49 protein-coding genes (1 of these 49 cut by a window edge) are annotated in these 57671 nt (G+C 53.7%); 18 read left to right on the top strand and 31 right to left on the bottom strand.

Annotation, left to right across the window (positions count from 1 at the left end; genetic code table 11):
• The 3 genes in view from coaE to yacG are tightly spaced (at most 9 nt apart) and all read left to right on the top strand, a layout consistent with a single transcriptional unit that may run on beyond the window.
• A protein-coding gene (gene coaE / locus OGY10_RS05320; RefSeq protein ID WP_003829511.1) for a dephospho-CoA kinase crosses the window boundary here: on the top strand, positions 1-212 show its end. 409 nt of this gene lie to the left of the window's left edge; only the last 212 of its 621 coding nucleotides appear in the window; its start codon lies beyond the left edge, outside the window; its stop codon occupies positions 210-212.
• Complete coding sequence (gene zapD / locus OGY10_RS05315) at positions 212-955, top strand: cell division protein ZapD (protein WP_008786201.1); 744 nt, start codon at positions 212-214, stop codon at positions 953-955. The genes coaE and zapD overlap by 1 nt, the downstream gene beginning before the upstream one ends.
• A gap of 9 nt (positions 956-964) precedes the next feature.
• Entirely contained in the window at positions 965-1159 is a 195-nt protein-coding gene (gene yacG / locus OGY10_RS05310) for a DNA gyrase inhibitor YacG (RefSeq protein ID WP_003018740.1), read from the top strand.
• Between the two features lie 172 nt (positions 1160-1331).
• Here the strand turns inward: yacG and mutT are convergent, their stop codons facing one another.
• From mutT to leuO, 23 genes are all read right to left on the bottom strand, one after another.
• Positions 1332-1721, bottom strand: a complete 390-nt coding sequence (gene mutT, locus OGY10_RS05305) for an 8-oxo-dGTP diphosphatase MutT (RefSeq protein WP_008786200.1) — start codon at positions 1719-1721, stop codon at positions 1332-1334.
• Positions 1722-1777: 56 nt separating this feature from the next.
• Complete coding sequence (gene secA / locus OGY10_RS05300; RefSeq protein ID WP_286576406.1) at positions 1778-4483, bottom strand: preprotein translocase subunit SecA; 2706 nt, start codon at positions 4481-4483, stop codon at positions 1778-1780.
• Between the two features lie 60 nt (positions 4484-4543).
• Positions 4544-5050 carry a secA translation cis-regulator SecM gene (gene secM / locus OGY10_RS05295; protein WP_003829520.1) on the bottom strand — a complete coding sequence of 169 codons (507 nt, stop codon included), beginning with the start codon at positions 5048-5050 and terminating at the stop codon, positions 4544-4546.
• A gap of 283 nt (positions 5051-5333) precedes the next feature.
• The gene (lpxC, locus tag OGY10_RS05290) at positions 5334-6251 is read right to left on the bottom strand and encodes a UDP-3-O-acyl-N-acetylglucosamine deacetylase (protein ID WP_006686706.1); all 918 of its coding nucleotides are present in this window, start codon (positions 6249-6251) and stop codon (positions 5334-5336) included.
• Between the two features lie 100 nt (positions 6252-6351).
• The gene (gene ftsZ, locus OGY10_RS05285; protein ID WP_003018753.1) at positions 6352-7503 is read right to left on the bottom strand and encodes a cell division protein FtsZ; all 1152 of its coding nucleotides are present in this window, start codon (positions 7501-7503) and stop codon (positions 6352-6354) included.
• Positions 7504-7565: 62 nt separating this feature from the next.
• Positions 7566-8828 carry a cell division protein FtsA gene (gene ftsA / locus OGY10_RS05280; protein WP_003018755.1) on the bottom strand — a complete coding sequence of 421 codons (1263 nt, stop codon included), beginning with the start codon at positions 8826-8828 and terminating at the stop codon, positions 7566-7568.
• Positions 8825-9658 (bottom strand): cell division protein FtsQ, encoded by an 834-nt coding sequence (ftsQ, locus tag OGY10_RS05275; protein ID WP_003018758.1) that lies wholly within the window; start codon positions 9656-9658, stop codon positions 8825-8827. Before ftsQ ends, ftsA begins: the two co-directional genes overlap by 4 nt.
• Before the next feature lies 1 nt (position 9659).
• Positions 9660-10580: a D-alanine--D-alanine ligase gene (locus OGY10_RS05270; RefSeq protein WP_032942366.1), complete on the bottom strand. Its 921-nt coding sequence runs from the start codon at positions 10578-10580 to the stop codon at positions 9660-9662.
• Positions 10573-12048, bottom strand: a complete 1476-nt coding sequence (murC, locus tag OGY10_RS05265; protein WP_003018763.1) for a UDP-N-acetylmuramate--L-alanine ligase — start codon at positions 12046-12048, stop codon at positions 10573-10575. Before murC ends, OGY10_RS05270 begins: the two co-directional genes overlap by 8 nt.
• 51 nt (positions 12049-12099) lie before the next feature.
• Positions 12100-13167, bottom strand: coding sequence for an undecaprenyldiphospho-muramoylpentapeptide beta-N-acetylglucosaminyltransferase (gene murG, locus OGY10_RS05260; RefSeq protein WP_003829528.1), 1068 nt, complete (start codon positions 13165-13167; stop codon positions 12100-12102).
• On the bottom strand, positions 13164-14408 hold the full coding sequence (ftsW, locus tag OGY10_RS05255) for a cell division protein FtsW (RefSeq protein ID WP_003829529.1): 1245 nt from the start codon (positions 14406-14408) through the stop codon (positions 13164-13166). Before ftsW ends, murG begins: the two co-directional genes overlap by 4 nt.
• Positions 14408-15724 (bottom strand): UDP-N-acetylmuramoyl-L-alanine--D-glutamate ligase, encoded by a 1317-nt coding sequence (murD, locus tag OGY10_RS05250; protein ID WP_125362735.1) that lies wholly within the window; start codon positions 15722-15724, stop codon positions 14408-14410. The genes ftsW and murD overlap by 1 nt, the downstream gene beginning before the upstream one ends.
• Before the next feature lie 2 nt (positions 15725-15726).
• Positions 15727-16809, bottom strand: a complete 1083-nt coding sequence (mraY, locus tag OGY10_RS05245; protein ID WP_003018774.1) for a phospho-N-acetylmuramoyl-pentapeptide-transferase — start codon at positions 16807-16809, stop codon at positions 15727-15729.
• Positions 16803-18161 (bottom strand): UDP-N-acetylmuramoyl-tripeptide--D-alanyl-D-alanine ligase, encoded by a 1359-nt coding sequence (gene murF, locus OGY10_RS05240; protein ID WP_125362736.1) that lies wholly within the window; start codon positions 18159-18161, stop codon positions 16803-16805. Before murF ends, mraY begins: the two co-directional genes overlap by 7 nt.
• Positions 18158-19645, bottom strand: a complete 1488-nt coding sequence (murE, locus tag OGY10_RS05235; RefSeq protein WP_286576404.1) for a UDP-N-acetylmuramoyl-L-alanyl-D-glutamate--2,6-diaminopimelate ligase — start codon at positions 19643-19645, stop codon at positions 18158-18160. The genes murF and murE overlap by 4 nt, the downstream gene beginning before the upstream one ends.
• Positions 19632-21398: a peptidoglycan glycosyltransferase FtsI gene (ftsI, locus tag OGY10_RS05230; RefSeq protein WP_003829538.1), complete on the bottom strand. Its 1767-nt coding sequence runs from the start codon at positions 21396-21398 to the stop codon at positions 19632-19634. Before ftsI ends, murE begins: the two co-directional genes overlap by 14 nt.
• A 15-nt stretch (positions 21399-21413) precedes the next feature.
• Positions 21414-21779 (bottom strand): cell division protein FtsL, encoded by a 366-nt coding sequence (gene ftsL / locus OGY10_RS05225; RefSeq protein WP_000625651.1) that lies wholly within the window; start codon positions 21777-21779, stop codon positions 21414-21416.
• The gene (rsmH, locus tag OGY10_RS05220) at positions 21776-22717 is read right to left on the bottom strand and encodes a 16S rRNA (cytosine(1402)-N(4))-methyltransferase RsmH (RefSeq protein ID WP_003018789.1); all 942 of its coding nucleotides are present in this window, start codon (positions 22715-22717) and stop codon (positions 21776-21778) included. The genes ftsL and rsmH overlap by 4 nt, the downstream gene beginning before the upstream one ends.
• 1 nt (position 22718) lies before the next feature.
• Complete coding sequence (mraZ, locus tag OGY10_RS05215) at positions 22719-23177, bottom strand: division/cell wall cluster transcriptional repressor MraZ (protein WP_003018792.1); 459 nt, start codon at positions 23175-23177, stop codon at positions 22719-22721.
• A gap of 612 nt (positions 23178-23789) precedes the next feature.
• On the bottom strand, positions 23790-24794 hold the full coding sequence (cra, locus tag OGY10_RS05210; RefSeq protein WP_003018794.1) for a catabolite repressor/activator: 1005 nt from the start codon (positions 24792-24794) through the stop codon (positions 23790-23792).
• Positions 24795-25058: 264 nt separating this feature from the next.
• The gene (gene ilvN / locus OGY10_RS05205; RefSeq protein ID WP_003829566.1) at positions 25059-25550 is read right to left on the bottom strand and encodes an acetolactate synthase small subunit; all 492 of its coding nucleotides are present in this window, start codon (positions 25548-25550) and stop codon (positions 25059-25061) included.
• Between the two features lie 2 nt (positions 25551-25552).
• Entirely contained in the window at positions 25553-27277 is a 1725-nt protein-coding gene (gene ilvI, locus OGY10_RS05200) for an acetolactate synthase 3 large subunit (protein ID WP_286576402.1), read from the bottom strand.
• A 318-nt stretch (positions 27278-27595) separates the two neighbouring features.
• Positions 27596-28543, bottom strand: a complete 948-nt coding sequence (gene leuO / locus OGY10_RS05195) for a transcriptional regulator LeuO (RefSeq protein ID WP_020996231.1) — start codon at positions 28541-28543, stop codon at positions 27596-27598.
• Between the two features lie 654 nt (positions 28544-29197).
• Here leuO and leuL point away from each other — a divergent pair.
• The 5 genes from leuL to leuD all read left to right on the top strand — a co-directional run bounded on the left by leuL (position 29198) and on the right by leuD (position 34056).
• Complete coding sequence (gene leuL, locus OGY10_RS05190) at positions 29198-29284, top strand: leu operon leader peptide (protein ID WP_048998978.1); 87 nt, start codon at positions 29198-29200, stop codon at positions 29282-29284.
• A 90-nt stretch (positions 29285-29374) separates the two neighbouring features.
• On the top strand, positions 29375-30946 hold the full coding sequence (gene leuA, locus OGY10_RS05185; RefSeq protein WP_008786191.1) for a 2-isopropylmalate synthase: 1572 nt from the start codon (positions 29375-29377) through the stop codon (positions 30944-30946).
• Positions 30946-32037 (top strand): 3-isopropylmalate dehydrogenase, encoded by a 1092-nt coding sequence (leuB, locus tag OGY10_RS05180; protein ID WP_003829570.1) that lies wholly within the window; start codon positions 30946-30948, stop codon positions 32035-32037. The genes leuA and leuB overlap by 1 nt, the downstream gene beginning before the upstream one ends.
• A 2-nt stretch (positions 32038-32039) precedes the next feature.
• Positions 32040-33440, top strand: a complete 1401-nt coding sequence (leuC, locus tag OGY10_RS05175) for a 3-isopropylmalate dehydratase large subunit (RefSeq protein WP_071446595.1) — start codon at positions 32040-32042, stop codon at positions 33438-33440.
• 10 nt (positions 33441-33450) lie between these two features.
• Complete coding sequence (leuD, locus tag OGY10_RS05170; protein ID WP_003829572.1) at positions 33451-34056, top strand: 3-isopropylmalate dehydratase small subunit; 606 nt, start codon at positions 33451-33453, stop codon at positions 34054-34056.
• Between the two features lie 45 nt (positions 34057-34101).
• Here leuD and idnR read toward each other — a convergent pair whose 3' ends face one another.
• The 5 genes from idnR to sgrT all read right to left on the bottom strand — a co-directional run bounded on the left by idnR (position 34102) and on the right by sgrT (position 38977).
• A complete protein-coding gene (gene idnR / locus OGY10_RS05165; protein WP_032944294.1) occupies positions 34102-35094 on the bottom strand; it encodes a DNA-binding transcriptional regulator IdnR in 993 nt (330 codons plus the stop codon).
• Between the two features lie 82 nt (positions 35095-35176).
• Complete coding sequence (locus OGY10_RS05160) at positions 35177-36460, bottom strand: MFS transporter (RefSeq protein WP_003829574.1); 1284 nt, start codon at positions 36458-36460, stop codon at positions 35177-35179.
• Between the two features lie 58 nt (positions 36461-36518).
• The gene (idnO, locus tag OGY10_RS05155) at positions 36519-37283 is read right to left on the bottom strand and encodes a gluconate 5-dehydrogenase (protein WP_267458783.1); all 765 of its coding nucleotides are present in this window, start codon (positions 37281-37283) and stop codon (positions 36519-36521) included.
• A 278-nt stretch (positions 37284-37561) separates the two neighbouring features.
• Positions 37562-38740: a sugar efflux transporter gene (locus tag OGY10_RS05150; RefSeq protein ID WP_111466122.1), complete on the bottom strand. Its 1179-nt coding sequence runs from the start codon at positions 38738-38740 to the stop codon at positions 37562-37564.
• A 108-nt stretch (positions 38741-38848) separates the two neighbouring features.
• The gene (gene sgrT / locus OGY10_RS05145; protein WP_020996233.1) at positions 38849-38977 is read right to left on the bottom strand and encodes a glucose uptake inhibitor SgrT; all 129 of its coding nucleotides are present in this window, start codon (positions 38975-38977) and stop codon (positions 38849-38851) included.
• A 99-nt stretch (positions 38978-39076) separates the two neighbouring features.
• Between sgrT and sgrR the strand changes: the two genes are divergently transcribed.
• The 4 genes from sgrR (at position 39077) to thiQ (ending at position 44284) form a co-directional block, all read left to right on the top strand.
• Positions 39077-40732 (top strand): HTH-type transcriptional regulator SgrR, encoded by a 1656-nt coding sequence (gene sgrR, locus OGY10_RS05140; RefSeq protein ID WP_057067388.1) that lies wholly within the window; start codon positions 39077-39079, stop codon positions 40730-40732.
• Between the two features lie 300 nt (positions 40733-41032).
• The gene (thiB, locus tag OGY10_RS05135; protein ID WP_286576401.1) at positions 41033-42016 is read left to right on the top strand and encodes a thiamine ABC transporter substrate binding subunit; all 984 of its coding nucleotides are present in this window, start codon (positions 41033-41035) and stop codon (positions 42014-42016) included.
• On the top strand, positions 41992-43602 hold the full coding sequence (gene thiP, locus OGY10_RS05130; RefSeq protein ID WP_286576400.1) for a thiamine/thiamine pyrophosphate ABC transporter permease ThiP: 1611 nt from the start codon (positions 41992-41994) through the stop codon (positions 43600-43602). Before thiB ends, thiP begins: the two co-directional genes overlap by 25 nt.
• Complete coding sequence (thiQ, locus tag OGY10_RS05125) at positions 43586-44284, top strand: thiamine ABC transporter ATP-binding protein ThiQ (RefSeq protein WP_286576398.1); 699 nt, start codon at positions 43586-43588, stop codon at positions 44282-44284. The genes thiP and thiQ overlap by 17 nt, the downstream gene beginning before the upstream one ends.
• Positions 44285-44381: 97 nt before the next feature.
• Here thiQ and OGY10_RS05120 read toward each other — a convergent pair whose 3' ends face one another.
• A complete protein-coding gene (locus OGY10_RS05120) occupies positions 44382-45149 on the bottom strand; it encodes a DedA family protein (protein ID WP_153753741.1) in 768 nt (255 codons plus the stop codon).
• A 119-nt stretch (positions 45150-45268) separates the two neighbouring features.
• The gene (gene araC / locus OGY10_RS05115) at positions 45269-46114 is read right to left on the bottom strand and encodes an arabinose operon transcriptional regulator AraC (RefSeq protein ID WP_003829586.1); all 846 of its coding nucleotides are present in this window, start codon (positions 46112-46114) and stop codon (positions 45269-45271) included.
• A gap of 339 nt (positions 46115-46453) precedes the next feature.
• Between araC and araB the strand changes: the two genes are divergently transcribed.
• The 6 genes from araB (at position 46454) to rluA (ending at position 56665) form a co-directional block, all read left to right on the top strand.
• Positions 46454-48163: a ribulokinase gene (araB, locus tag OGY10_RS05110; RefSeq protein ID WP_286576395.1), complete on the top strand. Its 1710-nt coding sequence runs from the start codon at positions 46454-46456 to the stop codon at positions 48161-48163.
• A gap of 10 nt (positions 48164-48173) precedes the next feature.
• The gene (gene araA / locus OGY10_RS05105) at positions 48174-49676 is read left to right on the top strand and encodes an L-arabinose isomerase (RefSeq protein WP_003829590.1); all 1503 of its coding nucleotides are present in this window, start codon (positions 48174-48176) and stop codon (positions 49674-49676) included.
• Between the two features lie 96 nt (positions 49677-49772).
• Positions 49773-50468 (top strand): L-ribulose-5-phosphate 4-epimerase, encoded by a 696-nt coding sequence (gene araD / locus OGY10_RS05100; RefSeq protein ID WP_071446588.1) that lies wholly within the window; start codon positions 49773-49775, stop codon positions 50466-50468.
• A gap of 90 nt (positions 50469-50558) precedes the next feature.
• A complete protein-coding gene (polB, locus tag OGY10_RS05095) occupies positions 50559-52910 on the top strand; it encodes a DNA polymerase II (RefSeq protein WP_286576393.1) in 2352 nt (783 codons plus the stop codon).
• Positions 52911-53087: 177 nt separating this feature from the next.
• Positions 53088-55994: an RNA polymerase-associated protein RapA gene (gene rapA / locus OGY10_RS05090; RefSeq protein WP_048236149.1), complete on the top strand. Its 2907-nt coding sequence runs from the start codon at positions 53088-53090 to the stop codon at positions 55992-55994.
• An 11-nt stretch (positions 55995-56005) separates the two neighbouring features.
• Complete coding sequence (gene rluA / locus OGY10_RS05085) at positions 56006-56665, top strand: bifunctional tRNA pseudouridine(32) synthase/23S rRNA pseudouridine(746) synthase RluA (protein WP_003018849.1); 660 nt, start codon at positions 56006-56008, stop codon at positions 56663-56665.
• A 95-nt stretch (positions 56666-56760) separates the two neighbouring features.
• Here the strand turns inward: rluA and djlA are convergent, their stop codons facing one another.
• Positions 56761-57576 carry a co-chaperone DjlA gene (djlA, locus tag OGY10_RS05080; RefSeq protein WP_008786173.1) on the bottom strand — a complete coding sequence of 272 codons (816 nt, stop codon included), beginning with the start codon at positions 57574-57576 and terminating at the stop codon, positions 56761-56763.
• Positions 57577-57671 lie beyond the last annotated feature (95 nt).

Here is a 57671-nt window from a genome sequence, read left to right as displayed (position 1 = left end):
AGCTCAGACGCACCATGCAGCGTGATGACGTCACGCGTGAGCATGTTGAACAAATTCTTGCTGCCCAGGCAACGCGTGAAGCGCGGCTGGCCGTGGCAGACGATGTTATTGATAATAATGGCGCACCGGAAGCCATCGCCTCGGATGTCGCCCGCCTGCACGCGCTCTATTTGCAATGCGCGTCGCAGTTTGTCTCACAGGAAAAACCGTAATGCACACCCAGGTCCTTTTTGAACACCCTCTCAATGAGAAGATGCGTACATGGCTGCGCATTGAGTTTTTAATCCAACAGCTCTCCGTTAATTTGCCCATTACTGATCATGCCGGCGCTCTGCATTTTTTCCGCAATATCGGAGATTTGCTGGATGTATTTGAACGCGGCGAAGTCCGTACCGAACTCCTCAAAGAACTGGAGCGACAGCAGCGTAAACTCCAGGCCTGGGTCGAAGTTCCCGGCGTCGATCAAAGCAGAATCGACTCTTTGCGTCAGCAGCTAAAAAGTGCAGGCAGCATTCTGATTTCTGCCCCGCGTATTGGACAGACGCTGCGCGAAGATCGTCTGATTGGTCTCGTACGTCAGCGTTTAAGTATTCCTGGCGGGTGCTGCAGTTTCGATCTGCCGACTCTGCATATCTGGTTACACCTGGCACAGTCGCATCGTGACGCGCAGGTTGAAACCTGGCTTGCCAGCCTGAATCCGCTCAACCAGGCGCTGTCGCTGGTACTGGATTTAATTCGCAACTCAGCGCCGTTTCGTAAGCAAACCAGCCTGAATGGTTTTTATCAGGACAACGGCGAAGATGCAGATCTGCTGCGCTTGCAGCTGCCGCTTGATTCGCTGCTTTATCCGCAAATCTCTGGTCATAAGAGCCGTTTTGCCATCCGCTTTATGCCGCTGGATAGCGAGAATGGTCAGGTGCCTGAGCGCCTCGATTTTGAACTGGCGTGCTGTTAAGGAGTCAACATGTCTGAACAAACCATCGTCAACTGCCCAACCTGCGGCAAGCCTGTAGTATGGGCTGAGGTCAGTCCGTTTCGCCCATTCTGCAGCAAGCGCTGCCAGTTAATCGATCTGGGAGAGTGGGCCGCAGAAGAGAAACGCATCCCAAGCTCTGGTGATCTGTCAGAAAGCGACGACTGGAGTGAAGAACAGAAGTAATTCTGCTAAAACGGTGGGTCGGATTAGGCAACGCCGCACCCGGCATTTTATGTTGTTTTGCCTGATGGCGCTGCGCTTATCAGGCCTACGAACTAAAACGTAGGGCGGGCAAGCGTAGCGCCCCGCCATAATTTGCCGGATGCGGCGTTGCCTTATCCGGCCTACAGCACCATTAGCCAGCTATCAGCTTTTCAATGACCGGTGCATTCGCGGGCGGGAAATCCTGCGCATTCAGAGCATCTTGCGCAATCCACTGCGCCGGTTGCCCCTCTTTTCCCCACGGCTCGCCTTCCCAGCTTTCAACCAGCCAGAACCACAGAGTGATATGCCTGTCCGGAAACTGATACTCCAGCTTTTCGAACAATGAGCTTTGAGTCGGCGTGATCCCCACTTCTTCCTGTAGCTCGCGAATCAGCGCCTGCTCCGGCGTTTCGCCCGCTTCAATTTTCCCGCCGGGGAATTCCAGCTTATTTGCCATGTGGGCATCAGCCGCACGCTGGGTGATAAAAATTTCATGTTGCTGATTACGAATAATCCCGACGGCGATTTGCAGTATTTTCATCTTTATCGTCCATAAAAAAGGCGCAGAATTCTGCGCCTTTTCAGTAAGTTATTTTCTTAGCTCAGACGGCCGTGGCACTGTTTGTATTTTTTGCCAGAGCCGCAAGGACACGGATCGTTACGACCCACTTTACGATCGCCGGTTTGTGCTGCCAGCTCTTCTGCTGCGGCAGAATCGTCGCCTTTATGACTCAACTGCTGCATCTGCGCTAAGCGCTCAGCTTCTTCACGACGCTGCTGCTCCATGGCTTCGACTTCTTCAGGCATACGCACCTGAACTTTGCTCAGGGTGCTGATCACTTCGTATTTCAGTGATTCCAGCATTGACGCAAACATAGAGAAGGATTCACGCTTGTATTCCTGCTTCGGATCTTTTTGCGCATAACCACGCAGGTGGATACCCTGACGCAGATAGTCCATCGCAGCAAGGTGCTCTTTCCACAGAGAGTCGAGAGTTTGCAGCATCACGCCTTTTTCGAAGTGACGCATCATCTCCGCGCCCACAACTTCTTCTTTACGCTGATAAACTTCGATGGCGTTTGCCAGGATACGTTCACGCAGCGTTTCTTCGTGCAGCTCAGGCTCTTTATCCAGCCACTCTGAAATCGGCATCTCAAGATCGAAGTCGTTTTTCAGACGTTCCTGCAGACCCGGGATATCCCACATTTCTTCCAGAGACTGCGGCGGAATATAGGCATCAATAGTTGCTTTGAAGACATCTTCACGGATGCTGTTGATGGTTTCGCTAACGTCAGTTACGTCCAGCAGTTCGTTACGCTGGGTGTAGATAGCACGACGCTGATCGTTGGCAACGTCATCATATTCCAGCAGCTGCTTACGAATATCGAAGTTGCGGCTTTCCACTTTACGCTGTGCGTTAGCAATTGCTTTGGTCACCCATGGGTGTTCAATGGCTTCGCCAGGCTTTATACCCAGTTTACGCATCATGCCTGACACGCGGTCAGAGGCAAAAATACGCATCAGCGCATCTTCCATCGACAGATAGAAACGGGAAGAGCCCGCATCACCCTGACGACCCGAACGACCACGCAGCTGGTTATCGATACGGCGAGATTCGTGACGCTCGGTACCAATAATATGCAAGCCACCGGCAGCTAATACCGCGTCATGGCGAACCTGCCACTCGGCTTTAATCTGCGCGATTTGTTCCGGAGTTGGGTTTTCCAGCTCGGCAACTTCCGCCTGCCAGCTACCGCCCAGCACGATATCGGTACCACGACCGGCCATGTTCGTCGCGATAGTCACGGCTGACGGGTAACCCGCCTGGGCGACGATTGCAGCTTCGTTGGCGTGGAACTTGGCGTTCAGAACATTGTGTTTGATACCCGCTTTGCTCAGCTCGTTAGACACTACTTCCGATTTTTCAATGGAGATAGTACCTACCAGCACCGGCTGGCCATTTGCGGTACGCTCTTTAATATCTTCAATGATCGCCTGAATTTTTTCCGCTTCGGTCATGTACACCAGATCCGGTAAATCCTTACGGATCATCGGACGGTTGGTCGGCACAACCACGGTATCCAGTTTGTAGATGGAGCTAAATTCAAATGCTTCAGTGTCGGCTGTACCGGTCATGCCGGCCAGTTTTTCGTACAAACGGAAGTAGTTCTGGAAGGTAATAGATGCCAGCGTCTGGTTCTCGTTCTGGATCTCTACGCCTTCTTTAGCTTCAACAGCCTGGTGCAGACCATCGGACCAGCGACGCCCCTGCATGGTACGACCGGTGTGTTCATCGACGATGATAACTTCGCCGTCTTTCACGATGTAGTCTACGTCGCGGGTAAACAGCACGTGCGCACGCAGTGCGGCAGTCACGTGGTGCATCAGCATAATGTTGCCTGGAGAGTACAGTGACTCGCCCTCGTCCATAATGCCTTCGTTAACCAGCAGCTCTTCAATCAGTACCAGACCACGTTCGGTCAGGTTAACCTGGCGCGCTTTCTCATCAACTGAGAAGTGCCCTTCGCCCTGGAACGTGTCGGAATCTTCCTTCTCCTGACGGATCAGGTGCGGGATGATTTTATTCACTTTTTTGTACATTTCCGAGCTGTCTTCAGCCGGACCGGAAATGATCAGCGGTGTACGCGCTTCATCGATCAGGATGGAGTCGACTTCATCGACCAGCGCATAGTGCAGTTTTCGCTGAACGCGCTCTTCCGGGCTAAACGCCATGTTGTCGCGCAGGTAGTCAAAGCCGTATTCGTTGTTGGTACCGTAAGTAATATCGGCATTGTAGGCTTCACGCTTGGCTGGCGCAGGCAGGCCAGACATGTTGATACCCACGGTCATGCCGAGGAATTCAAACAGCGGGCGGTTATTTTCGGCGTCACGCTGAGCCAGGTAGTCGTTCACGGTAACCACGTGTACGCCCTTCCCGCTTAATGCGTTCAGGTAGGCTGGCAGCGTCGCGGTAAGGGTTTTACCTTCACCAGTACGCATTTCCGCGATGCAGCGATCGTTAAGCACCATACCGCCCAGCAGTTGAACGTCGAAGTGACGCATACCGAACACGCGTTTACTCGCTTCACGCACTACTGCGAACGCTTCCGGGATCAGGCTCTCAACGCTGGCACCTTTTTCCAGACGGGCGCGGAATTCAGCGGTCTTCGCTTTCAGTTCATCATCGGAGAGTTTTTCCATCTCCGGTTCCATCGCGTTGATGACATTGACCACTTTACGCATACGACGCAGCGTACGCTCGTTACGGCTACCGAATACTTTCGTTAATAATTTGATTAGCATAATAAAATCTCAAACGCCCCGCGGTGCGGAGTCAAAAATTATAAGTTGGAAGGTTCTTTTTTAGCTGAGGCGTTGAGGACCAGCGCGGATACCCTGCAGCTGGCTGATCCAGACCGGAACGCTAAACGCGGCCTGAGAGGTAAAGTGTGCGTATGTCACGCGACTTACTGTCGCGGGCGGAGTGCCTTCCTGCGTCAGCATCGCGCTGAGCGTATTCAGTAACGCAAGATGGTGCGCCTGGATTGGCAATGGCTCTTCGGCAACGGGCAACGCCTGAGGCGCCATGGCAAAAGAAAGATGGCGGATAACCGTACGAATGGCATGTTGATGCCAGTAATCGACGGTAAAATTTGGGCGGCGATTAGTCGCTTCCAGCAAAGCAAGCTGGCTAAAGTTAACTTTAGCGCCTTGATCGTGATTGCTGGCGGTCGCCTTCGCGGGGGTATTAGGTTCAGCAGCATTACCGAGCGCGGGCAGGCCAAAACTAGCCGCGACCATCCCCAACAGGAGATGCGGCCAGAAGTACCGTCTGCCTAACTGTCGCCAGCGCGTCAGTATTCCACTCACGTTATTGCCACCTGATATACCCTGCGTTTGGGGTTACAAATGCAAAACCATTTTTTGCGCACAAATCTTACCATTAATGCGTTCGCACCACAGCAGTAATGACAGCAAGTCGCGGGTAAATATGCTTAAGAAAGCAGCGATCGAACGGTATTTTAATCTACCTGTGGGGAAAAAGTCGCTTCAGATAAGGTGGTTTGCACTCGGAAGATAAAAAAACGACTGGCTCACCTGGCCGGAGAGAGTGCCAGATTTACCAGTCGAATTTATGCGACAACGTATGTCGTTATGCCAGTACGGTCGATGGTGCTTTGAACGCCAACGGCAGTTCTGCATCGTCCTGGAAGGTCACATATTCCCAGGCTTCCTGTTTTGCCAGGACCGCCTGCAACAGTTTGTTATTCAATGCATGACCGGATTTATACGCGGTAAATGCACCAATAATGTTGTGACCACACATGAACAAGTCACCGATCGCGTCGAGCATTTTGTGACGAACGAATTCATCTTCAAAACGCAGGCCGTCTTCGTTCAATACGCGATAATCGTCAACAACGATGGCACAATCGAAGCTGCCGCCCAGGCACAGGCCGCGGGACTGCAGATATTCGATATCACGCATGAAGCCGAAAGTACGCGCACGGCTGATCTGACGCATGAACGCATCCGCAGAGAAGTTCATCGCGTAGCGCTGCGTGCTGGAGTCGATCGCCGGATGGTTAAAGTCGATGGTGAAATCCAACGTAAAACCATTATACGGCTTGAACTCAGCCCACTTATCGCCATCTTCGACACGAACGGTCTCTTTGATGCGAACAAATTTTTTGGCGCTGCTCAGTTCTTCAATACCTGCATCAAGCAGCAGATAAACGAACGGAGCGGCACTGCCATCCATGATCGGGATTTCCGGTGCGTTAACTTCAATAACGATGTTATCGATACCTAAACCCGCCAGAGCAGCATTAAGGTGCTCTACGGTTGAAATCCGTACATCATGCTCATTGACCAGACACGTACAGAGCATGGTATCACGCACAGATTTGGCATCGGCCGGGAAATCTACCGGAGGATTCAAGTCGGTGCGACGATAGATGACCCCGGTGTTGGCCGGCGCAGGGCGTAATGTCAGGGTGACTTTTTTGCCGGTATGCAAACCGACGCCAGTCGCCTGAACGATACGTTTAAGAGTCCTTTGTTTGATCATCGTATAATCTCGCCAAATTACCTATCCAACCGAAGTGTACTATACATTCGGTGGGCCAGTTTAGCACAAAGAGCCACAATTCCCAAATTCCAGCTAATTCTTAATCAGCTTGCTTACGCAGGAATGCTGGGATATCCAGATAATCCGGCTCTTTGGTGGTTTGCGGCGTATTGTCGTTAACCACTTTCGCTACCGGTTTCTGCTCTTGCGTCAACGGCGCCATGCCGTGCTGCTGGTAACGATCCATTACCGGCTGCTGTACCTGCTTGTTGGTCACCAGAGTGATTTCAGGACGTTTGTCCATACCAATTCCAGTTGCAACAACGGTCACGCGCAGTTCGTCGTTCATATCCGGGTCCAGGGAGGTACCGATAACCACGGTCGCATTATCCGATGCAAAGGCACGAATCGTGTTACCGACGGTTTCGAACTCATCCAGACGCAGGTCGAAGCCCGCAGTAATGTTGACCAGCACGCCGCGCGCACCAGACAGATCGATGTCTTCCAGCAGCGGAGAAGAGATAGCCATTTCAGCCGCTTCTTCTGCACGGTCTTCACCGCTTGCCACGCCTGAACCCATCATCGCGTAGCCCATTTCGGACATCACGGTGCGCACGTCTGCAAAGTCGACGTTCATCAGGCCCGGACGAGTAATCAGTTCAGCGATACCCTGGACTGCGCCTTTCAGCACGTCGTTCGCTGCGCCAAACGCATCCAGCAGGGAGATACCGCGACCCAGCACTTTCAGCAGTTTGTCATTCGGAATAGTAATCAGAGAGTCCACATGTTTGGACAGCTCGGTGATACCCTGCTCCGCGAATGCCATACGCTTCTTACCTTCAAAGTTGAAAGGCTTAGTCACGACAGCAACGGTCAGAATACCTAAATCTTTTGCTACTTCAGCAACCACTGGCGCTGCACCGGTACCGGTACCGCCGCCCATGCCAGCTGCGATAAACACCATATCTGCGCCGTCAAGCGCTGCACGCAGAGCTTCACGATCTTCGTCTGCCGCATTACGGCCTACTTCCGGGTTTGCACCCGCGCCCAGACCTTTGGTGATGCCGCTACCAATCTGAATGGTCTGTCCAACCGCCGTTTTACGCAACGCCTGAGCGTCGGTATTCACCGCGAAGAATTCAACACCTTCGATGCGCTCGCGCACCATGTGTTCAACGGCATTACCGCCGCCGCCGCCGACGCCGATGACTTTAATCACCGCGTCATTGGTAAGTTCCATAGGTTCAAACATAGTTTCTCTCTCCGTTGTGCCTGTCGCCTGAGACCGTTAATGTGCGTTGGTCTCTTTAAAAATTAAAACTCTTTTCGCAGCCAGCTATTGAGTCGTTTGATCCACGAGCCAACTGATGCCGTAACGCGTTTTTCTACTTCAGCCTCACCACTCAAATGGGATTCTTTCCCGTAGTGAAGCAGCCCCACTGCCGTTGAATAATAAGGCTCCTGGGCATAATCCGTCAGACCAGTGATATTCAGCGGTGCGCCAATACGTACTTGCGTATGGAACACGCGCTGTGCGCAGGCCGCAAGACCTTCAATTTGCGCAGCGCCACCGGTTAACACAATCCCCGCCGCCAGATGATGTTTCACACCCTGCTGGCGAAGCTGTTCTTGTAATTGCAAAATTTCTTCGTTGACCAGGTTGAGCAGCTCGGTATAACGCGGCTCAATGACCTCTGCCAGGGTCTGACGTTGCAGGCTACGCGGTGGACGACCACCTACGCTTGGCACTTCAACGCTTTCGTCTTTACCCACGATGGAGCCCAGCGCGCAACCATGACGCACTTTGATGGCTTCAGCATCGCTCGGCGGCGTACCAAAGGCATACGCGATATCGCTGGTCACTACATTCCCTGCATAAGGGATAACTTTAGTGTGGCGCAACGCCCCGCCAGTATAAACGGCGATGTCCATTGTACCACCACCAATATCCACCACGCAGACACCCAGCTCACGTTCATCTTCCGTCAACACGGAATAACTGGCTGCCAACCCGGCAAAAATCAGTTGGTCAACTTTCAGACCACAACGTTCAACGGCTTTGACAATGTTCTTCGCCATGTCGTTGTGGCAGGTAATAAGATGGACTTTTGCCTGCATACGCACGCCGGAAAGACCGACCGGATTTTTAATGCCTTCCTGGTAGTCGATGGCGTATTCCTGCGGAATAACGTGCAGAACACGATGTTCATCGCGAACGCGTACGGATTTTGCCGTATGTACCACGTTTTCCACATCTTCCTGCGTCACTTCCTCTTCGGAAATGGGCACCATACCAATTTCATTTTGACAGCTAATATGTTTACCGGAAAGTGCCAGATACACCGAGGAAATCTGGCAATCTGCCATCAGTTCAGCCTGGTCAATGGCGCGCTGTACGCACTTCACCACTGACTCAAGGTCATTCACCCCGCCTTTATCCATACCTCGCGATGGGCAACTGCCCACGCCAATGATATTGACCATACCGTCGGGCAGAACTTCCCCTACTAAAGCGGCTACCTTCGCGGTGCCAATCTCCAGTCCAACTACCAGTTTTCTGTCCGTCGCCTTGATCATTGTTGTTCTGCCTGTGCCTGATTCTGTTGCTGATTAGATTCCTCAGGAGGCAAGGGAACCCAGCCTACTGCCGCTCCTGAGTCATAACGCAAATCAACGTAGCTAATCCGTTTGCCATCGGTTTGCGCCTGCTGCTGTAAAACCGGGTAGAGTTCCACAAAGCGAGCCAAACGTTTTATCGTATCGCCCCTGCCCAGATTCAGCTTAATATCGTTATTCAGCGTCAACTGCCAGGAACGACGAGCGGTCATCGCCGCTTCCTTCAGGGTGAATCTATCCTTAGCCAGCACCTGCCCCATATCGCGGAACCCTTGCAACACTTCACTTGCGCTGCCTTCCGGTCCATACAACATAGGTAATACCTGCTTATTGGCCCGACCGGTTGGAACACTGAATGTATTTCCTTCAGCATCCACCATATGTTGGTCATTCCAACGCGCAATGGGCACATATTCAACCAGATGAATCTTCAATTCATCGGGCCATTGCTTTCTGACGCTCGCCTGTTTAATCCAGGGGAGGCGTTCAATTTGACTCTGAATGATATTCACATCCTGAGTCATAAAGGTTCCCGGAGCGCCCAGCGCCAAAATGGACTGACGAATATCGTCATTGCGCGTGTAATGTCGTTCGCCGGTTAACACCAGTTTCGATAAAGGCAAACGTTGCGCATCTTCCATCCATCCCAACACTACCCAGCCGCTGACAAACACGGTGCACAGCACTGTCAGCAGGAACAATATTCCTGCAAGACGCGTTCCATTATTGCGGCGTGAGGAGTTTACTTCTTCTTCATCACCGTTTCGCGTGTTCAGCGCAGCCTGCGACATATCAGTCCGCCAACTCCAGAATTCTTACCACCAACTGCGAGAAGCTCAGGCCCGCCTGACGCGCCGCCATCGGCACCAGACTGTGGCTGGTCATACCCGGAGAGGTATTCGCTTCCAGCAGATAAAACTGGCCATCGCTGTCCAGCATGACGTCAATGCGACCCCAACCTTTACAGCCCAATGTGGTCCACGCTTTCAGGACTAATTCCTGTAAACGGGCCTCTTGTTCGACTTCCAGACCGGCAGGGCAGAAATATTGTGTCTCATCAGAGAGATACTTCGCCTCATAATCATAGAAGGTTCCCGCAGGTTGGATACGTATTGACGGTAAAATTTCTTCACCAAGTATCGCAACTGTAAATTCCGGGCCACTGAGCCATTTTTCGATCAGTACTTCTTCATCATGCTGAAAAGCCAATGCTAATGCACCATGCAAAGCATTTTCTTCTTCAACTTTTGACATCCCTACGCTTGAGCCTTCACGGCTGGGCTTCACAATCAGCGGCAAACCTAGCGCAGAAATCTCCGTAACCACCTCATCATTAAGGCCTTTTTCGAACTCAGCGCGGGTCAATGCGACCCAAGGCGCGACCGGTAAACCAGCCCCCTGCCACAACAGTTTGCTGCGCAGTTTGTCCATCGAAATCGCAGAAGCCATGACGCCACTACCGGTGTACGGCAGACCAATCAGCTCCAGCATGCCCTGCAACGTGCCATCTTCACCACCACGACCGTGCAGCGCAATAAACACCTTTTGAAAACCCATCGATTTCAAAAGCGTGACATCGACCTCTTTTGGGTCAATTGGATGAGCATCCACACCACCTTCGCGTAACCCTGCCAGTACGGCCGCGCCGGAATTCAGCGAAACGTCACGCTCTGCGGAGGTTCCCCCTAACAGGACCGCGATTTTATCAGCCATGTTGTTCTTCCTCCGGGTTTTGCGGCTTCAGTTTGATTTCAGCTAAGGAACGCGCGATTTTGCCGATATTTCCTGCGCCCTGCACCAAAATCAGATCGTTGCCGGTTAATACCGGCGCCAGCATGTCTGCCACCTGAGCCGGATCGGATACCAGAATCGGGTCGATCTTACCGCGACCACGGATCGTACGGCACAGCGAGCGACTGTCGGCTCCTGGAATCGCGGCTTCACCCGCGGCGTACACATCCAGCATCAACAGCGCATCGACCTGAGTCAGCACGTTGGCAAAGTCGTCATACAGATCGCGAGTACGCGTAAAGCGGTGCGGCTGGAACAGCATCACCAAATTTTTGTCCGGCCAGCCCGCGCGTGCAGCTTTAATTGTGGCATCCACTTCCGTAGGGTGATGACCATAATCATCCACCAGCATCGCCGTCCCGGCTTTACCGTTTACCGGCTCAAGCGGGAATTCGCCGAGGAAGTCAAAACGTCGTCCGGTGCCCTGGAAACTTTCCAGCGCGCGCAGAATTGCGTCGTCTTCAATGCCTTCTTCTGTTGCAACTGCTACCGCCGCCGCCGCGTTCAGCGCATTGTGACGGCCCGGTGCGTTCAACGTCACGCGTAAATCGGCCATCCCCTGACGCAGCAGTGTGAAGTGTCCTTGTGGACCAATCTGCTGGTAATCTTCGACGCGCACATCAGCATCATCGCTGAAACCATAGGTTGTGGTTTGACGACCAACTCGCGGCAACAACTCGCGGATCACCGGATCGTCAACGCACATCACCGCACGACCATAAAACGGCAAGTTATGCAGGAAATTAATAAACGTCTGCTTTAAATTTTCGAAGTCGCCATGGTAGGTATCCATATGATCGGCTTCGATATTGGTAACAATCGCTACCATCGGCTGCAAATGCAGGAACGACGCATCGCTCTCATCCGCCTCCGCTATTAAATAACGGCTATGACCCAGACGCGCATGGACGCCTGCGGCCTTCACCAGACCGCCGTTGACAAACGTCGGATCCAGCCCCGCTTCCGCGTAGATACTGGAGACCATCGCTGTGGTCGTGGTTTTACCGTGCGTCCCGGCAATGGCGATACCGTGACGAAAACGCATTAACTCCGCCAGCATTTCAGCACGACGGATCACCGGAATGCGCGCTTCATGCGCCGCAACAATTTCCGGGTTATCCGCAGAAATGGCGCTGGATACCACCACCACGCTCGCATCGCGCACGTTTTCCGGGCGATGGTTGAAGAAAATCGTGGCGCCCAGATTCGTCAACTGCTGCGTCACCGGGTTCGGCGCTAAGTCAGAACCGCTGATCTGATAACCTTCGTTGGCCAAAACTTCGGCAATACCGCCCATACCAGCACCACCGATGCCGACAAAGTGAATGTGCCGAACGCGACGCATTTCGGGCACGATGGAACGCAGTTTTGCCAGTTGTTGTGTATTCATTCTTTAGCCATTAACTTCTTAGTTCATGCGATGCAAAAGGCATCACCACAATTACGCCCGGGCAGCCCGGCTCACTTCATTAGCAACGCGCTCTGTAGCATCCGGAATGGAAGCGGCGCGCGCACGTTCTGCCATGGTTAATAAGGTTTCTCGCGACCACCCGGAAAGGGTGTTAGCGACGGCATCCACAGTAAACTGCGGCTGCTCAAGAATTTTTGCGGCGCCCGCTTTCTCCAGCGGCAGCGCATTCCAGTACTGCTGTCGGTCTTTGTGCTGGAAAGGCACAAACAGCGCAGGCAAACCTGCGGCGGCAATTTCGCTTACCGTCAGCGCGCCGGAGCGACAAACTACGACATCCGCCCACGCGTAGGCTGCTGCCATATCATCAATAAACTCAGTGACCTTGTGCTGCGGTTGTCCCGCGTCGGCATACGCCTGTTCAACGGTTTGCTGCGCGCCTTTGCCACTCTGATGCCAGATAGTCACCGCGTCACCAAGCTTTGCGGCAACCTGCGGCATCGTCTGGTTCAATACGCGTGCGCCCTGAGATCCCCCGACGACCAGCACGCGAACCGGGCCTTCACGCCCCGCCAGACGCGCTTCGGGCAACGGCAGCGCCAGAACGTCGGTGCGTACTGGGTTACCCACCACTTCCGCATTCGGGAAAGCGCCAGGAAAAGCCTGCATCACCTTCGTTGCAATCTTCGCCAGCCACTTGTTGGTTAATCCCGCAATGCCGTTTTGCTCATGCAGGACAACCGGAATGCCTAATGACCAGGCAGCCAGACCGCCAGGGCCGGACACGTAGCCGCCCATCCCCAGCACCACATCAGGCTTAAACTGCTTCATGATGGCGCGCGCCTGACGCCAGGCATTAAAAATACGCACGGGGGCGGCAAGTAGCGCGTTGACACCTTTGCCACGCAAACCGGAGATGCGAATAAAGTCAATTTCAATGCCATGCTTCGGCACTAAGTCCGCTTCCATACGATCGGCGGTGCCCAGCCAACGAACCTGCCAGCCCTGGGCCATTAAATGGTGCGCAACCGCCAGCCCCGGGAACACATGCCCGCCGGTACCGCCTGCCATCACCATTAACCGCTTCGGTTGACCACTCATCGTGCACCTCGTGTAAACGCCTGGGCTTTTTCCAGACGCGTTTCATAATCAATACGTAACAAAAACATGATGGCCGTCGACATAATCAACAAACTGGAACCACCATAACTGATCAGCGGTAACGTCAGACCTTTTGTTGGCAGCATACCTGCTGCCGCGCCGACGTTTACCAGGGCCTGGAAGCTAAACCAAATCCCGATGGAGCAAGCTAAAAAGCCTGAAAAACGGTGGTCAATTTCCAGCGCTTTGCGGCCAATCGACATCGCGCGAAAAGCGACGAAGAATACCATTAAAAGTGCCAATACCACACCGATATAACCCAGCTCTTCCCCAATGATGGCGAAGATGAAGTCGGTGTGCGCTTCCGGTAAATACTCCAGTTTTTGCACTGAATTACCTAACCCCTGACCCCAAACCTCACCGCGACCAAAAGCCATCAGCGATTGCGTTAACTGATAGCCGCTGCCAAACGGATCTTCCCATGGGTTCCAGAAGGAGGTTACGCGGCGAATACGATACGGTTCGGCAAGGATCAGCAGCACCACCGCCGAAATCCCCATGCCGATAATGGCAATGAACTGCCACAGTTTCGCGCCAGCGAGAAACAGCATCGCCAGCGTCGTGACAAACAGCACCACCACCGTACCAAGGTCAGGCTGCGCCAGCAGTAAGACTGCCAGCACCAGAATCACACCCATCGGTTTTAAGAAGCCGCGCAGGTTATTACGCACTTCATCGACTTTACGCACCAGGTAGTTAGCGAGATAACAGAACAGCGACAGCTTGGTGAATTCCGCAGGCTGAATACGCAGTGGACCCAGCGCGATCCAGCGCGATGCCCCGTTAACGGAGCTCCCCACCACCAGCACGATCAACAACATGATGATCGAGGCGATCAGCATCGTCGTGCTGTACTTTTGCCAGAACTCCATCGGCAGACGCAGCGTCACCATCGCCAGACAGAACGCGAGGAAGATATACAGCGCGTCACGCTTAGCAAACAGGAAAGGATCGCCTGCCAGGCGTTGCCCTACGGGCATCGATGCCGATGTCACCATCACAAAACCGATCGCTGCCAGACCAAAAGTCAGCCACAGCAGCATGCGGTCATACATGATCAAGCTGTCCGCGTCTTTATCACGCGAAGCCATCACCCAGCCTTTAAGTGCCGCGAAGATCCACGCCAGGACACCCAGTCCCGGTACGCGCGGCATTTTCAGACGAGGGAGAGAGAAGCGCATCAACCCAACTCCTTCGCTAAACGGGTAAAGACGTCACCGCGTTGCTCAAAGTTCTTGAACTGGTCAAGGCTGGCGCAGGCTGGCGACAGCAGCACCATATCACCCTGCTTCACACGCGGTGCGAGCAGACGCATTGCCTGCTCCATGGTTTCAGTGTGTTCCGCAACCTCAGGACGCAGAGCAGCAAGCTGCGCGCCATCGCGACCAAAGCAGTACAGACGAATGTTGTCGCCAGTCAGGTAGCGTTGCAGCGGCATAAAGTCGGCGGATTTCCCATCGCCGCCCAGCAGCAGGTGCAGCGTACCGTCAACGTGCAGACCATTCAGTGCCGCTTCGGTGCTGCCAACGTTGGTGGCTTTTGAATCGTTGATCCAACGCACACCGTTATGATTCAGTACCAACTGGAAACGATGCGCCAGACCGGTAAAGGTAGTCAGCGCTTTCAGGCTGGATGCCCGCGGCAGACCCGCAGCATCCGCCAGCGCCAGCGCCGCCAGGGCGTTGGTATAGTTATGCTGGCCGGTAAGCGTCATCTCTTTCACGTTCAGGACTTTTTCGCCTTTCACCCGCAGCCAGGTTTCACCCTGCTGACGATTGAGATGATAGTCACCCATGTTGATGCCAAAGCTCACGCAGCGCTCATCCGCCCCGCGAATCGGCATGGTCAGCGCATCATCGGCATTAACCACGCACACTTTCGCATTCTCATAGACGCGCAGTTTGGCCGCACGGTACTGCTGCAAGCCAAACGGATACCTGTCCATATGATCTTCGGTGACGTTCAAAATGGTGGCGGCTACGGCCTGTAAGCTGGAGGTTGTCTCCAGCTGGAAGCTCGACAGCTCCAGTACATACAGCTCACGTTCGTCATCCAGCAGCATCAGCGCGGGCAGGCCGATATTTCCGCCAACACCCACGTTCACACCAGCCGCTTTCGCCATTTCTCCCACCAACGTGGTGACGGTGCTTTTCCCGTTGGAACCGGTGATCGCGACGATCGGCGCCTGCGCTTCACGACAGAACAGCTCGATGTCACCGACAATTTCGATCCCTGCATCAGCAGCGGCGCTCAGAGAAGGATGCGCCAGGGCAATACCAGGGCTGGCGACGATGAGATCGGCGGCCAGCAGCCAATCATCATTCAGGCTGCCAACATGACGCTCAACCGCTTCCGGCAATTTATCCAGGCCAGGTGGCGTTGCGCGGGTATCCATCACACGCGGCGTCACGCCACGCGCCAGAAAGAAATCCACGCAGGACAGCCCGGTCAATCCCAGACCGATAATGACGACTTTTTTACCCTGGTAATCAGCCATGATTAACGTACCTTCAGCGTTGCCAGGCCAATCAGCACCAGCATCAGCGAAATAATCCAGAAGCGCACAATTACGCGCGGTTCCGGCCAGCCTTTCAGTTCATAGTGATGGTGAATCGGCGCCATACGGAAGATGCGCTGTCCGCGCAGCTTAAAGGAGCCAACCTGCAGAATGACCGACAGCGTTTCCACAACAAATACGCCGCCCATAATTACCAGCAGGAATTCCTGACGCAGCAGCACGGCAATAATGCCCAGCGCGCCGCCCAGCGCCAGAGAACCGACGTCGCCCATAAAGACCTGCGCCGGATAGGTGTTAAACCACAGGAAGCCTAACCCCGCACCGACAATCGCCGTACAGACGATCACCAGTTCACCGGCATGGCGTAAATAGGGAATGTGCAGGTAGTTGGCAAAGTTCATGTTACCTGTAGCCCATGCCACCAGCGCAAAACCTGCGGCCACGAACACGGTCGGCATAATCGCCAGACCATCCAGGCCATCGGTGAGGTTTACCGCATTGCCAGTACCCACAATAACGAAGTACGCCAGCAGCACGTAGAACAGCCCCAATTGCGGCATGACATCTTTAAAGAACGGCACCACCAGCTCGGTAGCCGGGGTATCTTTACCGGCGAGGTACAGCGCAAAGGCTACACCCAGCGCAATCACCGACATCCAGAAGTACTTCCAGCGGGCAATCAACCCCTTGGTATCTTTGCGCACCACTTTGCGGTAGTCATCGACAAAACCGATAATGCCGTAGCCAATCAATACCACCAGCACGCACCATACATACGGGTTCGACGGATATGCCCACAACAGAACGGAGATAACAATCGCGGTGAGGATCATGATCCCGCCCATGGTTGGCGTACCACGTTTACTAAAGTGCGATTCCGGACCGTCGTTACGTACAACCTGTCCAAAGGACATTTTTTGCAAGCGGGCAATCATGCGCGGGCCCATCCACAAAGAGATGAACAGCGCGGTCAGCAGGCTGACGATGGCGCGAAACGTCAGATAGGAAAAGACGTTAAAGCCGGAATAATATTTGACCAAATGTTCGGCCAGCCAAACTAACATGTCCCATTCTCCTGTAATGCGCGTACTACCTCTTCCATGGCGGCACTACGTGAACCCTTCACTAAAATCGTCATGACCTGATGTTCTGCAATCAATGCTTTAAGATGCGCGGCCAGCGCGCTTTTATCCGCAAAATGTTCGCCAACGCCGCTGGCGTCGCTAATTGCCTGACTCAGTTTTCCTGTACTCAGTACGCGGTCGATACCTGCTGCTTTCGCAGCAACACCTACCTGTACATGGCATGCTTCACTTTCTGCGCCAAGCTCTGCCATATCGCCAACGACCAATACGCGATAGCCCGGCATTTCAGACAGCACCTGCACCGCTGCGGTCATCGAACCGACGTTCGCGTTATAGGAGTCATCCAGCAACAGCTGATTTTCTGCAAGTTGAATCGGGAACAGACGTCCCGGTACCGCTTGCAGATCCTTCAAACCCGCTTTGATCGCCTCGTGCGTCGCGCCTACCGCCATAGAAAGCGCCGCCGCCGCAAGGGCGTTAGCGATATTGTGGCGACCCGGCAACGGCAGCAGGACATCAATGCTTCCGGTCGGCGTTTGCAGAGAAAATTCTGTGCCATGCGAGGTCACATGAACGTTGGTAGCAGAAAAGTCGCTGTTGGCCGCATTCGGGGAGAAGCGCCAGACTTTGCGTTCGCCGATGATGCTTTGCCAGTTCAACCAGTCGTTGTTGTCGGCATTCATAATGGCGATACCGTTCGCAGAAAGGCCGGTAAAAATCTCACCTTTTGCCTTCGCAACGCCCGCCAGAGAGCCGAAACCTTCCAGGTGCGCGGCGGCCAGATTGTTCACCAGCGCCGCTTCCGGACGCGTCAGGCCGACGGTCCAGGCGATTTCGCCCTGATGGTTGGCGCCGAGCTCAATCACGGCATAGTCGTAATCGTTATTTAAGCGCAGCAGCGTCATCGGTACGCCGATGTCGTTATTCAGATTGCCCGCGGTATATAGGGTGTTACCACACTGGCTCAGAATGGCAGCCGTCATCTCTTTGACGGACGTTTTACCGGATGAGCCGGTCAGCGCGACAACGCGCGCCGGAACCTGAGCGCGAACCCACGCCGCCAGTTCACCAAACGCCAGACGCGTATCTTTAACAATGAGCTGCGGCAGGTTGGTGTTCAACGGGCGGCTGACCAGCAGCGCACCCGCCCCGCTCTCTTGCGCTTTGTCTGCAAAATCATGGGCATCAAAGCGTTCGCCTTTCAGCGCCACAAACAGGCAGCCCGGCGTCACTTTACGCGTATCGGTTGTTACGGCATCAAGGGTCAGATCGGCCCCTTTCAGTTCGCCACGGAGGATCTCCGCCAGTTGGCTGAGCGTTACGCTAATCATGCGATAACCCCCAGCAGACGCGCTGCGGTCACGCGGTCAGAATAGTCGAGACGCTGCGAGCCGACGATCTGGTAATCTTCGTGACCTTTCCCGGCCACCAGCACCACGTCGTTTTCTTTCGCCTGCATAATGGCGTTTGTCACGGCTTCTGCGCGCCCTTCCATCACCTTCGCCTGTCCGGCATCCAGCATACCCGCCAGAATGTCGTTAATAATGGCGCGCGGCTCTTCGGTACGCGGGTTGTCATCAGTCACCACGACAACATCTGCAAACTGCTCGGCGATTGCGCCCATCAACGGACGTTTGCCTTTATCGCGATCGCCGCCGCAGCCAAAGACGCACCACAGTTTGCCAGTACAGTGCAGACGTGCCGCCTGCAGCGCTTTTTCCAGCGCATCTGGCGTATGGGCGTAATCAACCACCACGGTGGTTTTACCCGGCGCGCTGAACACTTCCATACGTCCGCAAACCGGCTGCAATTGTGTCGCCGTTTTCAGTAAATCAGCTAACGGATAGCCCAGTGCCAACAGCGTTGCCAGCGCCAGCAAAAGATTGCTGACGTTAAACGCCCCCATCAGGCGGCTTTCAATTTCGCCGTCGCCCCATGAGGAGGTAAAACGAATCGTTGCCCCACTGTCGTGATACTTCACGTCAACCGCTTTTAACCAACGACCATGACAGTTCGGGTTGATGTGGTCTTCCATCGAAACGGCAACCGCATCCGGGAGTTTCGCCAGCCAGCGACGACCGACTTCATCATCCGCATTGACGATGGCCTGACCGCAATGGTGCGTGGAATACAGCAGCCATTTCGCGGCTTCGTAATGTTCCATGTCGCCGTGGTAGTCGAGATGGTCGCGGCTTAAGTTAGTAAATACTGATGCGGCAAACTTCAGCGCCGCCACGCGATGCTGAACCAGGCCGTGTGAAGAGACTTCCATCGCGCCAACCGTTGCGCCCTGCGCAGCCAGCCACGCCAGCACATGCTGGACATCAACGGCTGAACCGGTGGTATTTTCCGTCGGGATCACTTTGCCCAGCAGGCCATTACCTACTGTTCCCATTACCGCGCTGGTTTCGCCAAGCAGTTGGCTCCACTGGGCCAGCAATTGGGTGGTGGTGGTTTTACCGTTAGTCCCGGTTACACCGACCAGACGCATTTTCTCAGAAGGCTCGTGGTAAAAACGGCCCGCCAGTGCAGATAAACGTTCGTTAAGCTGACTGAGATAGATGACCGGAACGCCATGCATTTCACGGATTTCACCATCAGTAGCTTCATCTTTTGCTTCTGCAATAATGGCAGCCACACCTTGCGCTATCGCCTGCGGGATATACCGACGCCCGTCCGCCTGATGACCCAATACCGCGACAAAGAGATCGCCTGATGCAGCCACACGGCTGTCAAGCGTCATCTCCCGCAGTGCTCGCTCCGGTGCACCCGGCACCCATGGAGCAAGAAGGTCGCGCAAATTACGATCTGCCACCTGTTGCCTCGCCTTGATTATTCACAAATTCATTTTTATCGCCCGTTGTCAGCGCATCCGGCTCGATGTTCATGGTGCGCAGTACGCCGCCCATGATGGCACCAAAGACCGGCGCGGAAACGGCGCCACCGTAGTATTTACCCGCCTGCGGATCGTTGATAACAACAACCAGCGCGAAGCGCGGCTGACTCGCAGGCGCAACGCCTGCGGTATAAGCAATGTATTTGTTGATGTAGCGGCCATCCGGCCCTACTTTTTTCGCTGTACCGGTTTTAATAGCGATGCGATAGCCTTTAATCGCCGCCTTCACGCCGCCGCCGCCCGGCAGCGCCACGCTTTCCATCATATGCACGACGGTACGCACGGTATCTTCCGGGAAGATACGCTCACCCGGAACAGGAGGGTCAACTTTGGTAATCGACAGTGGACGATAAACGCCGTAGCTGCCGATCGTTGCATAGACTCGCGCTAACTGTAACGGCGTTACCATTAGCCCGTAGCCGAAAGAGAAGGTGGCCCTCTCTATGTCAGACCACCGTTGTTTTTGAGGATATAAGCCACTGCGTTCTCCGACCAACCCCAAATTGGTCGCTTTTCCCAGCCCAAAACGTGAGTAAGTATCTACTAACGCTGAGGACGGCATCGCTAACGCCAGCTTGGAAACACCGACGTTACTCGACTTCTGCAAAACCCCGGTGAGGGTTAATTCGCTATAACGCGCCACGTCTTTGATTTCGTGACCATTAATTCGGTAAGGGATAGTATTGAGGACGGTATTTTCGCGAACCACGCCACGCTGCAGCGCGGTCATCACCACCATCGGTTTAACGGTAGAACCCGGTTCAAACACGTCGGTGATGGTACGGTTACGCATCGCGTCTTTTGGCGTACCGGTGAGATTGTTCGGGTTGTAGGACGGACTGTTGGCCATGGCCAGCACTTCACCGGTGTTTACATCCACCAGTACCGCACTGCCTGACTCCGCCTTGTTGAACGCCACGGCGTTATTCAGTTCACGGTAGACCAGTGCCTGTAAACGCTCATCAATGCTCAACGCGAGGTTATGCGCCGCCTGGCTGTCGGTAGAGGAGATATCTTCAATGACGCGGCCATAACGGTCTTTACGTACAATACGTTCGCCCGGTTGTCCGGTGAGCCACTTGTCGAAGCTCTTCTCTACGCCTTCAATCCCCTGGCTGTCGACGTTAGTAAAGCCGATGAGGTGAGCAGTCACTTCTCCGGAAGGATAGTAACGGCGGGATTCTTCGCGCAGGTGGATACCTGGCAGCTTCAGTTTCTTGATGTAGTCGGCCATGTCAGGGTTTACCTGACGCGCCAGATAGATGAAGCGCCCTTTCGGGTTGGCGTTAATGCGGGAAGCCAGTTGATCGAGCGGGAGATTCAGCGCGGTTGACAGCGCTCTCCAGCGTTCGCCAACGCTCACGCCGCCTGCATCATGTACTTCTTTCGGGTCGGCCCATATCGCTTTAACCGGAACGCTCACCGCCAGCGGGCGACCAGAGCGGTCGGTAATCATTCCGCGTGATGTAGACACTTCCTGGACGCGTAGAGAGCGCATATCACCCTGACGCACCAGCATGTCCGGCGCGATGATTTGCAGCCAGGCAACGCGCCCCAGCAGAAAACCCAGTGCCAGCAAAATACAGCCGCACAGTAACGCAAAACGCCAACTGATAAAGTTGGCTTGTTCTTCCTGGCGTTTTGGTTTGTGCGTTTTTGCCGCTGCTTTCATGCGTCGCGTTTATCCTTATTTTTGTACTACGATATTTTCTTGTGAGGGATCGACATGCTGCATTTGCAGCTTTTCCGTTGCGATCCGTTCAACACGGCTATGGTCGCCGAGCGCGTTCTCCTCAAGGATCAAGTTGCGCCATTCGATATCCAGCGCATCTCGCTCCAGAACCAGCTGCTCACGCTGCGCAGTCAGTAACCGCGTATGGTGTGCTGTTGTCACGACGGTAACCGCCGTCAAAATAATGCAAATGAACAGGCAGAGTGGCAGCTTCCCAAACCGCAAAAGATCGTCACCGATCACGCCAGGCAAGGCATGGCGCTCGTTGCTTCCTATCGATCCTTTAACTTTGCTGAGGGCTTCTGTCACTCTGCTGATCATGCGTTCGTCCTCTCTGCAATACGCAGAACTGAACTACGGGCACGAGGATTCTCAGCTACCTCTTCTTCACCCGGCATCATCTTGCCTAGTGCTCTTAACTCACGGCCGCCCAGCTTTTTGATCTGCGCTTCGGTCATCGGTATTCCAGCCGGTACCTGAGGACCACGGCTTTGTTCACGCATAAAGCGTTTCACAATGCGGTCTTCAAGCGAATGGAAACTGATGATCGAAAGGCGACCACCTGGAGCCAGCACGCTGAGCGAGCTTTTTAGCGCCTGCTCTATCTCCTCCAGTTCACTGTTCACCCAAATGCGCACCGCCTGGAAGGTACGGGTCGCGGGATGTTTGAATTTGTCCTTCACCGGCATTGCCGCTGCAATAACTTCCGCCAGCTCTTTGGTGCGGGTCATCGGTTCGATGCGGTTGCGCTCCACGATGGCGCGCGCAATGCGTTTGCCAAAGCGCTCTTCGCCAAAGGTTTTAATCACCCAGGCAATGTCTGCTTCATCGGCGGTTTGCAGCCATTCGGCCGCTGACTGACCGCGTGTTGGGTCCATACGCATATCTAACGGACCGTCACGCATAAACGAGAAACCGCGCTCTGCGTCATCGAGCTGCGGTGAAGAAACGCCGAGATCGAGAAGAATCCCGTCGATCTTACCGGTCAGTCCACGCTCGGCGACATAGTCAGCCAGCGCAGAGAAAGGTCCATGTACGATGGAGAAACGGGGATCGGTAATCGTTTTTGCAACGGCAATAGCCTGCGGATCGCGATCGATTGCCAGTAAACGTCCCTCTTCGCCAAGCTGGGAGAGGATCAGACGTGAGTGACCGCCGCGACCAAATGTCCCGTCAATGTAGATGCCGTCTGGACGAATATTCAGGCCGTTTACGGCTTCATCCAGCAACACCGTTGTATGTTTATAATTTTCCGTCATTTTATAGAGACAAATCCTGCAATCGTTCCGACAACGCGCCAGTAACAGACTGCTCAGCGTCGATATCTTCCTTGACCTGTTGATACCAGGTCGTTTCATCCCACAGCTCAAACTTATTGAACTGCCCAACCAGCATCACTTCTTTCGTTAGCCCTGCGTGTTGCCGCAGAATGGGTGCTATCAGTAATCGACCAGCGTTATCCATCTGACATTCGCTGGCATGACCCAACAATAAGCGCTGTACGCGACGCTCAACTGGATTCATGCTCGACAGACGCGATAGCTTCTGCTCGATTATTTCCCATTCAGGCAGGGGGTACAGCAGCAGGCACGGGTGATGGATGTCAATGGTGCAAACCATTTGACCGGTAGCGCTCTCAAGCAGTTGATCCCGATAACGGGTAGGCACGGATAAGCGCCCTTTACTGTCGAGATTAACTAACGTTGCTCCCCGGAACATGCCAGTCTCACCCCCAATTACCACTTTATCCCACAAATTCCCACTTAAAGGAGTTTACGGAGCGGAGGAAAACCTTGTCAAGCAAGTCGCGGCGCTTAGCGGAGCAAAAAACCCATTGTTTACGGCTAATATCAGCGTTGAACAAATTCCGTACAGCAAACGAAGCAAATTAACGTCATGAATATTTGTAAGAAAAAAATCCAACAACTCATCATTGTTTAAAACAACTGAATATCATCCAAAGAAAATATAAAGTGTCAGTTTGCGACGCGAGCGGCATTTTAGGACAATATGCAGCGAGTTAACAGTACCAGTTAATCGGTCTGTACGCCGCGCAGAGCCGAGGAAAGCACCAGATGGCCGCAATACGAGAGCAAAGTGTTTGTTAATTCGGCAAATCCATACAAGCATGTAACAAAATAATACAAGCGTAACGCGTCGTTACGTATCAATAACCCAAAAATGGATAGTTGCATTTTTAATTCGGGGTATTTCAAGAATGATTTCAGATAATTCTAAAGAATATTCTTAAATATAATGCGGTTATTTCTGAGAATAGAAAAATTGAAGACGTCAGAGGCTTATCCCGCCGACGTCATCAATTGAGGAAACTTAGTTACGGCTGAGAATACCGCGACGGTAGAGATTACGCCGTATACGCGTTAAACCTGGTTTTGGTTTACGCGGTTCGTCCAGACTTGCCAGTACAATCTCCAGCACGCGTTCTGCGACATCACGATGGCGCTGTGCCACTGCCAGTACCGGGCACTGCAGGAAGTCGAGCAGTTCGTGATCGCCAAAAGTCGCAATCGCTAAATCAGACGGCAGTTGCCCATCACGACGCAGGGTCACATCCATCACGCCCTGCAACAGGGCAAACGACGTGGTAAACAACGCCTGAGGCATTGGGTGCGTTTCCAGCCATTTATCAAACAGCTGCGCAGCCGCTTCCCGCTCATAGCTGTTGGCGTACAGGAAATGGACTTCACGCGGATCGTCCTTCCACGCGGTACGAAAACCCTGCTCGCGCAGGAAACTGACGGATAATTCAGGAAGCGCGCCCAGATAGAGGACGGTTTCAGCAGGGAATTTGCGTAACTCCTCTGCCAACATTTCCGCATCATCCTGATCCGCCCCCACAACGCTGGTAAAATGTTCGCGGTCCAGTGCACGGTCCAGCGCCACAATCGGGAATGAACTGTTTGCCCAGCGTTGGTAGAACGGATGCTCAGGCGGCAAAGAAGTCGACACAATAATGGCATCGACCTGGCGCTGTAAAAGATGCTCAATACAGCGCATTTCGTTATCCGGCTGATCTTCAGAGCAGGCAATCAACAGCTGATACCCACGCTGACGCGCCTGGCGTTCCAGATAGTTTGCGATCCGGGTATAGCTTGTGTTCTCAAGATCCGGGATCACCAGCCCGATAGAACGTGTGCGTCCAGCACGCAGCCCGGCCGCCACGGCATTCGGGTGGTAATTATGCTCACGCACCACCGCCATGACTTTTTCAACCGTTTTGTCGCTTACGCGATATTGCTTTGCTTTGCCATTAATAACGTAGCTTGCAGTCGTTCGCGAAACGCCGGCCAACCGAGCGATTTCATCCAGTTTCACAATTGCCCCTTGCGTAAAATGTACAAACCATAACCTTTTAGATGGCATGGGTTAAACTTCTTAACATCTAAGCGCAGAATAATGACTGCGGCAACCGCTTTTGTCTCTGGTTACTGCTGATTTCGCAAAAAAAAGCGCAGCAGGTAGCATCAGCGAAAGCGGGTTCGTTACCTGCAGGCAGGATAAGGCGTTTATGCCGCTATCCGGCATGACCTCCACGATGAGGCCTGATAGCGCTTTGCTTACCAGGCCTACGGTTGACGATTAGCGCATAATTTTATCGCCACGGGAGAGTCCCACCACACCGGAACGAGCAACTTCCACAATTTTGGCGACTTCACGCAAGGTTGCCAGAAACGCATCCAGCTTGTCGCTGGTGCCCGCCAGTTGTACGGTGTAGATAGACGGCGTCACGTCGATGATTTGCCCGCGGAAAATCTCCGTATTGCGTTTCACCTCTTCCCGGCCATAACCACTGGCCTGGATTTTCACCAGCATGATTTCTCGTTCAACGTGGGCACCCTGCCCCAGCTCGCTAACGCGCAGAACATCCACCAGTTTGTGGAGCTGCTTTTCGATCTGCTCAAGGACTTTCTCATCCCCTACCGTCTGAATCGTCATCCGCGATAAGGTGGGGTCGTCGGTCGGCGCGACGGTCAGGCTTTCAATGTTGTATCCACGCTGGGCGAAGAGGCCAATCACCCGCGACAATGCACCCGACTCATTTTCCAGCAATACTGATAATATCCGGCGCATAATCAGGTCCTCTCCGTTTTGCTTAGCCACATTTCATCCATCCCGCCCCCACGAATCTGCATCGGGTAGACATGCTCACTGCCGTCGACGGTGACGTCGACAAACACCAGGCGATGATTACGCACATGCTCCAGCGCTTCACCCAGCTTGCTCTCCAGTTCATCTGGATGATTAATCTGGATACCGATATGCCCATAAGCCTCAGCAAGGCGCACAAAATCGGGCAGCGACTGCATGTAAGACTGGGAGTGACGCCCGGAGTAGATCATGTCCTGCCATTGTTTGACCATGCCGAGATAACGGTTGTTAAGGTTGAGCACCAGCACCGGCAGTTCATACTGCAGCGCCGTCGACAGCTCCTGGATATTCATCTGAATGCTGCCATCCCCGGTGACGCACACTACCGTTTCATCCGGCAACGCCATTTTCACCCCTAACGCCGCAGGTAAACCGAATCCCATCGTGCCGAGGCCGCCTGAGTTAATCCAGCGACGCGGTTTATCGAACGGATAATAAAGTGCGGCAAACATCTGATGCTGGCCAACGTCAGAGGTCACATACGCTTCCCCTTTCGTCAGATGCCAGATGGTTTCAATCACCGCCTGCGGCTTAATGCTTTCGCTTTGCGTGTCGTATTTCAGACACTGACGGGCGCGCCAGTGCTCAATCTGTTGCCACCAGTCACGGTTATCATCCAGTGGCTGCTGTGATTTCTCCTGCTCCAGCAGTTCGAGCATTTGATCCAGCACCAGACGGGCATCACCCACAATCGGAATATCCGCAGTAACGGTTTTAGAAATAGAGGTCGGATCGATGTCGATATGCAGCACGGTCGCATTCGGACAGTATTTTGCCAGGTTATTTGTCGTTCGATCGTCAAAGCGAACGCCGACAGCAAAGATCACATCGGAATGATGCATGGTCATATTCGCTTCGTAGGTACCGTGCATCCCTAACATGCCCAGCGCCTGACGATGCGTGGCCGGAAACGCGCCCAACCCCATTAGCGAGGAGACAACCGGCAGATTCAGCGCTTCAGCAATCTGAGCTAACTGCTCATGGCAAGCAGCATTGACCGCGCCACCACCCACATAGACAACCGGTTTCTTCGCCGCGACCAGCGTCTGTAGCGCCCGTTTGATCTGTCCTTTATGCCCCGTCGTCGTCGGATTATACGAGCGCATACTCACCGAGTCCGGCCAGCTATAAGGCAGTTTCTTCGCCGGATTCAGAATATCCTTCGGCAAATCCACCACCACCGGCCCAGGACGACCGCTTGCTGCCAGCCAGAAGGCTTTTTTCAGCACCTGCGGGATATCTTCCGTTTGTTTGACCAGGAAGCTGTGTTTTACCACCGGGCGGGATATACCTACCATGTCGCACTCCTGGAAGGCATCGTAGCCAATCAGCGACGTTGCGACCTGTCCGGAGAGGATCACCAGCGGAATGGAATCCATGTAAGCCGTTGCGATTCCGGTAATCGCGTTGGTCGCCCCCGGTCCGGAGGTAACTAATACGACCCCCACTTCTCCCGTGGCACGCGCAAGGCCATCAGCCATATGTACCGCCGCTTGTTCATGGCGGACCAGCACATGATCAATACCTCCGACCGTATGCAGCGCATCATAAATATCGAGGACGGCCCCCCCGGGATAACCGAATACCTGCTTCACACCCTGATCGATGAGCGATCGGACGACCATCTCGGCTCCAGACAACATCTCCATGGCTTGCCTCACTCTTATAATGAATTACGGTTTAACAACACATTAACCGCTGACGATGACGCATGGCAATTGACTCCGAAGGGGTGTCACTGGAGTAAATAAGAATAAAAAGGAGGAAAGACGCGAATAAACGGAGAATTAAACCAGCATAAGCAATCAGTATGATAAATAATCGCTTAAAAATGGGAACTTACAGCAATTACTCTATTTTTTGACACTTTTGGACAGACGTAAAAAATAGAGTTCAGCATAAAATTTCAGTTATAAAGACAAAAGCAGAATAAACAGGATGTATTGTCCGGTTTACTCTGCCGAGTGCTACTGCTTACAAACGGAGACTAACAGCTCTTCCATCCATTGATGTCCTTTATCCCGGCCCGCGGCTTCATGCCAGGAAAGATAGCATGTGCGGCTGTTCAATTTTAACGGTAAAGGTAAGATCTGTAGTTCTAAAGAATCGGCAAATTCTTCTGCTAACCAACGCGGCGCAATAGAGACCAAATGCGTTTGCGACACAATATTAAGAACGCTAATTAATGCCATGCCCTGATAAGCTACGCAGGATTGTTTATCCGGTGTGTCATACCACGGTTGGCTGAATGATGCGAAGCGATCAAGTGACACCACCGCATGCTGTTCATTATAGACATCGCTTTCCAGTAACGGACCACTAATGCGCGGATGCTTTTTACTTGCGACTAACACCATTTCGTCATTGAATAACGGAATACTGGTAAATTCAGGACGACGGAATTCTTCATAGCTAATAACGAATTCTGTTTCCTGGTAACGTAATTGATGCTCTGTATTTTGATTGAGTGAAGATTTAAATACGACATGAATGTTTGGCGCTACTTGCTCAACCCGATTATAAATCAACGACGTCAGAATATTATCCAATGGGCTGCATACGCAAAGATTGAATACGCGCTCGCTGCTGGCTGGCTCAAAACCCGATCCAGGTAGTTCATTTTGCACTAATTGCAATGCCTGGCGAACAGAACCAAATAGCTGGAAAGCTCTTGCTGTCGGCTGGATACCGCGTCCATAACGAACAAAAAGCTCATCATTAAACATCACTTTCAGGCGCGCGACCGCATTACTGACAGCAGGTTGCGACATTCCTAAAGTATGCGCGGCACGGGTAATATTTTGTTCTTGCATCACCGCATCAAAGACGGTTAATAAATTAAGATCAACCATGCGAAGCTGTGGCTTCCCCATATCTATAATATTTGTTTTATCTATTATTTTTACTTCTGGCATATTTAACTCCACTGTCACTCTAAACTCCCTTTTCCCAGACGGAGTGAAGAAATAATCTCCGTTAATATGATTTACCATACATATAAGATGAGAAAAAGAAAAAACATTAAAATTAGGAAAACATAAAGGTACAAACCTAAATGAACAAAAGACCAATGCGAGCGCAGTGTGGCAGGTGTCACTGCACGGTGATTCATATGTTTAAATTTCAAAAACAATATAACCATAAGCATGGCGAATATACAATCATACGTATCGTGAATACGTATTTAAGTTTTAATTAAATGTTTATATTATTAATACATTAAAAGTTAACATTAATTTATCAATTATGTGGAGTCATACCGCACATAGCCATTCACGATTACTATAAAAACAGTCAAATCATAAAGATATGAAATCCCAAGAGCGACCTTTTCTTCAGTTCGCCGTTACAATAAATGCAAATAATTATGCTCAAATATGTCAAACCATGAAAAGTATGTACAACCATCAACTGATTAATTTTATGTACTCCGAAAAATTCAGCACAATTCGCTTAAGTTTTGCAGAAACTTCTCCCCTCAAGTAAGGCATTTGCAGAGGTGAGGGTTGACATCAGTCTTCATATCCAGTACCACTAAAAGCATATCGCATTCGCCTGGAGCTTAATTGATGACTTACATTGCTCGTTTTAACGGTCTACTACTACTAAACGCATCTTCATTGCGCGGTAGACTGGTGGACGACATTCAGCATTAAGTCAGCTCCAGTTAAGACAAAAACCCGCGCCGTTGCGCGGGTTTTTTTATGCTCGAAGCAAGGCGCCCTAAGTAACCAAGGACCTAAACCATGAGCCAGCAAGTCATTATTTTCGATACCACCTTACGCGATGGTGAACAGGCGTTACAGGCAAGCCTGAGTGTGAAAGAAAAACTGCAGATTGCGCTGGCCCTTGAGCGTATGGGCGTTGACGTGATGGAAGTAGGTTTCCCCGTTTCTTCACCGGGCGACTTTGAGTCAGTTCAGACCATTGCTCGTCAGGTTAAAAACAGCCGCGTTTGCGCCTTAGCCCGCTGCGTAGAAAAAGATATCGACGTCGCTGCAGAATCGCTGAAAGTCGCTGAAGCTTTCCGTATTCATACGTTTATCGCCACCTCGCCGATGCACATCGCGACGAAATTACGCAGTACGCTGGATGAGGTCATTGAGCGCGCGGTCTACATGGTTAAGCGTGCGCGTAATTATACCGATGACGTGGAGTTCTCCTGCGAAGATGCAGGCCGTACCCCTATCGCCGATCTGGCTCGCGTTGTTGAAGCTGCTATTAACGCGGGTGCCAAAACCATTAACATCCCTGATACCGTCGGTTACACCATGCCTTTCGAATTTGGGGCAATCATTTCTGGCTTGTATGAACGCGTACCAAATATCGATAAAGCCATCATCTCCGTACACACCCATGATGATTTGGGTTTGGGCGTAGGCAACGCACTGGCAGCCGTTCACGCCGGAGCGCGTCAGGTGGAAGGCGCGATGAACGGTATCGGCGAACGCGCCGGTAACTGCTCACTGGAAGAAGTGATCATGGCGATCAAGGTGCGTAAAGATATCCTGAATGTACAGACCCGCATCAATCACCAGGAGATCTGGCGTACCAGTCAGTTAGTCAGCCAAATCTGCAACATGCCAATTCCGGCAAACAAAGCCATTGTCGGTAGCGGCGCCTTTGCCCACTCCTCCGGCATCCATCAGGACGGCGTACTGAAAAACCGTGAAAACTACGAAATCATGACGCCTGAATCCATTGGTCTGAACCAGGTACAGTTGAACCTGACCTCCCGTTCCGGACGCGCCGCGGTGAAACACCGTATGGATGAGATGGGATATAAAGAAAATGAATACAGCCTGGACAACCTGTATGACGCATTCCTGAAACTGGCGGATAAAAAAGGTCAGGTATTTGATTACGACCTGGAAGCGCTGGCCTTCATTAATAAACAGCAGGAAGAACCAGAGCATTTCCGTCTGGATTACTTCAGCGTGCAGTCCGGCTCAAACGACATCGCCACCGCCTCCGTCAAGCTGGCCTGCGGTGACGAAGTCAAAGCCGAAGCGGCGAACGGTAACGGTCCGGTCGATGCTATTTATCAGGCCATCAACCGTGTAACTGAGTACAACATCGAACTGGTGAAATACAGCCTGACCGCCAAAGGGCACGGTAAAGATGCGCTGGGTCAGGTGGATATCGTTGCCAACTATAACGGTCGTCGTTTCCACGGCGTCGGTCTGGCGACAGATATCGTCGAATCTTCTGCTAAAGCGATGGTGCATGTGCTGAACAACATCTGGCGCGCCGAAGAAGTCGAAAAAGAATTGCAACGCAAAGCTCAGAACAACGAGAACAACAAGGAAACCGTGTGATGTCGAAGAATTATCATATTGCTGTTTTGCCGGGTGACGGTATTGGCCCGGAAGTAATGGCGCAAGCCCTGAAGGTACTGGACGCAATCCGCAACCGTTTTAACATGCGCATTACCACCAGCCACTACGACGTGGGTGGTGCCGCGATCGATAACCACGGTCAGCCGCTGCCACCTGCAACGGTTGAAGGCTGTGAACAAGCTGACGCCATTCTGTTTGGCTCCGTTGGCGGCCCGAAATGGGAAAACCTGCCGCCAAACCAGCAGCCAGAGCGTGGCGCACTGCTGCCATTGCGTAAGCACTTCAAATTATTCAGCAACCTGCGCCCGGCTAAGCTCTACCAGGGGCTGGAAGCGTTTTGCCCTCTGCGCGCAGATATTGCCGCGAACGGTTTCGACATCCTGTGCGTACGCGAACTGACTGGCGGGATTTACTTCGGTCAACCAAAAGGCCGCGAAGGCAGCGGACAACATGAAAAAGCTTTTGATACCGAGGTTTATCACCGTTTCGAGATCGAACGTATTGCGCGTATCGCGTTTGAATCCGCTCGCAAACGTCGCCGTAAAGTTACGTCGATTGATAAAGCTAACGTACTGCAAACGTCTATTCTGTGGCGCGAAATTGTCAATGAAATTGCTAATGAATACCCGGACGTTGAGCTGGCGCATATGTACATCGACAACGCGACTATGCAATTAATTAAAGATCCATCCCAGTTCGACGTGTTGCTGTGCTCTAACCTGTTTGGTGACATTCTGTCTGATGAGTGCGCCATGATCACCGGTTCAATGGGCATGTTACCGTCCGCCAGCCTGAATGAGCAGGGCTTCGGTTTGTACGAGCCTGCTGGCGGCTCCGCTCCGGACATCGCCGGGAAAAATATTGCCAACCCTATCGCCCAGATCCTGTCGCTGGCGCTGCTGCTGCGCTACAGCCTGGATGCCAATGATGCGGCAACCGCAATTGAGAGCGCCATCAACCGCGCATTAGAAGAAGGCATTCGCACCGGTGACTTAGCCCGTGGCGCTGCCGCAGTCAGTACCGATGAAATGGGCGACATCATTGCCCGTTACGTCGCAGAAGGGGTGTAATCATGGCCAAAACGTTGTACGAAAAATTGTTTGATGCGCACGTCGTCTTTGAGGCGCAAAACGAAACCCCACTGTTGTACATCGACAGGCATCTGGTGCATGAAGTGACCTCTCCGCAGGCGTTTGATGGTCTGCGCGCGCATGGCCGTCAGGTGCGCCAGCCAGGTAAAACCTTTGCCACCATGGATCACAACGTCTCGACCCAAACCAAAGACATCAACGCGTCGGGTGAGATGGCGCGCATCCAGATGCAGGAGCTGATTAAGAACTGTAACGAATTTGGCGTCGAGCTGTACGACCTGAACCATCCGTATCAGGGTATCGTTCACGTGATGGGGCCAGAACAAGGCGTGACGTTGCCGGGTATGACCATCGTCTGCGGCGATTCCCACACCGCTACACACGGCGCGTTCGGCGCACTGGCATTTGGCATTGGCACCTCTGAAGTTGAACACGTTCTGGCGACGCAGACCCTGAAACAGGGGCGCGCCAAAACCATGAAGATTGAAGTCAACGGTAAAGCAGCCGCTGGCATTACCGCAAAAGATATCGTGCTGGCGATTATCGGTAAAACCGGTAGCGCAGGCGGTACCGGACATGTCGTTGAGTTTTGTGGCGAAGCCATCCGTGCATTGAGCATGGAAGGCCGGATGACCCTGTGCAACATGGCCATTGAAATGGGCGCCAAAGCGGGTCTGGTCGCACCGGATGAAACGACCTTTAACTATGTTCAGGGTCGTTTACACGCACCGAAGGGCGAGGATTTTGACCACGCGGTTACATACTGGAAAACCCTGAAAACCGACGACAACGCGACGTTTGATACCGTCGTTACCCTGCAGGCAGAAGAGATCGCTCCGCAGGTCACCTGGGGAACAAACCCAGGTCAGGTCATCTCGGTGAACGATAATATTCCCGACCCGGCGTCATTTACCGATCCCGTTGAGCGTGCATCAGCTGAAAAAGCGCTGGCGTATATGGGGCTGAAACCGGGTATTCCGTTAACGGAAGTGGCTATCGATAAAGTGTTCATCGGTTCCTGCACCAACTCGCGTATTGAAGATTTACGCGCCGCGGCAGAAATCGCCAAAGGGCGCAAAGTTGCGCCGGGCGTGCAGGCACTGGTGGTGCCGGGCTCTGGTCCGGTGAAAGCGCAGGCGGAAGCAGAAGGTCTGGATAAGATCTTTATCGAAGCCGGTTTTGAATGGCGTTTACCGGGCTGTTCCATGTGCCTGGCGATGAACAATGACCGCCTGAACCCAGGCGAACGCTGCGCATCCACCAGCAACCGTAATTTTGAAGGTCGTCAGGGCCGCGGTGGTCGCACGCATTTAGTCAGCCCGGCCATGGCCGCCGCTGCCGCCGTTACCGGTCATTTTGCCGACATTCGCAGCATCAAATAAGGAAACTACCATGGCAGAGAAATTTACCCAGCATACCGGCCTGGTTGTCCCACTGGATGCCGCCAACGTTGATACCGACGCAATTATCCCTAAACAGTTTTTGCAGAAGGTTACGCGCACCGGTTTTGGCGCCCATCTGTTTAACGACTGGCGTTTCCTGGACGAAAAGGGCCAACAGCCGAATCCTGAGTTCGTTTTAAACTTCCCGGAATATAAAGGGGCATCAATTCTGCTCGCACGGGAAAACTTTGGCTGCGGCTCTTCACGCGAACATGCGCCGTGGGCACTGACCGATTACGGCTTTAAAGTGGTGATCGCACCAAGCTTCGCCGACATCTTCTACGGCAACAGTTTCAATAACCAACTGTTGCCGGTGACCCTGAGCGACGCGCAGGTTGATGAAATGTTCGCGCTGGTGAAAGCCAATCCGGGCATTAAATTTGAAGTGGATCTGGAAGCGCAGGTGGTGAAAGCAGGCGATAAGTCCTACAGCTTTAAAATCGACGACTTCCGCCGCCACTGCATGCTCAACGGTCTGGACAGCATCGGGCTGACGCTGCAGCATGAAGCGGCCATCACCGAGTACGAAGACAAGCAGCCAGCATTTATGCAGTAATCTCTTCCGCTGGTCACCGCACGGTGGCCAGCCCTTTCTCTTCGCCTACAGCGTATCGCCGTAATAGATTTGGTAGCCAAGATTGACGCTGCCCGGCGCATCTTTCCCGTTCAAACGCTTAATCAGAATATCCGCCGCCGTTTTGCCAATCTCAAAGCGTGGCGTAATCACGCTGGCGATTTTTTGCAGCCGCGCACGGCCAATTTCCAGCCCGTGGAAACCGGCAATCGCCATTTTTCCCGGCACATCGTACTGCTGTGCCTGACACTCCAGCAGCGCGCCAACCGCCAGGTCATCGTTGGTACAGAAAATAGCGTCAATATCCGGCTTTTCCGCCATCGCCTGCTGGAACATCTTGCGTCCAAGCGCCACCGACGAAATAGTTTTTGGCGCAAGGTGGTACGCTTCCAGTCCCTGCGCCGCCAGCGCTTTCTCGGTGCCGCGAAAACGGCTAAGGTCTCGGGGGTCATCCATCGAGCCAAAGAAAGCAATGCTGCGTTTACCGCTGTCGATAAAAGCCTGCGTCATTTCAAACGCGGCTTTTTCGTTATCAAACCCAACCTGAATATCAAGATACTGGCCGCTAATATCCATCAGTTCCGCCACCGGTACGCCACTGGCGCGCACGTACTGGATCATTCGCTCTGTATGCAACTTTCCCGTGAGGATCAGGCCGTCGATATTGTAAGAGAGCAGGTTCAGCACCTCGCGTTCTTCACGCTCGGCATCATATTCGTAGTTGGCGATCAGCGTCTGGTACTGGCAGGCCGAGGTGACGGATTCAATCCCTGCCAGCACGTCGGCAAAGATCTGATTACGAAACGAGGGGATCAGCACACCAATGGTTTTGCTGCGTGCGTTGAGCAGAATTTCCGGGGCGCGGTTGGGGATGTAGTTGTTCTCTTCCATCACTTTCGAAATCAATTCGCGGCTGCGTTGCGACACCTGATTCGGGTCACGCAGATAACGGCTGACCGTCATCTTATTCAGCCCGGCCAGATTAGCGATATCCTGTAATGTCATCCGATTGTTTTTCATGAGGTTCTCTACGACCAACAGCCCATTATGCTCGCAGAGAACCTTATCACAGCCGGTTAGCGACTGCACTCCTCGCTCAACCTTAACGCGTAGCCATCTCAGCCGACGGCGACGTGGTTTCATTTTGCGCACGAACGCAGTACATCAGCACCACCGACGCCAGCAGAGCAATCGCCATGAAGGTGTAGGAGACGCCCGGCCCGCCGGTCACGCCGTTGAGGTAACCCACCAGCCACGCGCCGAGGAATGCCCCTAACGCGCCAAAACTGTTGATCATCCCCATCGACACGCCGGAGACGTTGCGCGGTAGCAGTTCGGGGATCAGCGCAAAGAACGGCCCGTAAGGCGCATACATACAGGCGGCGGCCACAACCAGCAGCGCGTAGGAGAGCCAGAAGGACTGGTTGCCCAACAGCCACGAGGCAAAGAACGCGATGGCGGCAATCAACAGCAGCGGCCAGATAAACAGCTTACGGTTCTGGAACTTATCGGACAGCCAGGAGACGGTCAGCATCAGGCAGATCGCCGCCAGATACGGTACCGCTGCCAGCCAGCCCACCGCCACGATGTCCATCTGCGCCGCATTTTTGAGGATTGACGGCATCCACATCATGAAGCCATACACCCCGATGCTCCACAGCGCATGCACCGCGCAAAGCATAATGACGCTGCGTGAACGCATCGCTTCACCGTAGTTACGCATCGGTTTGATGTCGCGCTGCTCGCGATCCATCGCCTGCTGTAATGCCTGTTTCTCCTGCTCGCTCAACCAGCCCGCATCCGCCGGTTTGTCCCGTACCAGAATCACCCAGCAGAACGCCCAGATCACCGCCGGGATACCTTCGATAATAAACATTTCGCGCCAGCCCCAGGCTTCAATCAGGTAGCCGGAGACAATCGACATCCACAGCACTGTGACCGGGTTGCCGAGAATTAAAAAGGTGTTGGCGCGCGAGCGTTCAGTTTTGGTAAACCAGTTGCTGATATAAATCAGCATCGCGGGCATCACCGCCGCTTCGACGATGCCGAGAATAAAGCGGATCGCCATCAGCGTTGGGATATTGCTGACAAAGCCGGTCGCCGCGGCACAAAGCCCCCAAAGGATCAGGCTGTAAAAAATCATTTTGCGCACGCTATGCTTTACGGCGTACATCGCGCCCGGCACCTGGAAAAAGAAATAGCCCAGGAAGAATAACGCGCCAATTAACGATGCTGTTCCCTGAGTAATCCCTAAGTCATGTTCAATACCGGCGGCAGCGGCAAAGCCGTAATTGGCGCGGTCGAGATAAGCTAAGCTGTAGGTAATAAAAATAATCGGCATTAAATACCACCAGCGACGCGCTGGCAGTTTTGCGAGCATATTCATACTCACTCCTTGGATTATTGTTTTATCGCTCAGGCCGCGCGTTGCGGCCCATTATTGATCAGACCGCGGCCAGCATGCCGCCGTCCACAAACAGAAGATGCCCATTCACAAAGTCAGAAGCGGGCGCGGCAAGATAAACCGCCGCGCCGATCAGCTCCTCCGGGTTACCCCAGCGAGCGGCGGGCGTGCGCTGGAACAGCCAGGCGGAGAATGCTTCATCGTTGACCAGCGCGGTGGTCATGTCGGTGGCGAAATAGCCGGGAGCAATGCCATTGACCTGAATATTGTATTCCGCCAGTTCCACGCACATGCCACGGGTTAACATTTTGACCGCGCCTTTTGACGCCGCGTATGGAGTAATGGTTTTACGACCTAATTCGCTTTGCATTGAGCAGATATTAATAATCTTCCCGCGGCGGCGTTGCACCATGTAGCGGGAAACCTGCTGCGACACCAGAAAGACCGATTTCTGGTTTACATTAATCACTTTGTCCCATTCAGCCTCCGGGAATTCGGTGAAGGGAAAACGACGCTGAATTCCGGCGTTGTTAATTAAAATATCAATGGCCCCAACTTCCTTTTCGATTTGCGCGATGGCGCGCGCAACCTCTTCCCCGTTGGTGACATCAAATCCATAGCCAACGGCGCGATAGCCTTCGGCAACCAGTTTGTCCGCCGCCGCCTGAGCGCGCTGCTGGGTAATATCGTTAATCACAATCTCAGCACCGTGCGCCGCCAGACCGTTGGCCAGCAGGTTACCAATGCCCTGAGCGGAACCGGTAATCAGCGCGCGTTTACCGGTCAGGTCGAATAGGTTCTTCATAAAAAACTCCTTTTTTAATAACTGTTACGCGTAACTGTATACGCGTAACAGTAGAAAAAAGAAGATCCAGGAAGAGGAAAATGATCGTTATGTGATCAACATTGCATTTACGTGCAAGATGAAAAAAAGAGGGATTGGCCTGATAAGCGTAACGCGATCAGGCCGTAAGGACAGGTTGTCGGATGGCGGCGTAAACGCCTTATCCGGCCTACAAAAACGACAAAAGCGAATACGAAATGTCGTCCGGTCGGGCACTGCAACGCCGGGACTGCACCGGACTAAACATCCTTCACCCGCCCGGTCATCCACAGCGTCACCACCGAAATCACCGCAATCACCCAATAGACGGCAGAGTGACCGTAGCTTTGCGCAACAGCCCCCTGAATCACCCCTGCCAGAATGACTCCCGTTGAAATACTGTTGGTAAATAATGTGGTCGCTGATCCCGCACGTCCGGGCATCAGATCCTGAAACCACAGCATGCCTATCCCGGCGATAATACCGATAAATACCGCGTTAAACAGTTGCAGCACCAGCAGCGCCGTACGGCTGTGAAAGAAGATCAAACCAAGATAAAACAGCACGCCTGCTGCTACGGCGGCGATCATCATTCGCCGTTTGCCAAAGCGTTTCACGTAATAGCCCGCCAGAATCATCGCCGGAATTTCCAGCCCAGCCGCCGTCCCCATTAGAATCCCGGCCAGCTTGTCCGGCAAGCCCAGTTCGAGGCTTATCCACAGCGGCATATCGATGATGTACATGGTGTTGCAGGTCCACATCAGCGTGGAGGCAATAAACAACATACGCACATTTTTGTCCTGCCAACCACCGGTCTGTTCCAGCGGCACGTCTACAGGCTGCTCCACCCGAGCAACTGACGGCAGTATCAGCGCAATCAGCACCAGGCTAATGGCAAAAATCCCTGCGGCAATGGAAAACATCGCCGTAAAGCCGTAATTCAGCGCCAGCATAAAAGCCAGCGGTGGGCCAATTACCCAGGCCAGTGAAAGCTGCGCACGCATCACCGAGCTAAACATCACCACTTCACGCGCGGAGTTATCAGCATATTCCCGCGCCAGCGCAAACAGCTGCGGCATGGCGGTGTTCGCCAACGAGGCCAGCAGCACACCACAGGTGATCAGCGTAAGATAGTGACGATTAAAGGCAAACAGCAACGCATTGCCAATTGCCATCAGGCAGCAGAACATGATCAACTTACGTCGATCGCCCTGGCTGTCGGATCGTTTCGCGAGGCCAAGGCTGACGACGATCCCGACAATCGCATTGACGGTGTAAAACAGCCCGACCCAAAATGGCTGCGCCCCGACTTCACGGCTCAGGAACAGACTCAGCGTGGGTGCCTGCAATGCCCCCGCCACGCCCATCATAAAAGCGACCAGCATAAATGCTGCGTAAACGCCGTTGAGGCGCCGTCCCATGGTCATAATCCAGAGCATATCTTTCCTTTTAAGCGCAGCTGAAACGAAAAAAGCCAGCAGATGATACCTGCTGGCGCGGCGATTAACACCAATACTCAGTCACACATGATGTCTGCAATTTCCAATTCAGGAGTCAGATGTCATCTCCCACTGCATCAGCTCTTCGAGCATCTTTAAGCGCTGCGGGGCACTCAGGCAAGCCAACCAGGACGATTTTTCTGTCGCGGTAAAGTACTTCAACCAGAACTGACGCATAGATGACCCCTTCGTTGTCTCATCGCTTCATCGGAATCTATTATTGGCTTAATATAGGGATTATAAAATTGCTGAGTTTTCCGCAGGAGTTCCCCTTTTATGTCTTCTGGTCGTTTGCAACAACAGTTCATCCGTCTGTGGCAATGCTGTGACGGCAAGACGCAAGAAACGACGCTCAACGAGCTGGCGGATCTGCTGAGCTGCTCGCGCCGCCATATGCGTACGCTGCTTAATACCATGCAGGATCGTGGCTGGTTAACGTGGGAAGCTGAAGTTGGACGAGGCAAACGCTCGCGACTGACATTCCTCTATACTGGGCTGGCGCTCCAGCAGCAGCGCGCGGAAGACCTACTGGAACAGGATCGCATCGATCAACTAGTGCAGCTTGTCGGTGACAAAACGGCCGTCCGGCAAATGCTGGTCTCCCACTTGGGCCGCAGCTTTCGCCAGGGTCGGCATATCATGCGCGTTCTCTATTATCGCCCGATGCACAACCTGCTCCCCGGTACAGCATTACGCCGCTCCGAAACCCATATCGCCCGCCAAATTTTCAGTGCCTTAATTCGGGTAAATGAGGAAAATGGGGAACTGGAAGCGGACATTGCCCATCACTGGCAGCAAATTTCACCTTTGCATTGGCGATTCTTCCTGCGCCCGGGGATCCATTTTCATCATGGCCGCGAGCTGGAAATGGAAGATGTTATCGCCTCGCTGAGGCGCATTAACGCCCTACCACTGTACTCACACATCACGCAGATCGTCTCTCCCACGGCCTGGACGCTGGATATCCATCTGGCCCAGCCAGATCGCTGGCTTCCCTGGCTATTGGGGCAGGTCCCGGCCATGATCCTGCCGCGAGAATGGGAAACGCTAAACAACTTTTCCAGCCACCCGATTGGTACCGGTCCGTATGCGGTAATGCGCAATACCAATAACCAACTGAAAATTCATGCATTTGATGATTACTTTGGCTACCGGGCGCTGATTGACGAAGTTAACGTTTGGGTATTACCCGACATCGGAGAAGAGCCTGGCGGCGGGTTGACGCTAAAAGGTCCAACAGAGGATGAAAAGGCGATCGAAAGCCGCCTCGAAGAAGGTTGCTACTACCTGTTGTTTGATGCGCGTAGCCACCGTGGCGCGAACCAGGAGGTTCGCGAGTGGGCAAGCCGCGTTCTCTCGCCAACGAATTTAATCTGCCACGCCGATGAACAGTACCAGCGGTTGTGGTTTCCCGCCTACGGTTTGCTTCCCCGCTGGCATCACGCCAAACCTGGCCATGGTGAAAAACCCGCCGGGCTGGAAACGCTGACGATCACCTACTATCGCGATCATATCGAACACCGGATTATCGCGCAGATCATGAAAACGTTGCTGGCGCAGCATCAGGTACAGTTGAATATTCAGGAGATCGACTACGATCAATGGCATGCAGGTGAAATCGTCAGCGATATCTGGCTCAACAGCGCCAACTTTACCCTCCCGCTGGACTTCTCACTGTTCGCCCATTTGTGCGAAGTCCCTTTGCTGCAAAACTGTATCTCGCGGGACTGGGAAAACGATGCGGCTCGCTGGCGAACGGGCGAAATGAGCCTGGCAGCATGGTGCCAACAGCTGCTTGCCACAAAGGCCATTGTGCCATTAATCCACCACTGGCTGATCATTCAGGGGCAGCGCAGTATGCGCGGGCTGCGCATGAATACCCTCGGCTGGTTTGATTTTAAATCGGCGTGGTTTGCGCCGCCGGATCCATAAGAGCCAGCTCTTAATTGCTGCCCGGCAACAAAATCACTACACTAACGCCGTTCTCAACGGGGTGCTAAATAAAAAACATACACAAGATCATTCATGATGCATCAAGGCGGCAAGCGAGTGAGTCCCCAGGAGCATAGATAACTATGTGACTGGGGTGAGCGAGCGCTGCCAACACAGAGGCAGCGTGAATGATGAAGTGTATGGGCTGAGAGATACCCGTCGAACCTGATCCGGATAATGCCGGCGAAGGGATTTGAGGCTTATCTCAAGTCCTTTGCCACCCAACTCTTGAGGTGCAAAGTGTTTAAAAAATGTCTTCCGCTTATACTGCTGTGCGCAGCGCCTGCCTTCGCTAAACCTGTACTGACCGTCTATACCTACGACTCGTTCGCAGCTGACTGGGGCCCGGGCCCGACAATCAAAAAAGCCTTTGAAGCTGACTGCAACTGCGAGCTAAAACTGGTGGCGCTGGAAGATGGCGTCTCACTGCTTAACCGCTTGCGCATGGAAGGAAAAAACAGCAAAGCCGACGTCGTGCTGGGTCTGGATAACAACCTTCTGGAAGCCGCTACACAAACCAAACTGTTTGCCAAAAGTGGTGTTGCAAACGACGCCGTTAACGTACCCGGCGGCTGGAAAAACGATACCTTCGTTCCGTTTGATTACGGCTATTTCGCCTTCGTTTATGATAAGAACAAGCTGAAGAATCCGCCCAAAAGCCTGAAAGAACTGGTAGAGAGCGACCAAAAATGGCGCGTCATTTATCAGGATCCGCGCACCAGCACGCCGGGATTGGGTCTGCTGCTATGGATGCAGAAAGTCTATGGCGATAAAGCGCCAGAGGCGTGGCAGAAACTGGCAGCCAAAACCGTCACCGTCACCAAGGGCTGGAGCGAAGCCTACGGCCTGTTCCTGAAAGGTGAAAGCGATCTGGTGCTCAGCTACACCACCTCTCCGGCCTATCACATCATCGCCGATAAAAAAGACAACTACGCCGCAGCCGACTTTAGCGAAGGCCACTATTTGCAGGTGGAAGTCGCCGCCCGTACCGCGGCCAGCAAGCAGCCGGAACTGGCCGAGAAATTCCTGAAGTTTATGGTATCCCCGGCATTCCAGAATGCGATTCCGACCGGCAACTGGATGTATCCCGTGACGCAAGTCGCCCTACCGCCAGGATTCGAGCAACTGAATAAACCGGCCACCGCGCTGGAATTTACGCCGCAGCAGGTTGCGGCTCAACGTCAGGCATGGATTAGCGAATGGCAACGCGCCGTCAGCCGCTAATCCCCGGCTGGCTGGTTCCAGGGCTTACCGCCGCCACGCTGATGGTGGCCGTTGCCCTGGCCGCATTTTTGGCACTGTGGTTTAACGCCCCGCAGGGAGAGTGGCTCTCGCTGTGGCAAGATGACTACCTGTGGCACGTGGTGCGCTTTTCTTTCTGGCAGGCATTTTTATCCGCTGTGCTGTCGGTTGTCCCGGCGATTTTCCTTGCCAGAGCGCTCTATCGTCGTCGTTTTCCAGGGCGTCTGGCGCTGCTGCGTCTGTGCGCGATGACGTTAATCCTGCCAGTGCTGGTCGCGGTATTCGGTATTCTTAGCGTCTACGGTCGCCAGGGTTGGCTGGCCTCGCTCTGGCATACATTCGGGCTGGAGTGGACGTTTTCGCCATACGGTTTGCAGGGCATTCTGCTGGCGCATGTCTTTTTCAATCTGCCGATGGCCAGCCGCCTGCTGTTACAGTCGCTGGAGAATATTCCCGGCGAACAGCGGCAGTTAGCCGCTCAGTTGGGTATGCGTGGCTGGCATTTCTTCCGTTTTGTTGAATGGCCATGGCTGCGTCGTCAGATCCTGCCCGTCGCGGCACTCATCTTTATGCTGTGCTTCGCCAGTTTCGCCACCGTTCTGTCGTTTGGCGGCGGGCCACAGGCCACCACCATCGAGCTGGCTATCTATCAGGCGCTGAATTTTGATTACGATCCTGCCCGCGCAGCCATGCTGGCGTTGATCCAGATGGTTTGTTGTTTGGCGCTGGTGCTCCTCAGTCAACGTCTGAGCCGCGCGATTGCTCCCGGTGCTACCCTGGTACAAGGCTGGCGCGATCCCGACGATCGCCTGCACAGCCGACTGGCTGATGCAATCCTGATTATTCTTGCCCTGTTGCTGTTACTGCCGCCGCTGCTGGCGGTGATTGTCGATGGCTTAAACCGCCATGTTCTGGATGTACTGATGCAGCCAGTGCTGTGGCAGGCGCTGGGAACCTCGCTGCGCATCGCATTAGCAGCAGGAGCGTTATGCGTCGTGCTCACTATGATGCTGTTATGGAGCAGTCGTGAACTTCGTGCCCGACAGCAACTGCTGGCAGGTCAGATGCTGGAGTTGAGCGGCATGATGATCCTCGCCATGCCGGGTATCGTGTTAGCTACCGGCTTCTTTCTGCTGCTCAATAACACCGTTGGACTCCCCACATCTGCCGACGGCATTGTGATTTTCACCAATGCGCTGATGGCGATCCCTTACGCGCTGAAGGTACTGGAAAACCCAATGCGTGACGTGACCGCACGCTACAGTATGTTGTGCCAGTCGTTGGGAATTGAGGGATGGTCGCGCCTGAAAGTGGTTGAACTACGGGCACTGAAACGCCCGCTGGCGCAGGCGATGGCGTTTGCCTGTGTACTGTCGATTGGCGACTTTGGCGTGGTGGCGTTATTTGGCAATGAGGATTTCCGCACCCTGCCGTTTTATTTATATCAGCAGATTGGCTCTTATCGCAGTCAGGATGGCGCGGTTACGGCGTTATTGCTGCTGATCCTGTGCTTTACGCTGTTTACCGTTATTGAGAAATTGCCGGGTCGAAATGTTAAAACTGATTGATATCACATGGCTTTATAACCATTTGCCCATGCGCTTTACCCTGTCGGTCGCGCGCGGTGAGCAAATAGCTGTACTCGGGCCCAGCGGCGCCGGGAAAAGTACGCTGCTGAATCTGATTGCCGGCTTTCTCACGCCTGCCAGCGGTACCATGATGATTGATGGTGAAGATCACACCACCACGCCGCCCTCACGCCGTCCCGTTTCCATGTTGTTTCAGGAAAATAACCTGTTCAGCCATCTGAGCGTACAGCAAAACATCGGCCTGGGCCTGAATCCGGGATTGAAGCTGAACACATCGCAGCGGGAGAAAATGCACCACATCGCTCAACAAATGGGACTCGACTCTCTGCTGGAACGCCTCCCCGGTGAGCTTTCCGGCGGGCAGCGGCAGCGCGTGGCGCTGGCGCGTTGTCTGGTGCGGGAACAACCTATTTTACTGCTTGATGAACCGTTCTCAGCGCTCGATCCCGCGCTGCGCCAAGAGATGCTAACGCTGGTCGCCGAAGTCTGTCGCGAGAAGCAGCTGACGTTGCTGATGGTTTCTCACAGCGTAGAAGATGCCGCGCGAATTGCGTCCCGCTCGATTGTGGTCGCCGATGGGCGCATCGCGTGGCAGGGCAAAACGGACGATCTGTTAAGCGGCAACGCCAGCGCCTCGGCGCTATTGGGCATTAAAGCATAATGCGTTACCGGATGACGGCGTGAACGCCTTATCCGGCCTGCAGGTCGCACATTTTGTAGGCCGGATAAGGCGAAGCCGCCATCCGGCAAAGGTATCGTCAGTAACCTACAACCTTACGCAGAATGTCGATATACACCGGCATCAGCGGATGGCGCAGTAACGCCACCAGCGCGACCACGCCGATCCCGAGCGTTAACGGCGCCAGATACAGCAAACGGCTGCGGGGGAAATACACCGTTAAGCGATCAACAGCCGCTTTGCCACTGCGCCATAGCCGCCAGCAAAACCAGCCGCCCACCCAGAGCAACACCGCCGTCGCCAGCAGCAACCATTTAAAATCCCCGCTCTGCATATCAGAAGGGATATCAATTGCCGCTCCCGCCAGGATCCCCGGCAGGAAGTAGAACGGTGGCCACAGCACGCAGCCAATAATATTCGGGACGATAAATTTAGCGACAGGCAGATCCAGCATGCCTGCTACCATCGGCACCAGCGGGCGCGTCGGTCCGACAAACCGCCCCACCAGAATAGTAAACATGCTGTGCTGATGCAGGGCGTGCTCGGTTTTATCCAGCAACGCCTTGTTCTTTTTCATGAATGACCAACGGTGCAATGGCTTTTTAAAGCGCCAGCCCAACCAGAAGGAGATCCAGTCCCCCAACAGGCAGCCGACAATGCCCGCAAGCCAGGCATGCCAGAAGTTCAGTTCGCCGCTGCCAATCAGCGCGCCCAACCCCGCCATCATCACGGTCCCGGGCAGAATCAGACCAACCAGCGCCAGCGACTCCAAAAAAGCCACCAGAAGTACGGCGATCAGAGAGTACAGGGCGGACTGGAGAATAAAGTGTTCCAGCAATGCTTGCATAATGTGTCCGTCAAATTTACGAAGCAGGGATTTTGATAACCCCTCTCAACTTCGTCAAGCCATCAATTGTCTGAATAGATTGCGAGTTATGACAACTTTCAGGATACATCATTCACTTTTTATTCACATCCAGCGCGAAACTCGCTCGGACTGGCACCGGTACATTTTTTGAAAACACGAGAGAAATAGAGCTGGTCGTCAAAACCAACATTGCGACCTACGGTGGCGATAGGCATACGTGTGGTACTCAGCAGTAGCTTCGCCTGGCTGATGCGCTGGTCCTCGCGCCAGCTTAATACGCTGATCCCCAACTGCTGACGGAACAGATGCGACAAACGGGAAGGTGACAGGCAGACGTGCTGCGCGACGCTGGCGATATCAAAATTGCTGTCCGCCAGGTGATCGCTGATGTACTGGCAGGCATCACGGACGCGGTTGTCCATGGGCGGGTGTAGCGATTCATTGATGGCTTCCATACGTCGGAGCAACAACTGCTCCAGTAAATTAATCGCCAGCAGTTCGGAATAACGACCTTCTCCCTGCCCGGCGTTAATTATCTGCCCAAACAGTTCGTTAAAATGCGGCTGATGCGCTTCATCCGGGCGGAAAAAGCCGGTCTGGCCAAAAATGGCCGGCCAGGTCAGCCACTCCTGCCAGTAGGCGCGCGGACGAAAGTAAACCCACTGGTGATACCACTCGCTGGCATCAGGGTGGCGCCCGTAGTGGTGAATTTCTCCAGGTGGAAACAACAGAATATCGCCAGGCCGGCAGACAAACTGCTTGCCCTGATTATTGATAACCCCTTCGCCACGGATGGTGAGATTGAGGATATAACCCTTCATACCCAGCGGCCTGTCGATAAAAAAATCCAGGTATCCGTTCGCCTCAATGGGGGTTAATCCGGCCACCAAATGCGCGTTAAACGAATAACCAGGCAACAGGGGATCGTTTTGCGTTTCAGCCATAATTTCAATACTCCCTACGTCCTGCCAAGAAACAATTTGTCCATATTACGCCAGACATCATCGCTGTCGCCCCTGCGGGCCGCTGTATTTGCGGTAATGGACCACCAACCCCGCTTGTGAAAAGCTCTTTGTAAAAAACATGTACTACGCCAACGTCAAAATCGGCTAACAAAAGTGTCTATAACTACGGCAGAAATGTCCACATTGATTATTTGCACAGCGTCACACTTTGTGATGCCACAGCATTTTAGTCCATAAGATTAGCGGATCCTGCCTGACGGTTTTTATCGCTACTCACTACTGTTTATCCATACCCGTATTTTTGGATGGAGTAAGACGATGGCGATTGCAATTGGCCTCGATTTTGGTAGTGATTCAGTACGCGCTTTGGCGGTGGAATGTGCCACCGGCGAAGAGATCGCCACCAGCGTTGAGTGGTACCCACGTTGGCAGGAAGGGCAGTATTGCGATGGCCCAAACAACCAGTTTCGCCATCATCCGCGCGACTACATTGAGTCCATGGAAGCGGCGCTGAAAACCGTCCTGGCCGAGCTGAGCGCGGAACAACGCGCGGAAGTGGTCGGGATTGGCGTTGACAGTACCGGCTCAACCCCGGCACCCATCGATGCAGACGGTAATGTACTGGCGCTGCGTCCGGAGTTCGCGGAAAACCCGAATGCGATGTTCGTCCTGTGGAAAGATCACACCTCAGTAGAAGAAGCCGAAGAAATCACCCGCCTGTGCCATACACAGGGCAAGATCGATTACTCCCGCTATATCGGCGGCATTTATTCCAGCGAATGGTTCTGGGCCAAAATTCTGCATGTAACTCGTCAGGACCACGCAGTTGCCGAAGCTGCGGTTTCGTGGATTGAGCTATGCGACTGGGTTCCAGCCCTGCTCTCCAACACCGTACGCCCACAGGATATTCGCCGCGGTCGCTGCAGCGCCGGGCATAAATCCCTGTGGCATGAAAGCTGGGGGGGTCTGCCGCCAGCCAGTTTCTTTGACGAACTCGACCCCATCCTCAACCGCCATCTGCAATACCCAATGTTTACCGATACCTTCACCGCGGATCTGCCGGTTGGCACCCTGTGCGCCGAGTGGGCACAGCGTCTGGGGCTACCGGAGAGTGTGGTGATTGCAGGCGGTGCTTTTGACTGCCATATGGGCGCGGTCGGCGCAGGTGCACAGCCTAACACGCTGGTGAAAGTCATCGGCACGTCAACCTGCGACATTCTGATTGCCGACAAGCAAAGCGTTGGCGAGCGTGCGGTGAAAGGCATTTGCGGCCAGGTTGATGGCAGCGTGGTACCTAATTTTATTGGTCTCGAAGCTGGTCAGTCTGCATTCGGCGATATCTATGCCTGGTTTAGCCGCGTGCTGAGCTGGCCGCTGGAACAGCTTGCCGTACAGCATCCGGAACTGCAGACCCAGATTAAAGCCAGTCAAAAACAGCTGCTACCTGCACTCACCGAAGCATGGGCGAAAAATCCATCACTGGAGCATCTGCCGGTCGTGCTCGACTGGTTCAACGGTCGCCGTACGCCCAATGCCAACCAGCGTTTGAAAGGGGTGATTACCGATCTGAACCTGGCAACCGACGCGCCGGCGCTGTTCGGTGGTCTGATTGCCGCCACGGCCTTTGGCGCGCGCGCCATTATGGAATGCTTCACCGAACAAGGCATTGCGGTTAACAACGTGATGGCGCTTGGCGGTATCGCGCGCAAGAACCCGGTCATCATGCAGGCCTGCTGTGACGTGCTGAACCGTCCGCTACAGATTGTCGCTTCAGACCAGTGCTGCGCACTCGGTGCGGCTATCTTCGCCGCCGTTGCCGCGAAAGTACACGCCGATATCCCTGCCGCTCAGCAGCAGATGGCAAGCGCCGTGGAAAACACGCTGCAACCTCGCCCAGAGCAGGCTCAACGTTTTGAACAGCTTTACCGCCGCTATCAGCAGTGGGCAGTAAGCGCTGAACAGCAATACCTTCCGACTGCCGCTCCGGCGCAACAAGCCCCGGTAGACCTGGCAACCCTGACACATTAAGGACACGACAATGACGATTTTTGATAACTATGAAGTGTGGTTTGTGATTGGTAGCCAGCATCTGTATGGCCCTGAAACCCTGCGTCAGGTAACCCAACATGCCGAGCACGTCGTTAACGCACTGAATACTGAAGCCAAACTGCCCTGCAAGCTGGTATTAAAACCGCTGGGCACTTCCCCTGACGAGATTACCGCTATCTGTCGTGACGCGAACTACGACGATCGCTGTGCAGGGATGGTGGTCTGGCTGCATACCTTCTCCCCGGCCAAAATGTGGATTAACGGTCTGACTATCCTCAACAAGCCGCTGATGCAGTTCCACACCCAGTTCAATGCCGCCCTGCCGTGGGACAGCATTGATATGGACTTTATGAACCTGAACCAGACTGCGCACGGCGGTCGTGAGTTCGGCTTCATCGGCGCGCGTATGCGTCAGCAGCATGCCGTGGTCACCGGTCACTGGCAGGATAAACAAGCGCACGAACGCATTGGCTCCTGGATGCGCCAGGCCGTGTCCAAACAGGATACCCGCCACCTGAAAGTCTGCCGTTTTGGCGACAACATGCGTGAAGTTGCGGTCACCGATGGCGATAAAGTCGCTGCGCAGATCAAGTTCGGCTTCTCGGTAAACACCTGGGCCGTGGGCGATCTGGTGCAGGTAGTGAACGCAATTAGCGACGGTGAAATCAACGCGCTAATCGATGAGTACGAAAGCACATACACCATGACGGCGGCGACGCAAGTCCACGGTGAAAAACGTCAGAATGTCCTGGAAGCGGCCCGTATTGAACTGGGGATGAAGCGCTTCCTGGAACAGGGCGGATTCCACGCCTTCACCACCACATTTGAAGATTTACACGGCCTGAAACAGCTCCCTGGTCTGGCCGTACAGCGTCTGATGCAGCAAGGCTACGGCTTTGCGGGCGAAGGCGACTGGAAAACCGCCGCTCTGCTTCGCATCATGAAGGTGATGTCAACCGGTCTGCAGGGCGGCACCTCATTTATGGAGGATTACACCTACCACTTCGAGAAAGGCAACGATCTGGTGCTCGGCTCGCACATGCTGGAAGTGTGCCCGTCCATCGCGGTGGAAGAGAAACCGATCCTCGACGTACAGCACCTCGGCATTGGTGGTAAAGACGATCCTGCCCGTCTGATCTTCAACACCAAAACCGGCCCGGCAGTGGTTGCCAGCCTGATCGATCTCGGCGATCGCTATCGCCTGCTGGTTAACTGCATCGACACGGTACAAACGCCGCACTCCCTGCCAAAACTGCCTGTCGCTAACGCACTGTGGAAAGCTCAACCGGATCTGCCAACCGCTTCTGAAGCCTGGATCCTGGCCGGTGGCGCACACCACACCGTGTTCAGCCACGCGCTGGATCTGAACGATATGCGCCAGTTCGCTGAAATGCATGATATCGAGATCGCAGTGATCGATAACGATACCCGCCTGCCGGCCTTTAAGGACGCGCTGCGCTGGAACGAAGTGTATTACGGTTTCAAACGTTAATTGGTGAAACGGATTGCCCGGTGGCATTTCATTTACCGGGCCTACAAATTACGTAGGCCGGATAAGCGAAGCGCCATCCGGCATTCAGGAGTTAACATGCTAGAAGATCTTAAACGTCAGGTACTGGAAGCGAATCTGGCGCTGCCAAAGCACAACCTGGTGACGCTGACCTGGGGAAACGTTAGCGCCGTCGATCGCGAGCGCGGCGTGTTTGTGATTAAACCTTCCGGTGTCGATTACAGCGTCATGACCGCAGACGATATGGTTGTTGTCAGTATCGCCACTGGGGAAGTCGTTGAAGGCACGAAAAAGCCCTCCTCCGATACTCCAACACACCGTTTGTTATATCAGGCATTCCCGACCATTGGCGGCATTGTTCACACCCATTCGCGCCATGCAACCATCTGGGCGCAGGCGGGTCAGTCGATTCCGGCAACGGGGACCACCCATGCGGACTATTTCTACGGTTCGATTCCCTGCACACGCAAAATGACCGACGAAGAAATCAACGGCGAATATGAATGGGAAACCGGTAACGTAATCGTTGAAACCTTTGAAAAACAGGGTATTGACGCCTCACAGATGCCTGGCGTGCTGGTGCACTCTCACGGTCCATTTGCCTGGGGAAAAAATGCCGAAGATGCGGTGCATAACGCCATCGTGCTGGAAGAAGTCGCCTATATGGGGATCTTCTGTCGCCAACTCGCGCCTCAATTACCGGATATGCAGCAAACCCTGCTAGATAAACACTACCTGCGCAAACACGGTGCTAAAGCGTATTACGGACAGTAACCTCTTTTGAGCATGACAACTGTATAAAATCACAGATAATCTATCAGAACCAGGCTATAATCATGCCTGGTTTTTTAATGGATACACAGCGTGGCGCAGTCAGGCTTTATTTTAACCCGGCACTGGCGGGACACCCCGCAGGGAACTGAGGTCTCATTCTGGCTGGCTACAGACGATGGGCCGCTGCAGGTCACGCTCGCGCCTCAGGAGTCGGTCGCGTTTATTCCCACCAGTCAGGTTCCTCGCGTAATGTCATTATTACGCACTGAAAACGGCTATCGCCTGAAATCGCTGCAATTGCAAGACTTCCACCGCCATCCTGTTTCCGGCCTGTATTGCCGCTCACATCGCCAGCTCATGCGGTTGGAAAAACTGCTGCGCGAAAACGCAGTCACCGTCTATGAGGGCGATGTACGCCCACCTGAGCGGTATCTGATGGAGCGCTTTATCACCTCTCCTGTTTGGGTCGAAGGCGACAGACATAATGACATGCTGGTGAATGCCCGCCTGAAGCCGAACCCTGACTATCGACCACCGCTAAAATGGGTATCGCTGGATATCGAAACCACGCGCCACGGCGAACTCTATTGCATCGGTCTTGAAGGCTGTGGGCAGCGTATTGTCTACATGCTCGGCCCGGCAAACGGCGACGCCTCTACGCTTGATTTTGAACTTGAGTACGTTGCAAGCCGCCCGCAGTTGCTGGAAAAACTCAATGACTGGATTGCCCGTCACGATCCTGATGTGATAATCGGCTGGAACGTCGTGCAATTCGATTTACGCGTCCTGCAAAAGCACGCCGAACGTTACCGCATTCCCCTGCGTTTTGGTCGTGATAGCAGCGAGCTTGAGTGGCGCGAGCATGGCTTCAAGAACGGCGTATTCTTCGCTCAGGCTAAGGGGCGCCTGATTATCGACGGTATTGAGGCGCTAAAATCAGCGTTCTGGAATTTCTCGTCATTCTCGTTGGAAACGGTGTCGCAAGAATTGCTGGGTGAAGGCAAGTCGATTGATAACCCGTGGGACCGAATGGACGAAATTGACCGTCGGTTTGCCCAGGATAAACCCGCGCTCGCCACCTACAATCTCAAAGACTGTGAGCTGGTCACGCGTATTTTTCATAAAACCGAGATCATGCCATTTCTGCTGGAGCGCTCGACGGTCAACGGTCTGCCGGTCGACCGTCACGGTGGTTCGGTTGCCGCCTTCGGCCACCTCTACCTTCCGCGCATGCACCGGGCGGGTTATGTGGCGCCGAATCTGGGTGAAGTCCCCGCGCACGCCAGTCCCGGCGGCTACGTGATGGACTCGCGCCCAGGCTTATACGACTCCGTACTGGTGCTGGATTACAAAAGCCTGTATCCCTCAATAATTCGTACTTTTTTAATCGACCCGGTGGGGCTTATCGAAGGGATGGCGCAGCCGGATCCGGAACACAGCACCGAAGGTTTCCTTGACGCCTGGTTTTCACGCGAAAAGCACTGCCTGCCTGAAATCGTTACTCAGATCTGGCACGGGCGCGAAGAAGCAAAACGCCGCGGCAATAAGCCACTCTCGCAGGCGTTGAAAATCATCATGAACGCATTTTACGGCGTGCTGGGCACCACCGCCTGTCGCTTTTTCGACCCGAGACTGGCCTCGTCCATTACCATGCGCGGCCATGCGATCATGCGCCAGACCAAAGCGTTAATTGAGGCTCAGGGTTACGATGTCATTTATGGCGATACCGATTCCACCTTTGTCTGGCTGAAAAAGGCGCACTCAGAAGACGATGCAGCCCGAATTGGTAGTGAACTTGTGAGCTATGTCAACACCTGGTGGGCGCAATCGCTGAAGCAACAAAATCTGACCAGCGCGCTGGAGCTGGAATTTGAAACCCATTTTTGTCGCTTTCTGATGCCGACCATTCGCGGTGCAGATACCGGCAGTAAAAAACGCTATGCGGGGATGATTCAGGACGGTGCAGAGCAACGTATGGTGTTTAAGGGACTGGAAACAGTACGAACCGACTGGACGCCGCTGGCCCAACAATTTCAGCAGGAGCTATACCTGCGAATTTTTCGTAACGAACCTTATCAGGAGTTTGTTCGCGAGACTATTGCCCGTCTGATGGCCGGTGAAATGGATGAACAACTGGTGTACCGCAAGCGCCTGCGCCGCCCGTTAAGCGAATACCAGCGAAATGTTCCACCACACGTTCGTGCCGCGCGACTCGCCGATGAGCAGAATGTAAAACTGGGGCGTCCACCGCAGTATCAGAATCGCGGAACCATAAAATATGTCTGGACGGTCAATGGCCCAGAACCTGTTGATTATCAGCTATCTGTGCTCGATTACGAGCATTATCTGACCCGCCAGATCCAACCCGTTGCTGAGGGAATTCTTCCCTTTATTGACGATAATTTTGCTACACTACTCACAGGACAACTGGGGTTATTTTGACGCGTGACGAAACCGCCGCCATCCAGTACCATAGCGCCCTTTCCATTCCTGGACCCATTTAACACCACTACCACTGATTTATTAGCCTGGTAGCGGGGTCGTATGCTCTCAATAACGGGGATTAGCCCGGAAAATGACGAGTATTGCCTGCAATTAAAGATATAGAGCCGAACATATATGCCTTTTACACTTGGTCAACGCTGGATCAGCGATACAGAAAGCGAATTGGGACTTGGTACTGTTGTCGCCATGGATGCGCGAACCGTCACTTTACTTTTCTCATCGACGGGCGAAAACCGTCTGTATGCGCGCAGTGATTCCCCCGTGACCCGCGTGATGTTCAATCCTGGCGATACGATAACAAGCCATGAAGGCTGGCAACTGCATGTCGATGAAGTAAAAGAAGAAAATGGCCTGCTTGCCTATATCGGAACCCGCCTGGATACCGAAGAAACCGGTGTCATGCTGCGTGAAGTACTGCTCGACAGCAAACTGGTATTCAGCAAACCACAAGATCGCCTGTTTGCTGGCCAGATTGACCGCATGGATCGCTTTGCTCTGCGCTATCGCGCCCGTAAATTTCAGAGCGAACAATACCGTATGCCGTGGAGTGGGTTGCGTGGTCAACGTACCAGCCTGATTCCTCACCAGCTGAACATTGCCCATGATGTTGGTCGTCGTCATGCGCCTCGCGTTTTACTGGCAGACGAAGTGGGTTTAGGTAAAACCATTGAAGCCGGGATGATCCTGCATCAGCAACTGCTTTCCGGCGCCGCAGAGCGCGTGCTGATCATCGTCCCGGAGACATTACAGCATCAGTGGCTGGTCGAAATGCTGCGCCGTTTCAACCTGCGTTTTGCACTGTTTGATGATGAGCGTTATGCAGAAGCGCAGCACGACGCCTACAACCCGTTTGAAACCGAACAACTGGTCATCTGCTCGCTGGACTTTGCCCGTCGCAATAAACAGCGTCTGGAGCACCTGTGTGACGCCGAGTGGGATCTGCTGATTGTCGATGAAGCCCATCACCTGGTGTGGAGCGAAGACGCGCCCAGCCGCGAATATATGGCCATTGAACAACTGGCAGAACGTGTGCCGGGCATCCTGCTGCTAACCGCTACACCGGAGCAGCTGGGCATGGAAAGTCACTTTGCACGCCTGCGCCTGCTGGACCCGAGCCGTTTCCACGATTTCGCCCAGTTTGTTGAAGAGCAAAAAAATTATCGTCCGGTCGCCGACGCCGTCGCCATGCTACTGGCAGGCAACAAGCTGAGTAACAATGAGCTGAACATGTTAGGCGACATGATTGGCGAGCAGGACATTGAGCCGCTATTGCAGGCGGCAAACAGCGACAGCGAAGACGCCCAGAGCGCGCGTCAGGAACTGGTTTCGATGCTGATGGACCGCCATGGCACCAGCCGTGTGCTGTTCCGTAACACCCGTAACGGTGTGAAAGGCTTCCCGAAACGCGAGCTGCATACCATCAAGCTGCCGCTGCCGACCCAATACCAGACGGCGATTAAAGTCTCCGGCATTATGGGCGCGCGTAAAAGTGCAGAAGACCGGGCGCGCGACATGCTCTACCCGGAACAGATTTATCAGGAATTCGAAGGCGACACCGGCACCTGGTGGAACTTTGACCCGCGCGTGGAATGGCTGATGGGCTACCTGACCAGCCACCGCTCGCAAAAAGTATTAGTTATCTGTGCAAAAGCCACCACCGCGCTTCAGCTGGAGCAGGTTCTGCGCGAACGCGAAGGTATCCGCGCTGCCGTATTCCATGAAGGGATGTCGATCATTGAGCGTGACCGCGCCGCAGCATGGTTTAGCGAAGAAGATAGCGGCGCCCAGGTAATGCTGTGCTCTGAAATCGGCTCCGAAGGGCGTAACTTCCAGTTCGCCAGCAATCTGGTGATGTTTGACCTGCCGTTCAACCCGGATCTGCTGGAACAGCGTATTGGCCGTCTGGACCGTATTGGTCAGGCGCATGATATTCAGATTCACGTTCCGTACCTGGAAAAAACCGCGCAATCTGTGCTGGTGCGCTGGTACCACGAAGGTCTGGATGCGTTCGAACACACCTGTCCGACCGGCCGTACTATCTATGACACGGTCTATAACAATCTGATCGGCTACCTGGCTGAACCAGAAAATACCGAGGGCTTTGACGATCTGATCAAAACCTGCCGCGAACAGCATGACGCGCTGAAAGCACAGCTAGAGCAAGGTCGCGATCGCCTGCTGGAGATCCACTCTAACGGCGGCGAAAAAGCACTGGCGCTGGCTGAGAGTATTGAAGAACAGGACGACGATACCAGCCTGATCGCCTTCGCCATGAACCTGTTTGATATCGTCGGTATTAATCAGGATGACCGTGGCGACAATTTAATCGTGCTGACGCCGTCCGATCATATGCTGGTGCCGGATTTTCCTGGGCTGCCGGAAGATGGCTGCACCATTACGTTCGAGCGCGATGTCGCCCTGTCGCGTGAAGATGCACAATTTATTACCTGGGAGCATCCGCTGATCCGCAATGGTCTGGATCTGATCCTCTCCGGCGACACCGGAAGCAGCACTATTTCGTTGTTGAAAAACAAAGCATTACCTGTTGGTACACTGCTGGTTGAGCTGGTCTATGTTGTTGAAGCGCAAGCGCCGAAACAACTGCAGCTAAACCGCTTCCTGCCACCAACGCCGGTACGCATGCTGCTGGATAAAAACGGCAATAACCTTGCTGCACAGGTTGAGTTCGAAACCTTTAACCGTCAGCTCAGCGCCGTTAACCGCCACACCGGCAGCAAACTGGTCAACGCCGTGCAGCAGGATGTTCATGCCATTCTGCAACTCGGTGAAGCGCAGGTGGAAAAATCAGCCCGCGCACTGATCGACGCGGCGCGTAAAGAAGCTGACGAGAAGCTGACGGCAGAACTTTCCCGTCTCGAAGCGCTGCGTGCCGTTAACCCGAACATCCGTGATGACGAACTTAGCGCAATTGAAAGCAACCGTCAGCAGGTGATGGAAAGCCTGGATCAGGCGGGCTGGCGTCTCGATGCCCTGCGCCTGATCGTCGTGACGCATCAGTAACGGAGCCATACATGGGGATGGAAAACTACAATCCGCCGCAGGAACCCTGGCTGGTCATCCTGTATCAGGATGAGCACATTATGGTGGTCAACAAGCCGAGCGGCTTGTTGTCTGTGCCAGGTCGTCTGGATGAGCACAAAGACAGCGTGATGACGCGTATTCAGCGCGATTATCCGCAGGCTGAATCCGTGCATCGTCTGGATATGGCAACCAGCGGCGTGATTGTAGTCGCGCTAACCAAAGCGGCAGAGCGCGAGCTAAAACGCCAGTTTCGCGAGCGCGAACCGAAAAAACAGTATGTCGCACGCGTCTGGGGGCATCCTGCTCCGGCCGAGGGTCTGGTTGATTTACCGCTGATTTGCGACTGGCCAAACAGGCCAAAGCAAAAAGTGTGTTATGAGACCGGGAAATCGGCGCAGACCGAGTATGAAGTTGTGGAGTTCGCGGCGGATAACACTGCCCGGGTAGTGCTCAAGCCCATTACCGGACGCTCACACCAGCTGCGTGTGCATATGCTGGCTTTAGGGCATCCTATCCTGGGCGACCGCTTCTATGCTCCGCCGGAAGCTCTGGCGTTAGCGCCGCGCCTGTTGCTGCATGCAGAGATGTTAACCATCACGCATCCCGAATACGGCAACAGTATGACGTTTAAAGTCCCGGCGGATTTTTAAATTCTGAGCCAATTTATGCCGGGGGCGCTTCGCTTGCCCGGCCTACATTCATTAACGTAGGCCGGATAAGGCGCTAGCCGCATCCGGCAATTCAATCACTTGAATCCTTTTTGATCCTTAATCAGCTCGTAAGCTTTTTGGATTTCCTGCGCTTTTTGCTTCGCCATTTCCATCATCTCTGGCGGCAGACCTTTCGCGACCAGTTTGTCCGGATGGTGCTCGCTCATCAGCTTACGGTAAGCCCGCTTGATGGTGGTCGCATCGTCGGTCGTTTTCACACCCAGCACATTACAGGCGTCTTCCAGCGTCGGGCCGCGTTGCGCCTGCTGCCAGCCACCGCCGCCAGACTGCTGCTGATATCCGCCGCCAAACTGTGCGCCGCCCTGCATCATGCGCAGGAACTGATCAAATTGGGTGCGTGAGATCCCCAACTCTTCAGCAATCACATACAGCACTTCACGTTCGTTAGGATGCAACGACCCATCGGCAAATGCCGCCTGGATCTGAATCTCCAGAAACATGCGGATCAGATCGAATCGACCAAAACAGACGCTGCGAAACTGACGCATCTTTTCACGTAATGGGTAATTATCCGATTTTCCTACCCGGAAGGCATGTTGTGCAGCCGTTCGCGAGTCACCGTGCAAATTCATCCGATCCATCAACTGGCTGGCGATATGTATATCGGCTTCCGTGACGCGACCTTTGGATTTGGTCAGATGTCCCATCACCTCAAAAGTGGTGGCAAAAAACAGCGCCTGGCGTTCACGTTGGTTGGCAAACCACGCCATTTTGCGCATGCGGGCTTTGTCGAACATGTGGCCAACTAACAGCCCCAGAACCACACCCCAGAAGCCGCCGCCCATCATTAAGGCCACGGCTACACCAATTATCTTTCCCCAATACTGCATAGACTCCCCAAATCTTTCCGCTCTCAGCCAGGCTATGTCCCACAATATAAGGTGCTTTTACCGATTTACGGCTGCGGTCAATTGTGGGACATCGC

Source organism: Citrobacter sp. Cpo148 (assembly GCF_030332375.1).
In the GTDB taxonomy this organism is placed as follows: Bacteria; Pseudomonadota; Gammaproteobacteria; order Enterobacterales; family Enterobacteriaceae; genus Citrobacter; species Citrobacter portucalensis.
The sequence above is the reverse complement of the archived record's forward strand: the minus strand, read 5'-3'. Positions and strand labels throughout refer to the sequence as shown.

What these genes read in the sequence shown, in the direction of transcription:
- leuD (WP_003829572.1), top strand. Translation starts at nt 33,451, where the DNA reads ATGGCAGAGAAATTTACCCAGCATACCGGCCTGGTTGTCCCACTGGAT.
- araB (WP_286576395.1), top strand. Translation starts at nt 46,454, where the DNA reads ATGGCGATTGCAATTGGCCTCGATTTTGGTAGTGATTCAGTACGCGCT.
- ilvI (WP_286576402.1), bottom strand. Translation starts at nt 27,277, where the DNA reads ATGGAGATGTTGTCTGGAGCCGAGATGGTCGTCCGATCGCTCATCGAT.
- sgrR (WP_057067388.1), top strand. Translation starts at nt 39,077, where the DNA reads ATGTCTTCTGGTCGTTTGCAACAACAGTTCATCCGTCTGTGGCAATGC.
- murC (WP_003018763.1), bottom strand. Translation starts at nt 12,048, where the DNA reads ATGAATACACAACAACTGGCAAAACTGCGTTCCATCGTGCCCGAAATG.
- leuA (WP_008786191.1), top strand. Translation starts at nt 29,375, where the DNA reads ATGAGCCAGCAAGTCATTATTTTCGATACCACCTTACGCGATGGTGAA.
- araD (WP_071446588.1), top strand. Translation starts at nt 49,773, where the DNA reads ATGCTAGAAGATCTTAAACGTCAGGTACTGGAAGCGAATCTGGCGCTG.
- rapA (WP_048236149.1), top strand. Translation starts at nt 53,088, where the DNA reads ATGCCTTTTACACTTGGTCAACGCTGGATCAGCGATACAGAAAGCGAA.
- thiP (WP_286576400.1), top strand. Translation starts at nt 41,992, where the DNA reads ATGGCAACGCGCCGTCAGCCGCTAATCCCCGGCTGGCTGGTTCCAGGG.
- djlA (WP_008786173.1), bottom strand. Translation starts at nt 57,576, where the DNA reads ATGCAGTATTGGGGAAAGATAATTGGTGTAGCCGTGGCCTTAATGATG.
- mraZ (WP_003018792.1), bottom strand. Translation starts at nt 23,177, where the DNA reads ATGTTCCGGGGAGCAACGTTAGTTAATCTCGACAGTAAAGGGCGCTTA.
- ftsI (WP_003829538.1), bottom strand. Translation starts at nt 21,398, where the DNA reads ATGAAAGCAGCGGCAAAAACGCACAAACCAAAACGCCAGGAAGAACAA.
- ftsW (WP_003829529.1), bottom strand. Translation starts at nt 14,408, where the DNA reads ATGCGCTTCTCTCTCCCTCGTCTGAAAATGCCGCGCGTACCGGGACTG.
- OGY10_RS05150 (WP_111466122.1), bottom strand. Translation starts at nt 38,740, where the DNA reads ATGCTCTGGATTATGACCATGGGACGGCGCCTCAACGGCGTTTACGCA.
- zapD (WP_008786201.1), top strand. Translation starts at nt 212, where the DNA reads ATGCACACCCAGGTCCTTTTTGAACACCCTCTCAATGAGAAGATGCGT.
- leuC (WP_071446595.1), top strand. Translation starts at nt 32,040, where the DNA reads ATGGCCAAAACGTTGTACGAAAAATTGTTTGATGCGCACGTCGTCTTT.
- sgrT (WP_020996233.1), bottom strand. Translation starts at nt 38,977, where the DNA reads ATGCGTCAGTTCTGGTTGAAGTACTTTACCGCGACAGAAAAATCGTCC.
- ftsQ (WP_003018758.1), bottom strand. Translation starts at nt 9,658, where the DNA reads ATGTCGCAGGCTGCGCTGAACACGCGAAACGGTGATGAAGAAGAAGTA.
- ftsA (WP_003018755.1), bottom strand. Translation starts at nt 8,828, where the DNA reads ATGATCAAGGCGACGGACAGAAAACTGGTAGTTGGACTGGAGATTGGC.
- OGY10_RS05120 (WP_153753741.1), bottom strand. Translation starts at nt 45,149, where the DNA reads ATGCAAGCATTGCTGGAACACTTTATTCTCCAGTCCGCCCTGTACTCT.
- ftsZ (WP_003018753.1), bottom strand. Translation starts at nt 7,503, where the DNA reads ATGTTTGAACCTATGGAACTTACCAATGACGCGGTGATTAAAGTCATC.
- leuO (WP_020996231.1), bottom strand. Translation starts at nt 28,543, where the DNA reads ATGCCAGAAGTAAAAATAATAGATAAAACAAATATTATAGATATGGGG.
- rsmH (WP_003018789.1), bottom strand. Translation starts at nt 22,717, where the DNA reads ATGACGGAAAATTATAAACATACAACGGTGTTGCTGGATGAAGCCGTA.
- thiQ (WP_286576398.1), top strand. Translation starts at nt 43,586, where the DNA reads ATGTTAAAACTGATTGATATCACATGGCTTTATAACCATTTGCCCATG.
- mutT (WP_008786200.1), bottom strand. Translation starts at nt 1,721, where the DNA reads ATGAAAATACTGCAAATCGCCGTCGGGATTATTCGTAATCAGCAACAT.
- leuL (WP_048998978.1), top strand. Translation starts at nt 29,198, where the DNA reads ATGACTTACATTGCTCGTTTTAACGGTCTACTACTACTAAACGCATCT.
- mraY (WP_003018774.1), bottom strand. Translation starts at nt 16,809, where the DNA reads ATGTTAGTTTGGCTGGCCGAACATTTGGTCAAATATTATTCCGGCTTT.
- ftsL (WP_000625651.1), bottom strand. Translation starts at nt 21,779, where the DNA reads ATGATCAGCAGAGTGACAGAAGCCCTCAGCAAAGTTAAAGGATCGATA.
- secA (WP_286576406.1), bottom strand. Translation starts at nt 4,483, where the DNA reads ATGCTAATCAAATTATTAACGAAAGTATTCGGTAGCCGTAACGAGCGT.
- OGY10_RS05160 (WP_003829574.1), bottom strand. Translation starts at nt 36,460, where the DNA reads ATGAATATGCTCGCAAAACTGCCAGCGCGTCGCTGGTGGTATTTAATG.
- araA (WP_003829590.1), top strand. Translation starts at nt 48,174, where the DNA reads ATGACGATTTTTGATAACTATGAAGTGTGGTTTGTGATTGGTAGCCAG.
- murF (WP_125362736.1), bottom strand. Translation starts at nt 18,161, where the DNA reads ATGATTAGCGTAACGCTCAGCCAACTGGCGGAGATCCTCCGTGGCGAA.
- OGY10_RS05270 (WP_032942366.1), bottom strand. Translation starts at nt 10,580, where the DNA reads ATGGCTGATAAAATCGCGGTCCTGTTAGGGGGAACCTCCGCAGAGCGT.
- leuB (WP_003829570.1), top strand. Translation starts at nt 30,946, where the DNA reads ATGTCGAAGAATTATCATATTGCTGTTTTGCCGGGTGACGGTATTGGC.
- yacG (WP_003018740.1), top strand. Translation starts at nt 965, where the DNA reads ATGTCTGAACAAACCATCGTCAACTGCCCAACCTGCGGCAAGCCTGTA.
- murD (WP_125362735.1), bottom strand. Translation starts at nt 15,724, where the DNA reads ATGGCTGATTACCAGGGTAAAAAAGTCGTCATTATCGGTCTGGGATTG.
- idnR (WP_032944294.1), bottom strand. Translation starts at nt 35,094, where the DNA reads ATGAAAAACAATCGGATGACATTACAGGATATCGCTAATCTGGCCGGG.
- araC (WP_003829586.1), bottom strand. Translation starts at nt 46,114, where the DNA reads ATGGCTGAAACGCAAAACGATCCCCTGTTGCCTGGTTATTCGTTTAAC.
- idnO (WP_267458783.1), bottom strand. Translation starts at nt 37,283, where the DNA reads ATGAAGAACCTATTCGACCTGACCGGTAAACGCGCGCTGATTACCGGT.
- rluA (WP_003018849.1), top strand. Translation starts at nt 56,006, where the DNA reads ATGGGGATGGAAAACTACAATCCGCCGCAGGAACCCTGGCTGGTCATC.
- lpxC (WP_006686706.1), bottom strand. Translation starts at nt 6,251, where the DNA reads ATGATCAAACAAAGGACTCTTAAACGTATCGTTCAGGCGACTGGCGTC.
- ilvN (WP_003829566.1), bottom strand. Translation starts at nt 25,550, where the DNA reads ATGCGCCGGATATTATCAGTATTGCTGGAAAATGAGTCGGGTGCATTG.
- murG (WP_003829528.1), bottom strand. Translation starts at nt 13,167, where the DNA reads ATGAGTGGTCAACCGAAGCGGTTAATGGTGATGGCAGGCGGTACCGGC.